Below are 55,238 nucleotides of genomic sequence, written 5' to 3'. Positions count from 1 at the left end.
AGCACTGCCAGGACGTCGGCGAGGACTACCGGAACGGGCGCATCTACCTGCCGGGCGACGACCTGCGGCGGTTCGGCTGCGCCGAGGACGACCTCGCCGCCGCGGTCACGCCGACGAGGCTGCGCGGCGTCGTCGCCCTCCAGGCCGGGCGGGCGCGGCGGATGCTGGACGAGGGCTCCGCCCTCACCGGCGGGCTCCGCGGATTCGCGCGGGTCGCCGTCGCCGGATACGTCGCGGGCGGTCTCGCCGCGCTCACGGCGCTGGAGCGCGGCGCCTACGACGTCCTCGCGGGCCCGTCACGGCCGGGACGAGTGCGGCTGCTCGCCGAGTGGTCGCGGACCATGGGAAGGAGATGAGGAGATGGACGCACCCGGTGCCTACCGGCACTGCGAGAGGGTCGTGCGTTCACAGGCGCGCAACTTCTCGTACGGGATCCGGCTGCTTCCCCCGCCGAAACGGCGCGCGCTGAGCGCGGTCTACGCGTTCGCCCGGCGGATCGACGACATCGGCGACGACCACGGCGCACCGCCCGCGACCCGGCTCGCGAAGCTGGCGGACGAGCGCGCACGCCTCGCCGACGTGGACGCCCACCCGTCCGACCCGGTGCTGGTGGCGCTGGCGGACGCGGCCCGCCGGTACCCGATCCCGCTCGGCGCGTTCGGCGAGCTGATCGACGGCTGCGAGGCCGACGTCCGCGGCGGGACCTACGACACCTTCGACGACCTGCTCTGGTACTGCCGCTGCGTCGCCGGCGCCGTCGGCCGGCTGTCGCTCGGCGTGTTCGGGACGTCCGACCCTGAGACGGCCTTACCCCGCGCCGACGCGCTCGGCGTCGCGCTGCAGCTGACCAACATCCTGCGGGACGTCCGGGAGGACGGCCTGAACGGCCGCGTCTACTTGCCGGCCAAGGACCTCGCCCGCTTCGGATGCACGCTCGAACGCGACGCGTCCGGCCGGCTCGCCGACGACCCCGAGCGGCTGGCGGGCCTCATCCGGTTCGAGGCGGACCGGGCGGCCGGGTGGTACGACACCGGCCTGGCCCTGCTGCCCATGCTCGACCGGCGCAGCGCCGCGTGCGCGGGGGCGATGGCGGGCATCTACCGGCACGTCCTGCGCCGCATCACGGCCGACCCGCCGGCCGCGCTGGAGACCCGCACCTCCCTCCCGGCCTGGGAGAAGGCCACCGTGTCCGTCATGGCGATGGCCGGGATCCACCGATGACCCCCGGCGCGGGCGACGCGGCCGAGGTGGCGGTCGTCGGGGGCGGACTCGCCGGCATCACCACGGCGCTGGCGCTCCAGGAGACCGGGGTGCGGGCCACGATCTACGAGGCGCGGCCCCGGCTCGGCGGCGCCACCTGCTCCTTCTCCCGGGACGGCCTGACGGTCGACAACGGGCAGCACATCTTCCTGAAGTGCTGCACGGCGTACCAGGGCCTGCTGGCCAGGCTCGGCGCGCTGGACCGCGTCCGCGTCCAGGACCGGTTCGACGTCCGCGTCCTGACCCCGGACGGCGCGGCCGGACGGCTGCGCCGCGCGAAGGCGCCCGGCCCGCTGCACCTGCTGCCGGCGCTCGCCGGGTACCGGCTGCTCTCGCCGTCCGACCGGCTCCGCGCGGTCGGCGCCTCGCTGGCGCTCGACCGCCTCGACACCGGCGACCCGTCCCTCGACCGGTCGACCATGGGCGCCTGGCTCGCCGGGCACGGCCAGCGGCCGCGGGCGCGCGAGGCCCTCTGGGAACTGTTCGTCACGGCCGCGCTCAACATGCGGCTGGACGACGCCGCGCTCGGACCGGCCGCGTTCGTGTGCCAGACCGCGCTGCTCGGCCGCTCCGACGCCGCCGACATCGGCGTGCCCACCGTCCCGCTCGGCGACCTGCACGGCGCGATCCCGGCGGCGAGGATCGAGCGGGGCGGGGGCCGGATCCGGCTGAACGCGAAGGTGTCCGCGATCGAGGCCGGGCCCAAGCTCGTCGTGGACGGCTCCCCGGTGAGCGCCGACGCGGTCGTCGTCGCGGTGCCGCACCGGGTGGCGGCCGCGCTCGTCCCCGAGGCGGCGTCCCCGGACCGGGAGAAGTGGGAGGGCCTCGGCTCCAGCCCGATCGTCAACGTCCACGTCGTCTACGACCGGCCCGTCCTGCGGGTGGACGGCGGGGACGAGCCGTTCGCCGCCGCGGTCGGCTCGCCCGTCCAGTGGGTGTTCGACCGCACCGCGGTGAGCGGCCTCACCGGCGGCGGCCAGTACCTCGCGGTCTCGGTCTCGGCGGCCGGCCGCTGGATCGACACGCCCACCGCCGAGCTGCGCGAGGTGTACCTCCCCGCGCTGGAGCGGCTGTTCCCGGCCGCTCGCCGCGCCCGCGTCACCGACTTCTTCGTGACCCGGGAACGGCACGCCACATTCCGTCAGAGCCCCGGCAGCGGCGCGCTGCGTCCCGCGTCCGCGACCCGGCTGCCGTGGCTGTTCCTCGCCGGCGCGTGGACGGACACGGGCTGGCCAGACACGATGGAGGGAGCCGTGCGCAGCGGCCTCACCGCCGCCCGTCTCGTCCGGCGGCACCTGCAGCGGGTGGGCACCGGCGAGGTGGACGGCCGATGACCACCGTCCCGACCTCGATCACCGACGGGCGCGCGCTGGTCGACCAGGCGATGCGCGCCTCGGCGGAGCGGCTCGACCCGTGGACCCGCCGCGTCGTCGCCTATCACCTCGGCTGGACCGACGAGGACGGCAGGCCGGCCGCGGCCGGCGGGAAGGCGCTGCGCCCGGCGCTGGCGCTGCTGTCCGCGCGGGCCGCCGGGACGTCCTACGAGACGGCGCTGCCCGGCGCGGTCGCGGTCGAGTTCGTGCACGCGTTCTCGCTGCTGCACGACGACATCATGGACGGCGACCGGACCCGCCGGCACCGTCCCGCCGCGTGGACGGTCTTCGGCCCGTCCGCCGCGATCCTCGGCGGCGACGCGCTGCTGGCGCTGTCGGAGAACCTGCTGCTGGACCAGCACACGCGGGGCGCCCACTGGGCGGCGCGGGCGCTGACCGCCGCCACGCAGCGGCTCATCTCGGGCCAGGCGCTCGACATCGGGTTCGAGTCGCGCGACGACGTGACGCTCGACGAGTGCCTGACCATGGCGGCGGACAAGACCGGCGCGCTGCTCGCCTGCGCCTGCTCGATCGGGGCGATGCTCGGCGAGGGCCCCACCCGCCTCGTCACCGGCCTGACCGGGTTCGGCGCCGAGATGGGCCTCGCGTTCCAGCTCGTGGACGACCTGCTCGGCATCTGGGGCAGCCCGGACACGACCGGGAAGCCGGTCCTGTCGGATCTGCGGGCCCGCAAGAAGTCGCTGCCGGTGGTGTACGCGCTGACGTCCGGCCGGCCGGAGTCGGAGCGGCTCGCCGAACTGTACGCGCACCCGGAGCCGCCGTCGGAGGACGCCCTGCGGGAGATGGCGCGGCTCGTCGAGACGGCGGGCGGCCGGGACTGGGCCGCGGCCGAGGCGGACCGCCGCGTCGCCGCCGCCGGGCGCCACCTCGACGACTCGGGCATGGACGATCTCGTGGCCGCCGAGTTCCGCGACATCGCGCTCTTCGTCACCTCCCGAGACCACTGACCCCCGACGCGCGGACGAGAAGGGAAGCGCCGAATGACCACGACCGAAGAGGCACCGGGACTCACCGGCGCCGCCTCCGCCGCCCTCGCGGTCGCCCGCGACCACCTGCTCGGCCTGCAGTCGCCCGAGGGCTGGTGGAAGGCGGAGCTGCAGACGAACGTGACGATGGACGCCGAGGACCTGCTGCTCCGCCGGTTCCTCGGCATCCATTCCGACGCCGACACCGCGGAGGCGGCGCGCTGGATCCGCTCCCAGCAGCGCGACGACGGCACCTGGGCGAACTTCCACGGCGGCCCGGCCGACCTGTCCACGACGATCGAGGCGTACGTGGCGCTGCGGCTCGCGGGCGACCCGGTGGACGCCGGGCACATGCGCAGGGCCGCCGCGTACGCGCGGGAGGCGGGCGGCATCGAGGGCAGCCGCGTGTTCACCCGGATCTGGCTGGCGCTGTTCGGGCAGTGGTCGTGGGACGACCTGCCCGTCATGCCGCCGGAGCTGATGTTCCTGCCGAGCCGCGTCCCGCTGAACGTCTACGACTGGGCGTGCTGGGCGCGGCAGACGATCGTCCCGCTGACGGTCCTCGGGTCGCTGCGTCCCGTCCGGGCCCTGCCGTTCGACCTGGAGGAGCTGCGCGCAGGCGTCGCCCCGGCGAAGGACGCGACGGGCTGGGGCCGCGCGTTCAACGCGCTCGACCGCGTCCTGCACGTCTACGAGAAGCGGCCGGTGCGTCCACTGCGGGCGGCGGCGATGCGCCGCGCGGCCGACTGGATCATCGCCCGGCAGGAGGCCGACGGCTGCTGGGGCGGGATCCAGCCGCCGTGGGTGTACTCCCTGATGGCGCTGCACGAGCTCGGCTACGGCCTCGACCATCCGGTCGTCCGGCGCGGGCTGGACGGGCTCGAACGGTTCACGATCCGGGACGAGAAGGGCCGCCGGCTGGAGGCGTGCCAGTCGCCGGTCTGGGACACGGTGCTGGCCATGAACGCCCTCGCCGACGCCGGCGTGTCCGCCGCCGACCCGGCGCTGCTGCGCGCGGCCCGGTGGGTCGTCGGCGAGGAGGTCCGCGGGCCGGGGGACTGGGCGGTGCGGCGCCCGGACACCCCGCCGGGCGGCTGGGCGTTCGAGTTCGACAACGACTGCTACCCCGACACCGACGACACCGCCGAGGCGATCCTGGCGCTGCGCAGGGTGGCCTACCGGGAGGCGGAGGAGCCGATCGAGCGGGCCGTCCGCTGGCTGAACGGGATGGCCTCGCGCGACGGCGGCTACGGCGCCTTCGACGCCGACAACACCCGCGAGCTGTGCACCAAGCTGCCCTTCTGCGACTTCGGCGCAGTGATCGACCCGCCGTCCGCGGACGTGACCGCGCACGTCGTCGAAGCGCTCGCCAAGGAGGGGCTCGCGGAGTCGGCGGTGGTCAAGCGGGCCGTCGTGTGGCTGCTGAAGGCGCAGGAGGCGGACGGCTCGTGGTTCGGACGCTGGGGAGCGAACCACGTCTACGGGACGGGCGGCGTCGTGCCCGCGCTCATCGCCGCCGGCGTCCGCCCGGGCAAGCCGGCGATCCGGCGCGCCGTGGCGTGGCTGGAGGCGCATCAGAACGAGGACGGCGGATGGGGCGAGGACCTGCGCTCCTACGACGACCCCGCGTGGATCGGCCGGGGCGAGTCGACGGCGTCCCAGACGGCGTGGGCGCTACTGGCGCTCCTCGCCGCCGGCGAGCGCTCCGAGGCGGTGGACGCCGGCGTCCGGTGGCTCGTCGACAACCAGCGGCCCGACGGCAACTGGGACGAGGAGCACTTCACCGGCACCGGCTTCCCCGGCGACTTCTACATCAACTACCACCTGTACCGGCTGGTTTTCCCGGTCAGCGCCCTGGGCCGATATCTGGGCGGTGCCACATGACCCGGCCGGTGCGCGGCCTTGAGGCCACCGAGTTCACCCTGCCCGAGGAGGTCCGGACACCATGAGCATGCCGTTTCGCCAGAGCCTTCGCATCGGGGGCTACATCCTCCGGAACAAGCTGCGGGGCAGGGAGAAGTTCCCGCTGATCGTCGAACTGGAACCTCTGTTCGCGTGCAACCTCGCCTGCGCGGGCTGCGGCAAGATCCAGCACCCGCACGACGTCCTCAAGAAGCGCATGCCGGTCGAGCAGGCCGTCGCCGCCATCGAGGAGTGCGGCGCCCCGATGGTCTCCATCGCCGGCGGCGAACCGCTCATGCATCCGCAGATCGACGAGCTCGTGGGCGAGCTCATCAAGCGCAAGAAGTTCGTCTTCCTGTGCACGAACGCGCTGCTCATCCCGAAGAAGCTCGACAAGTTCAAGCCGTCGCCCTACTTCGCCTGGGCCGTGCACATCGACGGCCTCCGCGAGCGCCACGACGAATCCGTCTGCAAGGAGGGCGTCTTCGACGACGCCGTCGCCGCCATCAAGGAATGCAAGCGGCGCGGCTTCCGGGTCACCACCAACACGACGATCTTCAACACCGACACACCGCAGACCGTCATCGACGTCCTCAACTACCTCAACGACGACCTCGCGGTCGACGAGATGATGATCTCGCCCGGCTACGCCTACGACAAAGCCCCCGACCAGGAGCACTTCCTCGGCGTCCAGGAAACGCGGGAGCTGTTCAAGAAGGCCTTCGCGGACGGCAACCGCAAGCGCTGGCGCTTCAACCACTCGCCGCTCTTCCTGGACTTCCTGGAAGGCAAGGTCGACTTCCCCTGCACGGCCTGGGCCATCCCGTCCTACTCCCTCTTCGGCTGGCAGCGCCCCTGCTACCTGATGTCGGACGGCTACGCGCAGACCTACCGGGAACTCCTGGACGAGACCGACTGGGACTCCTACGGCCGGGGCCGCGATCCGCGCTGCGCCAACTGCATGGCGCACTGCGGCTACGAGCCGACGGCGGTCTTCACGACCCTCGGCTCCCTGAAGGAGTCCCTGCGGGCCGTCCGCTCCGTCTGATCAGGGCGCGCGAGGGGCCGGGCCGGTCCGTCGGTCGGGACCGCGCCCAGCACGCCCATCGGCGTCGACCGGACGAACGGCGTCCGGCCCTCCACCAGCGCGTAGAGGGTTGGCGGGCTTCACGTCGCGGTGCAGGACGCCGTGTTCGTGCGCGGTGCTCATGGCGTCCAGCATCTCGATCCCGAGCGCGGCGGCGCGGACCTCTCGCAGCGCCCGCTGAACCGCCGGCTCGCGCCGCGCCTCGCTCGTCTTGCGCGGCAGGACGAGCTCCTTGACCGCCACGTCGCCGGTGGCGTCGGTGAGCCGGAGCCGCGTGATCGGGAATCCGGACGCGGCGACCGCGGCGGCCGCGCCGACCTGCGCGAGCGCGGCCGCGTTCCCCGCGATGCCACCGCCGACGATCATGATGCGCGTCATCTCGGTCCTTTGCCGGCGAGTCACGGATCCTGACCCTCCACCCGTCCGCCGGTGCGGAATCGGGTCCGGTACGCGGCGGGGCCGAGCGTGAAGAAGTGCCGGAACCGGCGGCTGGCGTAGTTGGGATCGTCCCAGCCGACGAGCCTTCCGATCGCTGCGACGGGCAGGTCGGTCTCGATGAGGAGTGCCGCGGCGCGCTCTGCTCGCAGCCGGCCCAGATAGGTCATGGGCGGGACGCCGAGCTGCGCTGTGAACAGACGTGTCAGGTAGGGCGGTGACACGCTCACGGTGGAGGCGAGTTCGTCCAGGCTCCAGGCGCGCTGGATGTCGTCCTCCAGCAGCTGCGCCGCGGCCAGTACGGAGGGGTGGACATGGCCGGTCCGGTCGCCGGCGGCGTCTGCGGGGACGGATGCCGCTGCGCCGCCCAGCACGCAGAGCAGTATTCCCGCCCGCACGGCATACACGGGTCCGGGATCAACGGCTGGACCGGGCCGGCCTGCGGTCTCGGCCAGGCCGGTTTCGACGATGCGCAGCGCGGTGGGATCGAGCCGCAGTGGACGGCCGGTGTCGCGGCCGGGTCGGCCGGCGGTGTGCAGTACGCGGCCGAGGTGCGGGGCGGCGCGCATCCAGGCCAGCTCGCGCCGGAACGCCTCCGGACTGACATAGAGGTTGTAGACGATCAAGCGGCGGCAGTCGTGATAGCCGTGCCAGTCGCCCGGACGGAGCAACGTCACCGAGCCGCGGTCCAGGTGCTGTTCGCCCGCGGCCGAGACGTGCGTGGCGGTGCCGCCCGTGACGACGGCGAGCTCGATGAAGTCGTGGCTGTGGGCGGGCGTGCCGCTCCGCAGCTCGAACCGCTCGGCGGCGATGGGCGGCCCGCCCGGCGGGAAGACCTCCGCCAGCCGCACACGATGCATCGGACCTCGCTTCGACGAGTGGTCGTCAATATTGTGCTACACCTGTCGGGCTCTGGTGCTAGCAGCCTGGCCGAGAGACGGCGACAGTTGTCGAGAAGACGACCTCCAGAAGACGAGGAAGACGAGCATGACTGTCGCTGCAGCAAACCCACGGACCACGCCGGCCGACCTTTCCGAGGACATCGTGTCGGAGTACCGTCGTGACGGTTTCGTCCACCTGCGCGGGGTCATCTCCCGTGCGGACGCCGCCGAATTCGCCGACGCGGCGATGGCGGCTCGCGACACCGTCCGGGACCACCACGACGGAAAGATCTTCACGCAGCTGCTCCAGCTGTGGCGTCACGACGAGACGCTGCGCGAACTCACCCTGAACCCGGACCTGGCGGCCATCGCGGCCCGGCTGGCGGGGGTCCCACTGCGGTTGTGGCACGACCAGCTGCTGATCAAAGAGCCGCGGAACGGGGCCGCGACGGAGTTCCACCAGGACCAGCCGTACTGGCCGCACGCCGGCTCACGGCACGCGCTCTCGGCCTGGGTGGCGCTGGTGGACGTGCCGGTCGACCGCGGCTGCATGACCTTCATCCCGGGCTCCCAGCACCTGGACGGCCTTCGGCCGCAGGACCTGTCCGACCACGCCGACATGTTCTCCGTGGCACCCGAACTGCTGTGGGAACGACGCGTCACCGTCCCCCTGCGCGCGGGCGACTGCACGTTCCACAACTCCCGTCTCGCCCACAGCGCCACGCCCAACTTCACGGACGACCCTCGCATAGCCCACGTCATCATTTACGCGGACGCAGACCTGACCTTGGCGGCCCGACCCGCGCACCCTGTCACCGAACCGCTCGGCCTCACCGTGGGCAGCCCTCTTCCCGACGAGCACTTCCCGCGCTTCAGTTGAGCGCCTCACCTCACCTCCGGGCGAGGTTGTCGATGGCGGTGACGTCCTCCTTTGTGAGGTCGAGGCCTTCCAGGTCGAAGTTGGCGGCGACGCGTTCCCGGCGTGCGGACCTGGGCAGGACGACGATGTCGTGTTCCAGATGCCAGCGGAGGACGACCTGGGCGGGAGTGGCCCCGTGCCGCCGGGCGATCTCGGTGAGGACCGGATCGCGCAGATCGGTGTTCTTCAGGCCGCTGTAGCCCTCGACGACGACGCCCCGGCGACTGTGCTCCTCCAGCAAGGCCGGATCGTGCTGCGCCGGGCTCCACGGAATCTGGTTGACCGCCGGCTGCCGTCCGGTGGCCTCGGTCAGCAGGTCGATCAGGGCCGGGCTGTAGTTGCTGACGCCGACGTTGCGGGCCAGTCCCGCGTCCTTGGCGGACAGCAACTCCTGCCAGGTCGAGACGAGTTCCTCCCGCCCCGTCGGCCAGTGGATCAGCCAGAGGTCCACGTAGCCGGTGTCGAGCATGCGAAGGCTCGACTCCAGGGTGCGACGGGCCTGCCGCGCGTCCTGCGGGCGCAGCTTGGTGGTGATGAAGACCTGCTCCCGATCCACACCGCTGTCCCTTACGGCTTTGCCGACGTCCGCCTCGTTCTTGTACAGCGTCGCAGTGTCGATGTGCCGGTAACCGATCTCAAGGGCCGCACGCACCGACTCGTACGCCGTCTTGGATCCCAGTTGCCAGGTCCCGAAACCGATCAGCGGCAGCGCGGTTCCGCCAGGCAGGTTCACAGTCCGAGTCATGCATGCATTCTCCCCCCCGGCACTCCGCCTTGATCGACGATCCGTGGAGGAGTGGCGGGCTGTACCTACTGGTATGTATGCTCGTGCCGTGGATGCCAGGGAACGGCTCATCGAGAGCACGCGTGAACTGCTGTGGGAACGCGGCTACGTCGGCACCAGCCCGAAGGCGATCCAGGAGCGATCCGGAGCGGGCCAGGGCAGCATGTACCACCACTTCCGCGGCAAGCCCGACCTGGCGCTCGCCGCGATCAGCCGCAGTGCCGACGAACTGCGGGCCAGGGCGGAGGCCGCGCTCAGCGGCCCCGGCACCGTGATCGAACGGGTCACCGGCTACATGCGGCGCGAACGCGACGTTTTGAAGGGCTGCCCGGTCGGCCGTCTCACCCAGGACCCCGATGTGATGGCGGACCCGCGGCTGCGCAGACCCGTGGAGGAGACCTTCGCCTGGCTCACCCAACGGCTGGCCGAGTTGCTGGCAGAGGGCCGCGCCAACGACGAGCTCGACGCCAGGATCGACCCCGCGGCGACCGCCACCGCTCTGGTCGCGGTGCTGCAGGGCGGCTATGTGCTGGCTCGGGCCGCCGGCTCGGCCGACGTGCAGGCGAGGGCGATCGACGGTGCCCTCGGCCTGCTCGCCGGCGGGCTCCGCTGACCGTCGCAGCTCCGGATCATGGGAGAAGGGAACGACCGGAATGCCGCTTGTCCGTATCGACGCCTTGAGGGCCGGAAGCGATCGCCTCGACGCGCTCGGCCGCGCCGTGCACGACGCTCTGGGCGAGACGATCGGCTTCCCGCCCGACGACCGGTTCCAGGTCCTGGTCAGCCACGATGGCACCAGCGGCACCCTGCGCTATGACGACTACCTCGGCGTGCAGCACGACGACGACATCGTCTTCGTCGCGATCACGATGCGCTCCGGACGGACGCCGGAGCAGAAGCGGGCCCTCTACCGGCGGATCGCCGAACTCGCCCACGCCTACGCCGGCACCGAGCCGCGCAACGTGATCATCAGCCTCACGGAGAACGAATCGATCGACTGGTCGTTCGGCGACGGGCTGGCGCAGTACGCGCCGTCCTCAAGCACGCCGGGTTGATGACGGCGCTGCAGGCGGGCGTCGCCGCCTCGCAGCAGGACCTCGCGGCCCGGACGGGGGTCGCCCCGAGCCTGGTGGTCGCGCTGGCGGACCACAACTGACGTCAGCATCAGGCAATGTGACGTCACATGACGCTTGACGTGACGTCGCGATGGCGTCATAGTTGAGCCATGGACCTGATGCCGTACGTGGAGAACCTCCGCCGCGAGCTCGCCGCCGCCGCCGAGGCGGGCGGCCCGGACGCTCGCGCGCTGGCCGAGCGCCTCACCGGCGCCCTGGACTCGGCCGCCAGGCTCACCCTGCTGGAGGCGCTGTCGGCGGCGGCGGACGAGATCACCCGTGATCTCGCGCCGGGCTCGGTCGACGTGCGGCTGCGCGGCGGCGACCCCGCGTTCGTGGTGACGCCGCCGCAGCCGGGAGCGTTCTCGGAGGGCGCGGCCGTCGCCGGGCCGGAGCCCGCACCGGATGCCGCGCCGCCGGCCGGGCCGCCGCCCGCCGAGGAGGGCGGCACCGCGCGGATGACCCTGCGGCTGCCCGAGCACCTCAAGCTGCGGGTGGAGGAGGCCGCCGGCCGGCAGGGGATCTCGGTCAACGCCTGGCTGGTCCGCGCCATCTCCGCCGCGTTCGAGCCCGGCGCCGGGAGCCGTACCGCCGACCGGCCGCAGCAGCCCCAGAGCGGGCGCAGCTACACCGGCTGGGTGCGCTAGCGGCACCCGCCCGGCCCCATCGCCCATCACCACTCATCGCCCGGCCCCGGAGGCCGGGATGTCGCACCGAAGCCACGAGGAGGGCTCCGCCATGCCTGCTTTCGAGACCCCCGAACCGATCACCGCCGACATCCAGATCTACATCGGCCAGGTCCGCGTCCACGCCGGCGACCGGGCCGACACCGTGGTGGAGGTGCGCCCCAGCGACCCGTCCGCCGAAGTGAGCGTGCAGGCCGCCGAGCAGACGATCGTCGAACTCTCCGGCGGACGGCTGCTGGTCAAGGGCCCCAAGCCCAAAGGGCTCGCGCACCTGCGCTCCTGGCGCGGCTCCATCGAGGTGACCGTGGACCTGCCGGCCGGGTCCCGCGTCGAGGCCGAGGTCGCGGGGGACTTCATCGCCACCGGCCCGCTAGGCCGGACCGTCCTGCGCAGCTCGATCGGTGACCTGCGCCTGGAGGAGACCGGTCCCCTGGAGGCCAAGGCGTCCACCGGAGACATCTCCGTGGACCGGGTGGCCGGACCTGCCGAGGTGACCGCCTCCACCGGGGCGATCCGGATCGGGGCCATCGACGGCCCCGGCACGGTGAAGAACTCCACCGGCGCCGTCACCCTGGGCGAGGCCACCGGTGACGTGCAGTTGAAGACCGGCACCGGTGACATCACCGTTCACCGCGCGCTGGCCGGCCTCACCGCGAAAACCGCGCACGGCCGGATCCGGATCAGCTCGGCGGTGAGCGGCACCCTCCACCTGGAGGGCGGCCACGGCAAGGTCGACGTCGGCATCGCCGAGGGCACGGCCGCCTGGCTGGACCTGCACTCCAAGAACGGTGTGGTGCGCAACAGCCTGACCGCCGCCGAAGGCCCCGAGACCGCCGACGCGGTCGTCGAGGTGCGCGCGCAGACCAACTGGGGCGACATCGACGTCCACCGGTCCTGACCCCCGAACACCAGCAAGGAGACCCCTCATGAGCGACGCGATCACAGCCGAAGGACTGGTCAAGAGATACGGCGAGGTGACCGCCCTGGACGGGCTGAGCTTCTCCGTCCCGCAGGGGACGGTGCTCGCCCTGCTCGGCCCGAACGGCGCCGGCAAGACCACGACGGTGCGGGTCCTGACCACGCTGCTGCGCCCCGACGGCGGCCGTGCCACCGTCGCCGGATGCGACGTCGTCGGAGACGCCCGGCGGCTGCGCTCGTACATCGGACTGTCCGGCCAGTACGCCGCCGTCGACGAGCACCTCACCGGCGCCGAGAACCTGGAGATGGTCGGGCGGCTGTACCACCTGGGCGCCAGGCGCAGCAGGGCCCGCGCCCGCGAGCTGCTGGAACGCTTCGACCTCACGGACGCCGCGGACCGTCCGGTGAAGGGCTACTCCGGCGGCATGCGCCGCCGCATCGACCTGGCCGGCGCGCTGGTCGCCGACCCGCCGGTCCTGTTCCTGGACGAGCCCAGCACCGGCCTGGACCCCCGTGCCCGCGCCGCGCTGTGGGACACCATCTCCGAACTGGTCGCGGGCGGCAGCACGCTGCTGCTGACCACCCAGTACATGGAGGAGGCCGACCACCTCGCCGACCAGATCATGGTGGTCGACCACGGCCGCGCCATCGCCCGCGGCACCGCCGACGAGCTCAAGGACAAGGTGGGCGGCAACCGCATCGAGCTGACCGTGACCGACGCCGCCGAGCTGGAGACCGCCCGGCAGACCCTCGCCTGGGTCGCGGTCGGCGCCATGCGGACCGTGCCGGAGTCGCTCCAGATCACCGTCCCGGTCACCGACGGCCCCGAGGCGCTCCGCCACGTCCTCGGCCGGCTGGCCGAAACCGGAGTCCAGGTGCGGGACGCCGGCCTGCGGCGGCCCACCCTCGACGACGTCTACCTCACCCTCACCGGACACCAGGCGTCCGGCACCGACGAGCAGGCCCGGGAGGCCGCCCGATGAACGCGCTCACGATGCCCATCGCCGACGGCTGGACGATCGCCAGGCGCAACACCCTGAAGATCAGACGGTCGCCGGACCTCCTCGGCGCCGCGATCATGTTCCCGATCGTCTTCGTGCTGATGTTCGCCTACGTCTTCGGCAGCGTCATCCACGTCCCGGGGATGTCGTACCGGGAGTTCCTGCTGCCCGGCATCTTCGTCCAGGCCGTGATCATGGGCGCGCAGATCACCGGCTACACGCTGACCCTGGACCTGCAGAAGGGCATCTTCGACCGGTTCCGCTCGCTGCCCATGGCCCCGTCCGCGGTGCTGATCGGCCAGACCGTCAGCGACCTGCTGATGAATTTCGCCAGCCTGGTCGTGATGGCGGCGATGGGGCTGATCGTCGGCTGGCGGGTGCACACCTCGCCCTTCGAGGCCGTCCTCGGTTTCGGGTTGCTGCTGCTGTTCGCCTACGCGTTCTCCTGGTTCACCGCGACCGTCGCGCTGGCCCTGCGCACCCCGGAAAGCTTCAACAACATCGCCACCATGGTCTCGTTCCCGCTGATGTTCATCTCCAACGCCTTCCTCGACAGCTCCGAACTGCCGGCACCGCTCCGCGTCGTCGCCGAGTGGAACCCCGTCTCGACCTTCACCCAGGCCGCGCGCGAGCTGTTCGGCAACACCAGCACCGCGATGAAGACCTCGGACGCCTGGCCCATCCAGCACGCCGTCCCGGTGTCACTCCTGTGGATCGCCGTCATCCTGATCGTGTTCGTCCCGCTGGCGACCCGCCTCTACAAGAAGGCGGTCAGCGCCTGACCACCGACGCAACGCAAAGGCGCCCCCGAAGCACACCGGAGGGCGCCTTCAGCGTGTTCGGAACGGCATTGCTGTCACCTATGAGCGGCGTCTCGGGCGTAGTCCCAACGAAGACACCAACAGGAGGGACGCCGCATGGCGGATCGATCCGGTTTCGACGACTACGTCGAGAAGCATTCCGACCGTCTGCTGCGCAGTGCCTACCTGCTGACCCAGGACTGGGCCCGCGCCGAGGATCTGCTGCAAACCGCACTGGCCAAGGCGTGGATCGCCTGGGGGCGCGTATCGGACGATCCCTCCCCGTACGTCTACCGGATACTGACCAACACACACGCCTCCTGGTGGCGGCGACGATGGCGTGGCGAGGTCCCGACCGCGCAACTGCCCGAATCATCCCAGCCGGATCCGACGGCCGCCTTTGACGACCGCGATGCGATGTGGACGGCGCTGGCCCGGTTGTCGGCCCGGCAGCGCGCGGTCGTGGTGCTGCATTACTTCGAGTCGCTCCCGCTCACCCAGGTCGCCGACATCCTCGGCTGCTCCGCTTCCACCGTGAAGACCCAGCTCCGCCGGGCCCTGCTGCGGTTGCAGGTCGATCCAGCCCTCCAAGCCCTCAACGAAGTGAGATGACCATGCCCAACACGGAGCAGGAACTCGTCGCCATGCTGCGGGAACGCGCCCAAGGTGCACCCCCGGATCCCGGCCGCGGCGAGCGGGCAGCGGCCCTGGGCAGGCGCATGCGGCGCCGCCGCCGTGCGACCCGCACGGCCATGACGGCCGCTGCCGCAGCCGCCGTCGCCGTCACTGCCCTCGCCCTGCCCGGTGGTGCGGACGACAGGGTCCCGGCCGACACCGTGCTGGCGTCGGTACGGCTTCCGGCCGAGGTGCCGCTGCCCGGCGAGGCCGACCATTTCTTCCGGGCCGAGAAGCTGCCGCTCATCGAGTCGCAACAGCATGAACGAATGGGAGAGCCGGTCCGTCTGCGGTTCACGGCGCTCAGCACCGACACCATGTACAACGTGCGGTGCTCGGTTCCCGACTCCTGGCTGGTGATCAAGAGCGATACCCCCGGGCGGGCGGCGAGCATCGGCAGGTGCGGCCCGCAGGACCATCTAGCGCAGTACGACAGCCAGTCGGCCGGGCCGGCGTGGACGGGCCGGCCCCACACCGTGGAGGCATGGGTCCTGCCACCGGAGGCGGACATCGACGAGAGCAACCCGCCCGACCCGTTCTCCGACGCCATCGAGAAGATCGCAGCGCGTACCGGCACCCGTCCAGGGATCTGGGCCATCGGCGTCTACGACCGCCGAGGATGATCCTCCTTCAGTGCGTCCGGCCCGGCGCTTCGCTTTCAAGCACGCCAGAATGACGCAGGGAGCGCCCGAACTTCAGCGGCCGCCTGCTCCAGCCGTTCGGCGAAAGGTCGTAGCGCCGTCTGGCCGCCTTCGACCAGGCGACGGATGATGGACGCCTGGCGGCGGGCCCGTTCGACGATGACGTCTGCGAAAGCGCTGCGGTCGCCCTCGTAACCGTAGGCGTCCAGCAGAACGTGCAGGCGCCGTGACCGATCCTCGAACGCCGTGAACCCCTGGGACTCGGCGACGTGCCGGGGCTGCAGCGGCACCCAGGTCAGCGCCAGATGAGCCAGGTCGAACTCCCGCGGCGAAGGCCCGGCGGTGTCCCAGTCGACGAACCCGACGAGACCGCCGTCGTTCCACACCGCGTTGTAGGGCGAGGCGTCGTGATGACCGATGATCAGGCCGGGCCGCCACGTCCCGGCGAACCAGGTCGCGTCCTCCGGCGGAACGAAGGCCGCCGTGATGTCGTGCAGCCGCCGCATCCAGCCGGCGGCCTGACGTAGTGCCTGTTCCGAACGCGGCCACGCCGGCCAGGGGTGGAGTTCGCCGATGGTCTCGCCGTGCAGAAAGGTCAGGACCTCGCGCCCCTGCTCATCGAAGCCCAGGACCCGGGGAGCACCCTCGAACCCGGCGATTTCCAGATGGCGCAGCACCGCGTGCACGGTGGGGGTCCACGGGTTCGCCGGGCGGTGGACGGTGTCACCGATTCGCACCCCGCCCACGTGCCGCCCCCCAGGCAGCCGTTGTTCGTCCACCCTCGCGTTCTATCCCGCATGCCCGGCCCGCGCATCAGGTTTTCTGGCGCCTTGCGCAGACGTGTCGCTCGCGCGTCACTGCGGGACGGGGCCGTTGACCTCGACCAGTGGCGGTGCGACGAAGCATGTGCAGGGCGAGGTCGTCCCGACGGCCCAGATCGAGGTGCCCACGCGGGTGAGTCCCTCGACGGTCCCCTCGGCCTCCTCGCTGGTGCCGGTGGTCCAGCTGGTGCCGTTCCAGTGCAGGAACAGCGGCCGGCTCGTCACTCCGCCGTCCGTCATGCGGTAACCGCCGACCCAGACTCCGCCCCTGCCGTCCGGAGCAGCGGCGCTCAGCCGTGTCTCGGTCAGCGCGGGCTCCGGCAGGACGCGCCAGCGGGTGCCGTTCCAGTGCATCACCAGCGGCTTGCCCTCATGGTCGCCGACCGCCCACACATTCGTGGCGGATACGGCGGTGACGCTCTGCAGTTCAGTGTTGCCAGACGGGAGGGTCACCGGGCTCCTGGTCCAGGCACGGCCATCCCAGTGCAGGACGAGCGCGACATTGTTGCCCGCGTCACTGAGGTACCACCCGACCGCCCACGCGTTCGTCGCCGACAGGGACGCGACGCCCTGCAGAGTGTTGCCGAGACGGCCCGGGCTGGGGGAGGCCACCCGCGACCACTTCGCCCCGTCCCAGCGTTCGACGAGGGTGACCGGGCCGGGGGTGTTCCTGCCGGAGAAGGATCCGACCGCCCATGCCTGTGTCCTGGAGACCGCCGCTATGTCGTTGAGCCGGTCGGCCCCGACATGCGAGCCGTCGGTCGGCGCGGCGGGCTGGACCGCCGTCCACGCGGCACCGTCCCAGTGCCGGATCACCGGTCCGAGGCCGGTGCTGTCGCCGACGGCCCAGACATCGTTGGACGCCACGGCGCTGACACCGTCGAGGCTGCCCGTGCCAGTCGGCGTGTCGGGAACCGCCACCTCCTTCCAGGACATGCCGTCCCAGTGCTCGGCGACCGGATCGGCGGACTCGTACGGCGGATGCTTCTCCCCGACCGCCCACGCGTCGCTCCCGCCGAGCACGGCGACGTCCTTGAGGGTGCCCTCCGCGCTGGAGTGCGGCACCTTCCGCCAGTCCGCCTCCGCTCCGAGGACGGGCGGCGCCCCGGCGAGCACCACTCCCGCCACAGCCGCCATGGGAATCGCGAAACGCCTCACGAACCGCACATGAACTCCTTCCCCCCGCTCCCGGCTTTGCAGTGAGGACGCCCAAGCGATCACCTCGGTTGCCTTGCGGCGCCCGGGAGTGCCGCGTACAACAACACTGAGCCTCGCCCCCCGGGCGACGGATCTTGGTGACCCCACCACCGGGAACCTTCGAGTCGCCCTCAAGGTGAAGGGGACGGCTGGGGTGGGCGGTTGAGGATGAGGTCGCCGGCGCGGGCGATGACCTGGGCGCGGGTGCGGCCGGGGTGGTCGGCGGCGATCAGGTTGCTGCCGATGGCCGCGCTGAAGGCGAGCAGGCTGCGGGCTTCGACCTCGTCGGGGTCGGGGCAGAACGTGCTGATCGCGTCGCGTAGCAGCTGCATGCGCCGGTTGTCCACGCGGCGCAGGCGCTCGGCGACGGCCTGGTCGCGGCGGGCCCAGTCGCGAATGGCCAGGTCGATGGGGAGCAGGCGGTCGCTGGAGAAGGTGAGCCGCCCGGCCAGCCGGACCTTGTCCAGTACGTCGCCGCCCTCCCGTTCGGCCCGGTCGAGGACGTCGTCGACGCTCTCGCGCTCCCAGGTGTCCAGCATCTCCGTCAGCAGCGCGCCACGGTCGGCGAAGTAGCCGTAGAAACCGCCCTTGGTCACGCCGAGCGCCTTGGCCAGGACCTCGACGCGCACCGCGTCCACACCACCCTCGGCCAGTGCCCGCAGCCCCTCCTCGACCCAGGTTTCGCGCAGTGTGCGCAACGCGCCCATCGTATGACCCACCTCACCCTTTCGACCTGTTGTACGGATCCGTATAACTGGTCTAGCCTCGCTTTATACGCCACCGTATAACGATGGAGGAGCGGTGGCCGTGTCGTTCGGTCTCGTCGCCCTCCATTATCCGGTTCCCGAGCACGCCGAGGACGGAGAGTTCAAATGGTCAAGTGGGCTGGTTGGCTCATCACGCTGTTCGGAGCCGCGCACACGCTTCTCGCGCTGACGCTGGAGAAAGCCGCGAGCCACGCGGGGACGTGGTTCAGCGGGGGACTGCGGGGGGACGATCTCACCGCGATGAGCCCCGCGAACAGCGCGTACTGGCTGAGTCTGGCCAGCTTCGGCGTGCCGCTCGTCGTGGTCGGCCTGACCGTGCTGTGGCTGGACCGCCGCCACATCACGCCACCGCCGTTCATCGCCTGGACGCTGGGCACCTGGGCCGTCGTCGGCGCCGTGGTCCTCGTGTTCACGCCATGGCCGATCCTCCTGCTCGCGAACATCCTGCTACTGGCCGGAGCCCGCCGCACCGCCCACCACGGCAACCCCCACCCCACGCCGACGCAACGCGGACCTCGTAGAAGACCGTTCACAGGGATTGCGTACCGGCGCTTGCTGCTCACGGTCTACATCGGCCCGGTTCCCCCGCGGTCGCCTCGGATCTTCGGGGCCCAACACAGACAAGCGAAGGACACGATCCCATGCGCGAGAACAACGGCACCCGCTTCGCAACCGACGGAGAACGCCGGAACGTGGCTGTCGCATCGGCGGTCGCTCTGGTCGTCGACGCGGCGACTTGGGTCTTCACCCGCGACCCCAATGTCACCGGGGTGGTCACGTTCGTCACCGCCGCGGTCTGCGTGGGCTACGCGGCCGTCATCGACATCAAGCACCGCAACGGCCGGCGCCGGTCGCGCTGAACCAACTGAACGTGGATGAGGCGGTCATCGACCGCTGAACTCACGTGCGCGCAACCAAGGACCCCGGGGCGACAACCCCGGGGTCCTTTCGTTGAGCGCGCCCGGTGCGGCTCCTGGCTCCTATGCCGTGGGAGTCGGGTCGGTGAGCCTGCTTTTCAGGGCCTCTGCGAGTTGGTGGACGTCGGCCGGGGTGGTGCGCCAGTTGCTGAAGGCGGCGCGGAGAGCGGGTGTCCCGGCGTACGTGGTGGGGGTGAGGAACGCTTCGTCCTTCAGTTCGTCGGCGAGGTCGGCCAGTCGCTCGGCGGTGGGGTCCTCGGCCAGCGTGAAGCAGACGACGTTCAGGCGGACCGGTGCAAGCAGGCGCAGCCCGGGAATCGTTTTGATCGCCTCGCCGAGTGCGTGTGCGCAGGCGATGTTCCGCTGGACGATCTCGCGGTGCCCGTCCCTCCCGTAAGCGCGAAGTGTGAACCAGGCGGCGAGCGCGCGCAGGCGCCGGGAGTTCTCCGGAGTCAGGTGGACGGGGTCGGGGGTCTCGCCGAGAGGGCCGAGGTAGGCGGCGGCGTTCTGGAACACCCGTACCTGGAGGCCAGGGTGGCGGGTGAACTGTATGGCGCTGTCGTAGGGGACGTTCAGCCATTTGTGCAGGTCGATGCAGATGGAGTCGGCGGCGTCGAGGCCGGCGACCAGGTCCGCGTGGTCCGGCGACAGGGCCGCGAATCCGCCGAAGGCGGCGTCCACATGGAGCCAGAAGTCGTGGCGTTCCCGCAGTGCGGCGATGGCGCGGAGGTCGTCGAAGTCGACGGTGTTGACCGTGCCGGCGTTGGCGACCACCACGCACGGGCCGTCGACGCGCGTCAGTGCGTCCTCCAGTGCCGTCGGGTCGACTGCCTCTCGGCCTTGAAGGACGGGCACGTGCACCAATGAGGTGCGGCCGAGCCCGAGCATGGACAGGCCCTTGGCGATACTCGAATGTGGACTGCCGGACAGGACGCTGACCCGTCCCAACGCCGCGGTGCCGTCCTGCGCCACGGAGACGCCTCTGCGATCGCCGAGCCACTCGCGGGCGATGGCCAGACCCACCGTGTTGGACATGGTCGCGCCGCTGACGAACGCCCCTTGATATGCGTCGCCGAGACCGAACAGCTCGCGCAGCCAGCCGACCGTCCGGCGTTCGAGTTCCGGTGCCGCGCCGTCGAGGGCCGACGTGGGGTTCTGGTCGGCCGCCGCGGTGAGCCAGTCGCCTGCCAGTGCGGCCGGGGTCACGCCGCCTGTGACGAAGCCCAGATAACGAGGTCCCGCGCTGGCGGACAGCAGCGGAGCCCAGTTCCGGGTGAACTCGGCAAGTGCCGCGGTCAGCCCGGCCCCCTCCTCCGGGAGTGGTTCAGGGGCGGGCAGGTGCAGCGCCGGGACGACCGGCCGCTCATGCAGGCGACCGACCATTTCGGCCGCGCGCAGGCGGGTCGCCTCCAGCAGATCCGGCAGTCCGGTGAGATCGGCGGCGAGGCGTGGGTGCATGGGAGGGCTCCGATTCCGGTGGCTTCAGGGGAACGGTATCCACCGCACGGCGTGAAAGTCTGGTCCAATACCGGCAAACTGGACCAGTGCACATCGCGGACAACCAGCTGGTCACGGCACTGGGCGAATGGCGAAGACCAGGTGTCGCGCTGGCACGCGCGCTGGCCGACGCGGTCGGCGTCGCCGCCCTGGACGGCCGGTTGCGGGTCGGTTCGCGGCTTCCCGCCGAACGCCGTGCCGCCGCCGCGCTCGGCGTCAGCAGGGGCACCGTGATCGCCGCGCTCCGCATCCTCCGGGACGAGGGCTGGGTCGACACCCGGCACGGCAGCGCGAGCACCCTGCGACTTCCGCGGGAGGCGGCGGCGCGCATCGCACCGTCCTCGGCCGTTGGTGCGGCCGGCATCATCGATCTTCGAAGGGCGGTTCCGGCCGCGCCCCACACGGCGTACCAACAGGCCCTCCTCAGAGCGGCCGAGCGTTCCGGGCCGGTGCTGGCCGAAACCGGAGAGACCGGGCCAGGGCTGGCAGAGCTGCGCTCACTGATCGCCGACCGCTGCACGGCGGAGGGGCTCGCCACGCGGCCCGAGCAGATTCTGATCACCTCCGGGACGCGTGCCGCCCTCGCGCTGCTGTCGGCGCACCTGCGTCCCCGCGTCGTGGCCGTGGAGATCCCCACCTATTCCGACCCCCTGGCCGCCTTCCGGACGACCGGTGCCCGCCTGGTCGGCTGCCGGGTCGCCCCGGACGGCTGGGACCCGGACCAGATCCACGAAGCGTTCCGGGCCGCCGCAGGCGGTCTGGCCTACCTGGTCCCCGACTTCCAGAACCCGACCGGCGCGCTCATGCCCGGCGCCGTCCGCAAGACCGTGGCCCGGCTTGCCGAACGGCATCGGGTGACGGTGGTGGCCGACGAGACGATGCGCGATCTCGACCTGCGCGAGACACCCGCACCACTCCAGCGGATACCCGGCTCCATCGTCATCGGGTCGGCGGCCAAGACGATCTGGGGCGGCCTGCGCGTCGGCTGGATCCGCGGAACGGCGGCGTTGATCGGCGAACTGGCCCGCCACCCACTGTGTGAACCGCTGTCCGCGGCGCCGACGCAACAACTGGTCGCCGCCGAACTCCTTCGCGACCTGGAACCGGTGCTGCGTCACCGACGGGTCGTCCTGCAGCGGCAGCGCGACCACCTGAGCGGGCTGCTGGCCGGAGACGACCGCTGGGAGTTCACGGTTCCTCCCGGAGGGCTCGCGCTCTGGTTGCGCTTGAGCACCATGCGAGCCGATACCGTCGCGACGCGCGCCCGCGCGTACGGGCTCGAAATCTCCCCGGGCCCCTCATTCGCGGCCGACGCCACCCACGCCCACCACCTGCGCCTGCCCTTTACCCCGCCGATCGCCACGCTGGACCGCGTCGCCGCCGCCCTGGATCGCGCCTGCAACGATCAGGACCCATGAGCCCGGCCAGGACGGCGATCGGGCGGCCGCGCTCCTCGCCGTCGCTGCGGCCACCGACCGGCTCCCCGGCCTCGTCGAACAGGCGACGCCGGCGGTTTCCGGGATCTGCTCGTCGCGCTGATCCGGCGGCGTCGCGGATGCGGGCTTCATGGACCACGCCACGGGGAGCCTCTATCGAACGGACGTCCGCACGGCCAGTGCGGCGATGAGCGCTCCGGCGACCACGGCGGTCGCAAGCCGTCCTCGGTAGCCGGTGAGCAGGCGTCCCAGCGCCGACCCGGCGAGGACCACTGCCATCTGCCAGACTGCGGACGCCGTGAACGCGGCGACGGCGAAGGCCGACCGGTCGATGACGTCGAAGCGGCTGCCGATGACGATCGCGGCGAAGTACACGACGGTCCCGGGGTTCAGCACCGTGACACCGATGAGCCGCAGGTAGGCCCGCCCGGGTGACGTCGCTCCGGCGGCGGCCGTCCAGCGGAGGGGGTCGGCGATCGGCTCGATCACCCGGCTCGCCGCGCTCCCCGCCGCGACCGCGAGAGCGCTGTAGAGGCCGTCCACGGTCGCGACCCCGAGTGCCGCGGCGGCATCGACGCGCATGGGAGCCGTCGAACTCAGGAGGAGCAGGTACACGGCGACGGCTCCGACCTGCATGGCGATTCCGAGGCCCGCGACGGCCCCGGTGGCGATGGCGGTCGTCATGGAGCGAGCCCAAGTCGCATGATCGTCAGGTCGAGCCGGCGACCGGACTCGGCGCCGATCTCGCGGAGTCTTCCCGCGGTTTCGATGCTCTCGGCGTTCTCGGCCCATCCAGACCTGACCACGATCGGGTCATATAGTGGAAGCATATCCACTATCATAGAAAGTAGCGATCGTTGACCGCACCGTATTTTGGGGCCGGTGAGACAGGAGTCCGGATGGTGCTGCGCTTCGAGCTCGATGGCCTGACCCGGCCCGAGGTCCATCGGCTGCTGGAGGAGCATCTGGCCGACATGCACGCGACCTCGCCGCCGGAGTCGGTGCACGCGCTGGATCTGCGGGAGCTGCGCGACCCCGCCGTCGACTTCTGGTCGGCCTGGGAGGGGCCGGAGCTGTGCGGCTGCGGCGCGCTCAAGGATCTCGGCGGCGGCGACGTCGAACTGAAGTCCATGCGGACGGCGCGGGCCGCGCGGGGGAAGGGCGTCGGGACCGTCATGCTCCGTCACCTGCTGCGGGTCGCCGGCGAGCGCGGTCACCGGCGGGTGCTGCTGGAGACCGGAAGCCAGGACTTCTTCGCCCCGGCCCGGCGGCTCTACGCGCGGCACGGATTCACCCTCCGCGAGCCGTTCGCCGGCTACGTCCGGGATCCCAACAGCGTCTTCATGGAGTTGCGCCTCGACCGCGACGCCGACCCTAAGGTGAATCCATGTCCACTTTGATGGAGGGACCGAACGCTCTCGGGCGGCGGGTCAAGGCGGAGCGGGCCCGGCGCGGCTGGTCACTGGCCAGGCTCGCCGACGCCTCCGGTGTGTCCCGGGCGATGATCAGCAAGATCGAGCGTGGCGAGAGCAACCCGACCGCCGTCGTTCTCGGCAAGCTCTCCGCCGCGCTGGAGCTGAGCATGACCGCGCTGCTGTCGCCGGCGGACGGGGCCACCACCGGCCAGGTGCGGCGCGGCACCGACACCCCTCACTGGACAGATCCCGACACCGGCTACCTCCGGCGCCAGATATCGACGCCGGGCTTTCCCGTCGACGTCACCGAGATCGTGCTGCCCGCGGGTGCCCGGGTGCCGATGCCGGCGGGGAGCTACGCGTTCATCGCCCAGCTGATCTGGGTCCTGGACGGCGAGCTGACCCTGGTCGACGGGGTGACCGTCCATCGTCTCTCCGGCGGGGACACGCTCGAGCTCGGTGAACCGCAGGCCCGTGAGTTCGTCAACGACACCACCGGCGAATGCCGTTACCTCGTGGTCGTCACCCGCAAGGCCACGGCATGACCGACGTGACCTCATGGTTTTGCACCAGCCCACCAGCGCGTTCGTATGGCGGGAGGCCGATGCCTGGGGCGTCCGCTGGTTCACGCCCACGTCCGAGCTGCCGCTGTGCGGCCACGCCACCTTGGCCGCCGCGCACGCCCTCGGGCATGACGAGATCGTCTTCCGTCATGGCCGCGGGACGTTGACCGCGCGCCGCCGCGACGAGCGCATCTGGCTGGGCCTTCCCGCCGTGGCCGTGACCGAGGGGCAGATCCCCGTGGACGTGCTCGACGCACTCGGGCTCACCGCCGCCGGCGGATTCGCCGGCAACGACGCCGAGTACGTCATCATGCTCGACACCGCTGCGCAGGTGGAGACGGTCCGGCCGGACATTCCGCGGATCCTCCGCCTGCCGGTCGGCCGCGTGATCGTGACCGCGGCGGGCGGCGTGGACGCCGACTTCACCTCCCGGGTGTTCGTCCCTGCCCACGGACTGGACGAGGATCACGTCACCGGCTCGGCCCACGCCGTCCTCGGGCCGTTCTGGGCGGCTCGGCTCGGGCGTGCCCGGCTGAGGGCCGTCCAGGCGTCGCCACGTCGGGGACGCCTCGCGCTCCAGGTCCAGGACGACCACGTCCAGGTCGGCGGCCACGCCGTCACCGTCAGCCAGGGCGACCTGATCTTCGATCCGCCGGCTCCCGAGCCGTGGACCGGGCCCGGTTTCCGATAAGACCATCCCTGACGCGCCCCGTTCTGCGGCGAAGGGTCAGCGCGGGCGGACCAGCGGGAGGAAGACCTGGTCGACGATCTCGGCGATGGTCGCGTCGGAGATCGGACCGAGGCTGCCCAGCATCAGGTACTCGTTGCGCAGCAGAACGATGGGCAGGGTCGCGATCCGGGGGAGGAGGGCTTCCTGGCGTGCCTCACCCCGGGCTACCGCCCGCGCCACGATGGCCAGCATCGTGCCGGGCTCGCCCCGACCGAGTTCCTCGCGCAGGCCGGCCATCACCTCCGGTTCCCGGCGCGCGTCCATCGTCAGACCGCGGAGCAGTTCCGCCTCCATCGGAGAGCTCATCCGGTCGACGGCGGACCGGAGCAGTTCGACCACGTCCGAGCGGAGATCGCCGGTGTCGGGCGGGCTCCCCGGCCACGCGACCATCCGTTTGTAGGCGGCGAAGGCGAGCGAGGTGCGGCTGGGCCAGCGCCGGTAGATCGCCGTCTTGTTCGTGCCGGCGCGGGCGGCGACCCGGTCCATCGTGAAGCCGTCGTAGCCCTTCTCGGTCAGCTCCTCGACCGCGGCGAGCAGGACGGCGCGCTCGACCTCCGCCGCCCGGCGTCGCGGACGCCGGGTCCGTCCGCCGGTGCCCTCCGCCGGATCGCGGACCGGTTCGTCCGATCGCATGGATGCGCCTCCGAGCAGGTCGTCAGTACCTTCCGAGCTGAGGAGACCACATCATACTTGCCTTTTTAAGGGACTCTAAGTACCTTCAATGGGTACTAGCGGTATCTATAGAAGGTCGCCTCGATGATTGGAGAGATCATGGTCATCCGGCTGGCCGTCGTCGGCGCGGTGTTCGTCGCCGTCGGCGCGCTCAACCTCGGCGGATTCAGGGAGATCACGGTCCCGGCCGGCGTTGTCGCGCTCCTCGCCTCCGGCATCACCTGGCTCGCCGCCCGTCGGGGCGGCACGTCATGAGCCCGGTTCCGCTGCGGACCGTCCTGCCCAGCCTTGCGCTCAACGGCGCAGTCCCCCTGGTCGTCTACCTGCTGCTGCGCCCGCACCTGCCCGGCGACGCCGCGGCTCTGGCGGTCGCGATGGCCGTCCCGGCGGCCTGCACCCTCGCCGTCTTCGCGTGGCGGCGGCGGGTGGACGCGATCGGCGTCATCGCGGTCGCCGCGTTCGGTATCGCGTTGATCGTGGTGCTGCTCTCGGGCGGCAACGCCTTCGTCCTCAAACTGCAGGAGGCCGTCGTGACCGGGCCGGTCGGGCTGCTGTTCCTCGGCTCGGCCGCCGTGCGCAGGCCGATCCTCCTCACCGCCGCGCGGCTGATGAGGCGGAGCGGGGAACGGCAGAACGCGCAGGTCGAGGCGCGCAGCCGCCAGGCGTCCACGGTGCTGACCACGATCATGGGCGCGACGTTCCTCGTCCACGCGGTCGCGCTGACGGTCCTGGCGCTGGTACTGACGACGGCGGAGGTACTGGCGGTATCCCGGCTGGTGGGCCTGGCGATCATCGGCAGCGGCCTGATGGTGGTCCTGGGATTTCGCAGCAGGATGCAAAAGGCCATGGGATGACCGCAGGGATCCCGGCAATGAGGATATCGACGACTACCGGCGTTTCGTCGCGGAACTCGTCCGGCTCCTGCGGCGACGCGGTCCGATTATTGAAGTGCGAGAACGAACCGTACGTGCCGCTGTTGTGGACGAGTAAGACCGATGAGTACCTGTTCCAGTTGGTCGCTTTCTCGGACGCCGTCAGGGGGCGGACCAGATCGTCCGTGAGGGCCAGGACCACCTGTGCTACCAACTGGCGCCCGAGGTGCGGCACACCGGCAGCCACCTCAACGTCCGATCCCTGATGTTCGGCGCGTTCCCCCTCATGGACTAGGGGGGCACGATCCGTCGCCGCCGACCCGTGGCCGAGACCTACGAGCTGATGGCACGGAAACTCGTCGGCGCCCGCGACATCCTGCGCCATGAGGCTGGCGAGCCGGGCGCCCGCCTATTCAAGGTCCGGGGCCGACACCCGGTGCTCGTCGCCTGGCGGCGCGGCACGGGAGCGGCGCAAATCTCGTGGCCGTGGAACTCACCAGGACGGTCGCGAGCCGTCACTGCCCTATGCGAGGAGGTCCCCGTCCAGGTCGGCAAAGGGGGAGTCCGCTGAGGCGCCGAGTGGTGTTCCCGCAGCGCGTGAATTATTTCAGCGGGCCGAATGCGAGAAACGAGCAATTACGTCTCGGTCTCCGATCCGGCGCAATTTTCAATCGGTAAACCTCGCGTGATCACGGATCGTCTTCTCTATGAGAGCTCCCCCGCAATCAGTCCCCTTACCCAATCGGAGGATGCACAGATGGCACGACGCACTGGACGGTTGCGTACCGCCGCGCTCGCCGCGCTCACGGGCGTGGCCGCAGGCGCCACGGGCCTCGTCGCGATGCCGGCGCAGGCCGCTCCCCGGGTCCCCGCCCGGCCCGGCGACTTCAACGGTGACGGGAAGCGCGACCTGGCGCTCGGCAGCCCGTTCGGGACCGATTCCGGAGCTGATCGCGCCGGTTTCGTCACCGTTGTTTACGGCGGCGCATCCGGGCCCGACTCCGCCGAGCGTCAGGCGATCTCGCAGGCGGGTCCCGGCGTGCCGGGCAGCTCGGAGGAGGGGGACGGCTTCGGCGGCTCGCTCGCCTCGGCCGATTTCGATCTCGATGGGTATGCCGACCTGGCCGTCGTCGCGGACGGCGAGGACTACCAGGGGCCGCTGGACTCTGGCCGGATCACACTGATCTACGGTGGCGCGAATGGTCTGTCATCCAGGGCCGTGGTCTTCGGCAAGGGTGCGCACACCGTCAGCGCCGGCGACTTCGACCATGACGGCAAGCCTGACCTAGCCGCTGGGGGCGCGGGTACGTTCTCCCTCTACCGCAACCTGGCCTCGGGCGACCTGAACGGGACGACCATCAAGGTCGGCCAGGGCGAAGGCGAAAGCTATGACGTCTCCACCACCGCCGGGGACTTCACCGGCGACGGCTACACCGATCTGGCCTACGGAATCGTGTGGCCGGCGATCGACGGCGACGGTGTCTTCCTCCGGCTGAACGTCTACAAGGGCTCAACGGACGGGCTCACCGCCACTCCGGCGTTCACCAACGACAAGGTGTCGACCGGCTCCCTGGCCGCAGGCGATGTCAACGGCGACGGCAAGGCAGACCTCGTCGTCGGAGCCGACACCTCTAGCGGTGGCGAGGTCAGGGTGTACACCGGCACGGCCGCGGGCCTCGGCGCCTTCACCGTGGTCGACCAGGACACCGACGGTGTCCCGGGCACTGAAGAGCCAGGTGACCGGTTCGGCGCCTCCGTCGCCGCAGCGGACGTCAACGGCGACGGGAAGGCCGACGTCGCGGTGGGCGCGCCGCGCGAGACCGTGGGCACCACGGAGTCGGCCGGTGCGGCCACCGTCCTGTACGGCTCGTCCGATGGCCTCACCGGCGCCAACGCGCAGCAGTTCGGGGAGGGCACCGCGGGCGTGCCCGGTTCAGTGGAGAAGAACGACTACTTCGGTTCCCAGGTCTCACTCGCGGACCTCAACGGCGATGGCAAGGCGGACCTCACCGTCGGTTCCGGTGGCGAGAACATCTCTGAGGGAGCGGTGTACATGCTGAACGGCACCGCCTCTGGAGTGACGACCACGGGCATCAAGGCGTTCAGCTCCGCCACCCTCGGCGTGAGCGGCCGTCTCGCCCACATCGGCGACGTCGTCCTCCCCTGACCGAACCGGCCGCACAGCCCCGGCGATCCCGTGCGGGGGCTGTGCGGCCACCGCGCGGCAGGCAGACCCGCAATGGCCACTTCGACCACAACCCGCAGGCCGGGCAGAGCACGACGCGGGAGGTACCGAGCAGGCCGGCGAAGGCCGCGGGAAAACCGGGCAGCGGTCCTGGCGTAAGGCCGCCTCAAGCAACCCCGGAGGAAGGTCCCAGCGGATGGCCGGGCCCCTCAGGTGCGTGCACGGGCGGCGGAGGGCTGCGTGCAGGCCGCTGCGCTTGGCGCCTCGGAATGTGGAGCGGGTGAGGTGGGTCTCGGTCGGGGTCAGCAGTTGGCGGCGGTCGCCCCAGGGCTGCACGCACGAAAAAACCCGCCCGTCCTGTTTTCGCAGGTCGTAGCGGGTTTCTGCTTGTGATCTAGGTGTGCCCCCTGCAGGGCACGCAGAACATGGGAACAAGCTCGCCGAGGCTTCTCATCGTTGAGGAACGGTTCTCTCTACCCGGTACGCCGCGGGGGAGGGGGAACGGCCGTGGCTGAGGTCCAGCAAGCCTGGAGTGATCGGGCGATCCGTTGGACGACCACCGGCAGCGTCATCGTGCTGGCGGGGATCGCGGCAGTGCTGTCGTACAAGCACATGTACCTCTTGGTTCGCCAGTACGGAGAGAACTCTTGGTCTGCGGCGTTGCTGCCGGTGTCGGTGGACGGGATGATCGCGGTCTCGTCCATGACCTTGCTGGCCGATTCCCGGCAGGGTCGCCGCAGCGGCTTTCTGCCGTGGGCGCTGCTGGTGACCGGGAGCGCCGCCAGCCTGGCGGCCAATGTCGCGGTGGCCGAGCCCTCGCTGGTGGGACGGCTGATTGCAGCGTGGCCCTCAGCCGCGTTGATCGGCTCCTATGAACTGTTGATGCGTCAGGTCCGACACGGCGCTGTACCGGACACCGAGTCCGGCAGCGCCGCCTCAAGCGAGGCTCCCACCGGCTCTGAGGCGGCTCATAGGGCCGCTGAGAAGCCTTATAGAACTCCACGCGTTGCGACCGCGCCGAATGCGTCTGGGAACCTCGGAACCCGAGGTGAACGCTCAGAGGAAGAAGCTGGTAGGGGTCGTATGTTCGAACTCATACGTTCGGCAGAGGAGCCCCATCCTCCGGGTGGCGCCGACAACGCAAAATCAAGGCGGTCGACGCGGCGCAGGCGCGACGGAACGGATTTTGATCTTCAACATCGTGCATGGCGGTGGGCGTTGGTCCACCGCACGGCGGAGGGAAACCTTCCGCCGGGGAAGGTGATCGCAGATCAGTTCGGGCGTAGTGAACGCTGGGGGCGGCTGGTCAAGCAGGCTGGTCTTGCCGGGCGACTCGACGCGGTTGTCTCGTGAGGTGATTCCGAAGCTTGCACGATATGGGTTTGTGTTCGAGGCGCTGAACGCAACCATTTGCACATATATTCGGAATTCCAACCATCCCCGCGTGCGCGGGGCCGACTGGGAGGCGACGTACGGACGGCAGGGCAACACTGAACCATCCCCGCGTGTGCGGGGCCGACCTGTGCAGGTGGCGCGTCGGGAACCCCTGGTCAGAACCATCCCCGCTAGCGCGGGGCCCGACATGGTGTCGCGCGGCGACGTCCGCAAGTCCAGCGAACCATCCCCACGTGCGCGGGGCCGACGTAATTGACTCTCCCGAGGGAGCCTGACCACCCGAACCATCCCCGCGCGGGGATGGTCCGACGGGGGTGTGGCTGCGCGGCGGCGGGTTCATGTCGGCCCCGCGTATGCGGGAGCCCGCAGTCTCGTCCGCTCCAGATCGGGAGGTGGCCCCGGCCCGTGTACGCGGCGACGGGAGGCCCTCTGGTTCCGCCCTCATCACAATGAGTTAATGAACCGCCCAAACGCCGCTCAAGAGTCACGCTCAGGTGCTGTCCACGGCGCTAGTGGGTAGCCGTACGCCACTGACCCTGTGCGGGGGAGCGTGGTGGCGTTGCACATCCGAAGGGCCGTCACCCCGATGGCCGCGACCAGCATCGACCACATCCCGGACGAGTGGGCGTGCTCGGGCGGGTGCCGGTACGAGCCGAAGTTCGACGGGTTCCGCTGCATGGCCCATGTCGACGAGGACGGCGGCGTCCAGCTCTGGTCGCGGCGCCTCAAACCCCTCGGCGATGCCTTCCCCGAGATCACCCTGGCCGTGCTCAACACGCTCCCGCCCGGCACCGTCGTCGACGGGGAGATCGTCCGCTGGGGGAGGGACGGCCGCCTCGACTTCTCCGCGCTGCAACGCCGACACGTCGCTGGCCGCCGCCGTGCCGAACTCGCCGTTACCGAGCCGTGCCACTACGTCGTATTCGACGTCCTGGAGGCCAGGGAAGAGGATCTGCGGCCTGCGCCGCTGGCCGAACGCCGCGCCGAGTTGGAGCAACTCCTCGCCGGCCTCCCCGGCACCTCCCACGTCGTGCTCTGCCCGCAGCTCCGCGACGTCGGCGAGGCGAGGCTCTGGTTCGAGATCCTCCTCGCGCAGGGCGTCGAAGGGCTGGTCGTGAAGGCCGCGGACGACCCGTACCGGGACGGCCAGCGCGGCTGGTGGAAGGTCAAGCACCGGACGACCACGGAGGCGATCGTCGGAGGCGTCACTGGCATCATTGGCGAGCCGCGGACCCTGCTGCTGGGCCGGTACGGCCAGAGCGGACGCCTGCGCATCGTCGCCCGGTCCACTGCCCTTCCCGGGGCGGCGCGCGCCGAGCTCGCCGGAGTCTTCACCTCGGCCCACGGGGACCATCCCTGGCCGGAGGTACTGCCCGCAGGATGGGCGGGCGGCCTACCCGGCACCGGCGAGCCGATCCAGTACACGCGCGTCGCACCGGACGTCGTCGTTGAGATCAGCGTGGACGCCGCGGTGGAGCACGGCCGCTGGCGTCACACCGTCCGGTTCGTGCGGCTGAGGCGGGATGCGGCGCCGGAGGATGTCCCGGTCGGTCTCGATCTGGAGTGACCGCTGGCGTTACCCGACGTCTTCGGCCGCCTCATCGGAGCCCACGCAGGTCCGCGGGGACGGCATGCTCGGCGACCTCCTCGATGTCCCACGCAGTCCGCCACGAGCCGTCCGCGCCGAGTAACCCGCGAGCCATGCCTGGCCGACGTGGGCGTCACGGTGGTGGGCCTGCGCGAGGACCAGGTCACCGTCATCGATGATGCCCGCGTTGACCTGTCCCATCCAGCCGCAGGTGTCGCGTTTCGGCATGGGGCGCATTGCGCGTCTGCTGAACCGTTGGGGCGACAGCCAACGATGCGCGGTGTGCAGCAGCAAGACAGGCGGCCATCGGCCGCTACAGGTTCGCTTGCAGTGTCATCTCGCAGCACGGGCATACTTGAACACATGTTCGATCCTTCTAGAGCGTGACGTGCGGAACATGCGGACTCCGCCTGTCGTCACCTATCGCGCCATCGGTGGCCCGGCGTATCTGCTCGCCTGGGAGCAGCACCCGGACCGCACGTGGTGGGCCCGCCTTCTCTGGCTTGAGGTTCGTCCAGACGGCCATCACGGTCGGCATGCCCGTGTCGCGGCCGGGGACATCGTGCCGGTCCCCGGCCAGGACTACAGCGCCGTGCCACGTGAACGCCTCGGCCCTCGCACCCAGCCGCCGAGCGATCCCAGCGATCCCCGCGACCCGAGCAATCGTGCGATCAGCAGGAACCGGGGCCAGGCGCGGTACTGGGAGGCGACCGAACGAGAACTGCGCCGGAGACCAGAACCAGATTTTTGAACCGCAGGCTCGGCCCGCCTTGATAAACCTGAACCCCAGGAAGCTGGCGTCCTGGATCGGAGCGGGCAAGACATGATCAGCGAGCCGCTGTCGATAATCGTTGAGCGCGACGACTCCGATCAGCGCTGACAGGCATCCTGGAGCCATGACAACCATCCGGCCGTCAGCCGATGGGGAAGGCGATGCGCTCGCCGAGCTTCGCCGCGCGTTGGACACAGAGACGACGTTCATGCTCGCTGTTCACTGCCCGACACTGATGTCGGGAGCCTCTGAGGCAGAGGCGCGCTGGCCGCGCGTCTGGCTACAGCAGGAGAGCCATCGCGTACTCGTCGCGCGGAATCCCGTCCACCATGACTGCGTGCTTGCGTATGCCCTCAATCGTGAACCCCATTCGCTGGTACAGCCGGTGCGCTGGGTTCTCGACGGCGACGTTCAATTGGAGCCGGGTCAGGCCCCGCTTTGGGGCTTCGTCCTCGATAAGCGTGTGCAGCAGGCCTGTCCCGATGCCTTGTCCTCGGCGTGAGGACAGCACTCCGAGGACAAGATGCCCGCAGTGCGCGACCCGCTGGAACCGCCCGACGGCCACGCGCAGCGCGCCGAGCAGCGGGTCGCCGCCGACCACGATTTCGAACGAGCGATCCTCTATCGGGACGGCCCTCTCGCCGGGTTCCGCGAGCATGAAATCGGCGTCATTCTCGACCCTCCGCCACAGCTCTGCCACGGCTGGCCGTTCCGTGGCGCCTGCGACCCTGTAGATGACGTCAGCCATGCGGACCCCCCATTGACGCTCGCTCGGACGGCTTGGCTGCTGGCGGTTCTGCCTCGACCTCGGCAGATCCTCATCGTGTCAGGCCACCGGTAAGCCGCCCGCGTGTTCGCAGGTCAGCCGAACCTAGGTTGATCGTCTATGTGGTGGCTGAACCGTGGTTCGTGCCGTCGCCAGGACCTGACCTGCGCGTTTTCTGCCCTTCGAACCCGCCTGTCACGGATCGGGCGGATCGCCCCTCTTGAATGGGTGAGGCAGCTTCCGGCGCCTTTCGATCATCCACGTCGGCCGGGTACACGCCAGAGAAAGGTACGTGATCTTTGTGGGGCCAGATCAGGAACTGTCTGATGGGACACAGGACCTCACTGTCCGACCGCCCACGGCAGTTCGCCCGCAAGGGGTTGCACCGGAAGCCGAATCAGGTGCCCCCACCGGGAGTTGCCCATGACCGAGGAGCTCACCAGAGCCGGCGCGGACGCCGACGGGGTACCTCCACAGATCTATCCCGACCGGCACTTCACCGACGACGTTTCCGAGACCACGGTTGCCCTTGTGCACCTTGAAACCTTCTATCGACGGAACAAGGCCAACCTGGTCTTCTCAGTCAAGTCGAGGAACTCCATCACGTTCGAGGAGGCCGAGGACGTCGTCCAAGAGGCGTTCGTGCGCGCCCTGCGGCAGGTGCAGACGAAGCCGATCTCCAATCTCGACGCCTGGTTCAAGACGGTGACGCGCCAGATCGTCGCTGATGCTCACCCCAAACCGACCGCCCATCGCAAGCGGCGGGTGCGGGAGACATCGACGGACCCGGCGGAGTTGCCGGAACGGCGATGGGATCGCGCGGAGGGCGCTCTTCCCGCCGAATGGCTGGAGATGAAGGAGGAGGCGCGGCTGGTCGCCGAGGAGCTCAGCGCCCTTCCGGCAAAGCCCCGTGCAGTCATGGCCGAGTACTACGACGGAGCTCGGCATGAGGAGATCGCGCGGCTTCTCAGCATGAGCATGGCGGCTGTCCGCCAGAACCTCGCCAGGGGGCGCAAGGCACTGCGCAAGCGCGTCGAATCTCGGGAGAAGGGCGCATCATGAGGCTCTGGAAGCGAAACCGCACCGCTGAAACCGACGCCGAGTTCGATGTCCGGATGCTCAGATCGCGTGCCAGTTTCATCGAGCACTACAACGCCACCTTCGACTTTGAAGCAGGCCTGGACGAGGTCTACGCCCGGGCCGGCCTGCCCAGGCCGGAGTCCCTCAGACGCACCACCACGGCCACGGCCGCCAGCGAGGCCGGATCCGACAACAGCTTCCTGCAGCAGATCTGCGATCACATCGACATGATCGACACCTTGCTCTCCTCCGTCGCTGCTGGCGATGTCGGGCCCGTCGTCACTGCCACCTACCTGACCACCTCCCGGCAGTCCCTCCTGCAGCTCCGCACCGGCCTGCAGGCCAGGCGCCTGACGCACTGGGACGCGTTCAACCTGATCAGAAACGTTCAGCACAACCTCAGCCAGATCGACTTGGTGATGCGCCGCCACCACGGCCTGTCCCTGGACGAGGCGCTGCACGAACGGATCGGTGAGCTGACAGAGATCAACACCGACATCTCCGAGCAGATGGAAAGGCTCGAAGCCAGCGTGAACCGTCTGTTCGACACCGAGCACGAAGCCGTAGAACTCGTCCCCTCCCACTGAGCCACAACGAAAGGAATCTCCCCATCATGGGAAAAGGTGCCCGTAACCGGCGCAGCCGCCAGCTTCAACCAGCCGCCAGCCCGCTGCAGCCCACCGCCACCTGGAACATGGTCGGTGGATCGCGGCAAGAGCGGCAGGAGAAGATGATCGAAGTCCTGCAGAACGTCGACATGCCGTGCCGAACCACCACCAGCAGCGACCCGGTGTTCGGTGGGCCAGGCGCCATGATCAGCGACATTCTGCCCGACGGCACTGTGCTCACCGACCCGTACGACACCGTTCCTGTCCTGCCGGTGGCGATGTTCGAGCCCACCCAGGTCATGGCGGTGAAGGACCTGAGGACCAGTACCTTCCATGAACCTCGCATGGAGCACATCATCAGCTCGGGATTCCACCGCCAGCCCCGCGGCATGCTGGCCAACCTTCCCGCCGAAGGGTGGGGTCTGTATCGCACCAACACCGGGCTGCTGCTGCGGGACCAGTTCGGCGGCGTGTGGGCGAAGAGCGAGGTGACGCTCGCCCCGGGCTGGCTGGCGCTCGCCGCACAACACTTCTGGGTGACCGTCTATTACGGGCCCTGGCTCGGTGTTCGGCTGCCCGAGGGCAAGACCGACCAGACCTACACCGTTCAGGACCGCATCGCAGAGTTCAAGCGAGGCCGCGAGCAAGGTCTGTGTGCGGCCGCCAGTGTCCGCTGGCACCCAGAGATCTTCGATCAGACCATGGACTGGGTGTTGCTGCCTGCCGGAACCTTCGGCCAGCCCTACCCCATCGCCTACGTCCCCGCCTGGAACTTCGACCACCTGGGCGGACCGGAAACGTTCGGCCTGGAACCGGTCACCCTGCACAGCCACGGTATGGGTCCGGTGCCCGCGGCCCACGATCTCGCGGTGGACGTCACCTCCACCGACGTTGACTTCTTCCAGCCTCACCTGGACACCGCCATCAACTTCGTCGCCGGATACCGGGTCCCCGCCGGCCAGCCCGATCCACCCTTCAACGCCTGGCAGCAGAGGGCGCTGCAGTCGGGAAAGGTCCTGCTGATCACCGGGAGTAAGGACATACCCGCAGGCCCAGCCCTGATCAACGAAGACCCAAACGACGTCATGGCCCGCGTCAAGGAAGCCTTGTGCACCTCCCACGCGGCGCTGGTCCCCATCGGCGTCCCGCGACGTGCCTCTCTTACCTGAACGGAGCCCCCCGCATGAATCCGACCGAAAACGACAAACCGACCAACAACCTGCTGGGCGCAACCCCCAAGGCCTCGGGCGTCCCCCACTGCCCTGTGAAGGTGAGATGATGAACGACCGCAACACCCTGGCCCTCGCTGCCGCGCCCCGCCCCACCTCATCTCCCCGCCGCGCGGCGCAGCTGCTGGACCAGCGGATCCTGGTACTGGAGCGGCCGCGGTTCGTCAGGGCAATACCGAAACTGGTCGACCCGGTGCACAGCGGCTTGGTGCTGTGCGACGCCAAGGCCGCCCGTCACACCGCTGCGCTGCGTCCAGTTTCCAGCGGTCTGCTGCTGGAAGACCAAGCCCCGTACGAGAAACAGGTCGCTACCGCCGACGCCCCATTCGACCTTCCCGAAGATGTTCTCTTCGGCGGGGATCTCGACGATGTCCTGGACGAGCAACGGCGACGCGGCGCGGACCTGGCCATCGCCCCGACCCGCTATGTGGAGGCGGGTGACTCCGACGCCCTCGAAGCGATCATGCGAGTGGCCGCGGAACTCGACCGCGACGACGTGCTGTTCCCGCTGCCGGTGGCAGTGACCTGGCTGATGAACGACCAGCGGCGCCAGCTCGCCGCAGTGATCAGACGCATCCCGCATCCGGTCGCGCTCATCCTCGGCGGTCAACGTGATCCCCTTCGGCGCTTCACCGACGCCCCGCACAACCTCAGGGCGGTCTTGGCCGATCTGCACGAGGCCGGCCCGGTCGGCCTGTGGCGCACCGATCTGGCTGGATTCGACGCCCTCGCGCACGGTGCAGCCTTCGCCGGCATCGGCGCCGGCGGCTCAGTCCGCCACCTGGTGCCAGCCGGGGAACGCGCCGAAACCGCCGAACGCTGCGGCGGCCCGAACTGGCCCAGCGTTTTGGTCCCCGACCTGATGTGCTACAAGCGGGCCGACACCCTGGAGCGCATCTATGCCAACGACATCGCTCCGCTCTGCCCGTGCGGCCGCTGCAACAACGCCCCGCTCCCGTCCTTCCACGGAGCAACCGACGCCATCAAGGCCGAGGCGCACGCCCACAACACCGCCACATGGACCGCCTGGCTGCCGGACTTCCTCGGCAACGCCGAACTCACCACGCGCAAGACCTGGTGGCGTAAGCGCTGTCAGCGAGCCGTTGACGCGCATGAACTAGAGAACACGCGGCTCCGCCAGCCCAAGGCCTTCAAGCCGACGCCGGTGCTCAAGAAGTGGGCGCAAGAGCCCCCCGCCGCAACCATCTGAATCACGCCTGCCTGACCGTCGCGTACAACTGTTCCAAGAACAGCCATCCGCCCACGCTGAATCGTTCACGCACGAACGGGGCCGATGGAACCAGCACCGATGGACCGTCCCGGCCAGAACTATCGGCAACGATCACACCGATCCCGTAGAAATCGGCCTCCATCCGCAAGGCCTCCACGTCACGAGGCACACGCCGCAGCACCATCGCCCGTGCACAAAACGGCGTGAAGCCTCCCGCCGCCTCCAGCCCTTTCCGCCAAGACTCGGCGGGCACCAAAGCGATCCCCGTCTCCACGGCAGGCACCGCCAGTCGGAGCAGCTCCGGCCCATCAGAAGCAATGGCTCCCTCACCCACTGTCCGCAGGCGCCTGCGATCTGCGGACGTCAACGCTCCCGACCGCACCCGCTCACCCAACGGCAACGAGACCAGCAATCGCAGCACATCCGGCGAGGTCACCGCCCCCAACCCGATCTTGACACGCCGCTCGTGCTCACGACCATTGAACCGATAACTGACCAACGCGCGACCACCGGCGACAGTCACCGGCGCCCAGTGCGGAAACGTTTGCGCGGCCAAACGCGCAGCGATCGCGCACACCGTCTGAGGGACGAGCCCTGTCGCGTCGTTCATGCCCTCACCCTCTCGCATTGTCCGCAGGTGGTCCGCCCTACCCCACACCGAGGGAACTGACTGGATTGGTGGTGTTCCCACACCGCGAAGCCAAAGGACCAGTTCCTCGCCGACACCGGCCTGGACATCCTCGGCGACAAATACCTCGACGGCCACCGGGCCGCGAGAACCATGAAGATCCGACTAGAGAAGTGAGGCCCCATGCGACGACGTCTCGGCAACCTGTTCGGCGGCTCCCGCCGCCGCGGCCGCGGGGAGAGCACCCCGCCCCCCGCCCGGCGCGCCGCGTCGCCGAGCCAGGCGCGGAACTCGGGTACCTGACCCGATGGCCAAGCGCGGCACCCCTCAACCTGGCCGTAAGGCTCCCGAGTCAGCCGCGCTCCAGCTGCTCGACGGGGGCGGAAACACCACCACCACGGTGCCCGCCCCCGTCGACCCGCCGGACTGGCTGTCCCCCGAAGCGGCCACCATCTGGCACACCCTCGCCCCCAGAACCCCACCCGGAGCCCTCACCGAAGCCACCGCCCCCGCCTTCGCGATGCTCTGCAACGCCCTAGCCACCTACACCGAAGCCGACCAGCTCATCCAGACCGCCGGCATCCTCATCGCTGAAGGGCAAGGCCTCACCCCCAACCCGGCCCTCGCAATCCGAGATCGAGCCGACACCACCGTCGGCAAATGGGCCAAGCTGTTCGGTCTCCTCCCAGACACCCGCACCGCAGCACCAGCGACCCCCGAACGGCCCCGCACGCTGCCCCACCTGGTCGAAGGCGGGTGATCCCGTGTGCCCCCACGCATCGACGACGCCACCCGCGCCAAGGTCCTCCAAGCCATCAAGGCCGAGAAACTCTCCCGAAACACCATAGCTCGCGAGTACGGCGTCAGCGTCAGCACCGTCACCAACATCGCGACGATCTTCGGCCGGACCGTCCACCTCGTCGGCGCTGCCGACGTCCGCGCCGAGGGCCGTATCCGGGGCGCGACCGCCGCGCTGATCTACATCGACGAAGCCACCCTCGTTCCCGAGAGTTTCTTCACGATGTGCCTGTCGCGTATCCGCGTGCCGGGCGCTCGCCTCATCTGCACCACCAACCCCGACGGCCCGTCGCACTGGCTGAGGAAGAGTTCCTGCTCCGCGAGAGCCAGCTGAACATGCGGTCCTGGCGCTTCGTCCTGGACGACAACCCCTTCTTCGAAGAGTCGTTCAAGAACGAGCTCCGCGCCGGAGCTTGTAACTTCAGGTGTGGAAAGACCTTGCGGGTAGAAGGTGAAGTCGGCTTTACCTGATGCGTCCTGGATAGGCCTCGGCGAGTTCGTTGAGTGCTTCGCGCCATCCGGCGGCGCGTTGTCCTTCGACCAGGCGTGCGGGTGAGAAGGCGTGCTTGTCGCCGTTGTGGCGCTTGGCGGCGCGTTCCCGGGCGCGTTTGTCCTCGATGTTGATGATGGCCAGCCACAGCAGCTTGACCACGGCGTCGTCGGTCGGGAAGTGCCCGCGCGCTTTGGTGACCTTGCGCAGCTGGTAGTTCAGCGACTCGATCCCGTTGGTGGTGTAGAGCAGTTTGCGGACCGGGCGGGTGAAGGCGAAGAAGGGCGTGAACCGGTCCCAGGCGTCCTCGAACACCCGCACGCTCTGGGGATACCTCTTGCCGAGGTCGGTGTCGGCGAACTCGGCCAGGGCCTCCAGCGCCGCGTCGGCGTCCACGGCGGTGTAGACCTTCTTCAGCTCCTTGGCCACCGCCCCGGCATCCTTGCGTGCGACCGGCCGAAGCGCGTTCCTGATCAAGTGGACGACGCAGGTCTGGACCACCGTGGCCGGGAACGCGGCGTTGATGGCGTCCTCGAACCCCTTCAGGCCATCGCAGCAGGCGATGAGGATGTCACGGACCCCGCGGTTGCGCAGGTCGGTGGTCACCGAGGTCCAGAACCGCGAGCTCTCCCCGGCGGTGGCGGTGTCGGCCGGGGTGCGCGCGAGCCAGATGCCCAGCACATGCTTGTGCCCGTCGGTGTCGATCCCGACCGCGATGTAGGCGGGCTTGTTCTGCACCACATGGTTGTCGCGCACCTTCACCACGATCGCGTCCAGGAACACCACCGCCCAGGTCGGGTCCAGCGGACGCGTCTGCCACGCCTTGACCTCGTCCATCACCTGATCGGTGATCCGGGAGACCTGCTCGTGCGACAGCTCGGTGCCATACACCTGCTTGAGGTGGTGCAGGATGTCGCGCACGCTCATGCCGTGCGCATACAGGCTGATGATCATGTCGTCCAGGCCGCCGGCGATGCGCCCGGCCCGCTTGGGCACCAGCACCGGCTCGAACGTCCCGGCCCGATCCCGCGGCACCGACAACCGGACGGGGCCCACCCCGGTCTGCACCGTCTTGCCCTTGCCCCGCCCGTTACGGGAATTGCCCGAATTGTTCCCCGCCGCATCATGCTTGTCATAGCCCAGGTGCGCGGTCAGCTCGCCCTCCAACGCCCGCTCCAGGACGGCCTTGACCAGCTCGCCGAGCATCGACCCCTCACCGGTCAGCCGCAACTGCCCCGCCTCGTCGCGGGACCGCTCGGCCAGCAGATCCAGCACCTCATCGCTCAGCAGTTCCCGGATCGGCACATCCAGGCTCTCGGCCGACATCGGCACCATCCCACCGGCACCGGCCCCAGACTGGGCGACACTCCCATTTCCCTCGACCACGGTCATGGCTTCGAATCCCCCCGAATTCGATGGATGATCTTCCTGCTCGATCATCTACCCACCAAGATCATTTCCACGCGAGAAGAGATACCCCCCGCGCCGAGTACGTGGGCCTGTGGCATCGGCGCTTCATTGAGGGGCAGTGCTGCCTGGCAGAGGGCGCCGTCTACGACATGTGGTCGGAGGACCGCCACGTCGTCTCCGCGCTGCCCGAGATCGTGATGTGGCCAGCGGTAGGGATCGACTACGGCGCAAGCAATCCGTTCGCGGCCGAGATGATCGGGCTCGGCGCCGACGGCCGCCTGTACCTCGCCAACGAGTGGCGGTACGAGGCCAAGACCTCCCGCCGACAGCTCACCGACGTGGAGTACTCGCGTCGGCTGCGGGACTGGGCCGCGAACATCCCGATCCCCGGGCTGACCGCGCGCGGCGTGCAACCCCGCTACTGGGTGGTCGACCCGTCCGCCGCGAGCTTCATTCAGCAGCTCTACCGGGACAAAGTCCGCCCAACCCTTGCGGACAACTCGGTGTTGGACGGGATCCGGCTCGTGTCCTCGCTCCTGGCGACAGACCGGCTCCGCGTTCACGAGTCCTGTACAGGCTGGATCGACGAAGCACCTGGGTACACCTGGGACCCCGACCAGGCCGAGAAAGGCATCGACGAGCCCGTTAAGGTCGACGATCACTCGTTGGACGGCGGCCGGTATGGGATCAAGACCACCGAGTTCCTATGGCGCCCCCAACTCCTCGCGGCGTGAGTGCTATGTCTCCGCAGGTCGCATCCGAGCGAACTGCGGAAACACGCGACCATGGACAGGGAACCCATGACCCTTGACCTCTCGCCGTCCCATACCTGGACCATCGAAGACTTGGTGCCGGGTGATCGGATGGTGAGACGATGACCGGCATGCCAAGCGGGCGTAACAGGACCGGGTCCTGGAGTCGAGAGCTCACCACACTTTCGGAGATGTTGGTGCAAGCGGGCAATCAGCGCGCGGCGCGCCTGCTGTCGCTGGTGCAAGACGCCGATGAACCCGCCACGAGCCCGGCGGGAGAGTCACAGGGCGTCGTGCTGCGTGTGCGTCCGATCTTCCTGGATCTGTTCCGGCCAGCCGACTTGCAGGCCATCGCCACCCAGATGGACAAGTTGGTCTTTGGCGGTTCCCACCACGAGGTCACAGTTGCCGCGATGCTGGCCGATCCGTTCGCCAAGGCGGAACTGGGTGGCACCGGAACCTTGACGATTCAGCTACGTGAGGCGATTGCTGATGCTCTTCATCCGGTCAGGTCCTACGACTTGCCGGAGGTGTGTCGAGCCTTCGGGCTCGCCGACGGCGAGGGGGAAGAGGCGCACTACAGCAAGCGCGGATACGTGCGGAGCCGCATTTCTGACTACACGCAGGACCAGTTGTGTGAACTCGGTGCCCGAGTCGTCGAGAGTCACTACCTGCCACAACTGTGGGGATTGTTGCAGGTGCTAGCCAGTGGGACCTCGGGGGTTACCAGTGCGTTCAAGAACCTGATTTTCGCAGCGGACGGACCCAAGCCGGAGCTGGTGCTCGCTGACGCGGTCAGTAACACTATCGAGATCGTAACCAACGCGGAGTTCTGTCTCGTATACGACCGACCGCTCGATGACGCCGGTTTGAGTTGGGCAGATCTGGTCTCGTGGTGGGCAGAGACAAAAGCGCCCCGGGGAACGGACGACCGGGACGCTGCAAACGAGTTGTACTACCGCCTTGCCCGGTCGCTCGATGTCGGTCGTCCCAAATCAGACGAGTTGGGCCCTGAGTCCCTGATATTCCAGGTGTACGCCAAGCTTCTCCGGCAGCATGGGTTTCAGTTGCCTGCGCTGGTGCCGCAGGTGCACCTGCACTATGACCCGTACACCCGTAAAAAGCGGAGGGCGGCCGGCCCACTGCCACGCCAACGCATGGACTTCCTCATGTTGCTCCGTGGGCGGCGACGAGTGGTCATTGAGATCGACGGTATCCAGCACTACGCGGTCGAAAGGCAAGCCAGCCCAAAATTGTATGCCGAGATGGTCGCCGAGGACCGGGAGCTGTATCTCGCTGGCTACGAGGTGGTGCGTTTCGGTGGCGAGGAGTTCCGCTCAGCAGAGCGGGCGCAGACTACGCTTCACGAATTCTTCACCCGGCTACTCGCTGTGCACGGATATTTGAGTGAGGTGAAAAACTGAACGCGATTCTGTTGGAGACGCCGCGGTGAGGCTCACCGACCGCGTCGAGCAGGTCGTCATCGCCGCGATCGAGGGGCACGCGGCGCTGGCCGGCTGCGAGGTCGACCACCAGGTCCAGGTCATCCACCAGCAGACCCGTGGCGGGGCGCCAGCGCCGATGCTGTGGATCTCCCTGTCGGCACAGTCCCTCGTCCTGGGGGAGTGGCTGTTCCACGACCCGATCATCACGGCCGACCTGCACCCCGACCCGCAGCAGCTCACCAAGGTCGTCCGGCAGGCGCTGGTGAATCTCACGGCCGCCCGCGCCGGGCAGGCCAAGACTCTAACGCCGGTTTTCCGGGACGCGGGTCAGATGTTCGAGCCGATCGCGCCGACCGCGGCGCGGCTGCCCGCCCCGGCGCAGCACCCGCTCATGGCAGGCCACTAATGGTTGTGTACGCAACAATCGACGAGCTCCGGGAGTTCCTCAAGACCATCCCCGTCTGGCCCGGCGCCGAACGGCACCTGGAGCAGGCGTCCGAAGACATCGACGAACTCCTCATCGGCGCCGTCTACGACGTGGACGCCAACGAGCTACCCACCGACCCGAAGATCTAAGGAGATCTGCGGTTTCCCCACTTTGACGATCGTTTGAGTGGGATGATCGTGTTGTGGCGAAGAAGGGGCGTAGGTCGACTTACGAGGAGCGTCTTGCCGCGGTGCGGATGCTCGAACAGAAGGTCCCGGTTGATCGGGTCGCGGCAGCGGTGGACGTCGATCGATCGACGTTGCTGACGTGGTGGAAGAATTATCGGCTGATCGGTCCGGAATCGCTGCGGACGAAGAGGACTCGCGGCTCGGACGCCAAGCTGAGCGATGCGCAGATGCGGGAGTTGTACGCGCTGCTGGTCGGTGCGGATCCGCGGCAGTTGAACTTCGGGTTTGCGTTATGGACCCGGGCGATGGTGGGCGAGCTGATCCTGCGCCGTTTCAAGATCCGGGTGTCGGTGGCGACGGCCGGCCGGGTGCTGAAACGTCTGGGAATGTCGCCGCAGAAGCCGCTGTACCGGGCCTATCAGCAGGACCCGGAGCGGGTCGCGCAGTGGAAGACCGCGATCTATCCGGAGATCCGGCGCCGGGCGGCGCAGGAGGATGCCGAGATCTTCTTCGCAGATGAGGCGTCCGTCCGGACCGACTTCCACGCCGGCACCACCTGGGCTCCGGTCGGGCGGACGCCGGTGGTGGCCAAGACCGGAGCGCGCACCTCGGTCATGATGATCTCCGCGGTCTCGCCGAAGGGGAAACTGCGGTTCATGGTTCACGACAACGGCTTGAAATCGGAGGAGTTCATCACCTTCTGCCGCCGCCTCCTGGACGACGTCCCCGGCAAGAAGGTGTTCCTGATCGTGGACGGCGGGCGCATCCATACCTCGAAGATGACCCGGCGGTTCGTGCAGCGCACCGAACGCCTGGAACTGTTCTTCCTGCCCCCGTACTCACCAGAGCTCAATCCTGATGAGTGGGTATGGAAGGTGCGCCACGAGCGCGGAGAGGAGCCCATGTGTAGGTAAGGGTTTCTTGATGCGTTGCTGTGCGGGTGATGAAGGTTGTGGCCCTTCGGCGTCGCCCTACGGGGGGAGACGCCAAACCACCTCATGCTGCGTTGGCTGAAGACCGTCGTGGTGAGCGATGAGGGAAAAGGCGCATATGTGAATGCGTCAGGTGGGGACCAGGAAGACGAGCGAGAGCGAACCGCTGACGAAACGTCGTTAACCCAAGAAGTGACATCAAAACCGGGGGGACTTCCAAATCCCGGGATGAGCCTGGCGGGTGCCCGTTTATTGGCCAGGTGGTGTCCGGCGTGTAGGCGGCGTGAGCCTGGTCTGCTGCTCCTGCATGGAACGTGGGAAGGCGGGTGCCGATACTGCCCGCCTCATGCTGGTTTGGGCATGGGGTGTGGTGAAAGGGAGCGTGCCGAGCGGAGGAACCCGCAAGGCGCTGAGTACCGTTGCGGCGCTCGCCGGCGGACCGGCTCGTAGTAGTGGAGAAGCTCCGGTAATGGGAGTGGAGCGAAGGGGCCGGCTCATCGATGGTTTGTTCGCGCGAGCAACCGGGCCGAAAGGTCTGGGAGGAGACGAGTGAGCAAGTCAGGTCCGAACGGCAAGTCGTTTTACATTCCCAAGCAGCTGGTGTGGGAGGCGTGGAAGAGGGTCAAGGCGAACAAGGGTGCCGCCGGGGCGGACGGGGTTTCCATTGAGGACTTCGAGGCCGATCTGAGAGACAACCTCTATAAGATCTGGAATCGGATGTCGTCGGGTGCCTACTTTCCGCCGCCGGTGATGGCAGTGGAAATACCGAAAGCCGATGGCGGGACGAGAGGTCTCGGGGTGCCCACCGTCGCCGATCGGGTGGCGCAGACGGTGGCGGCGCTGGCGTTGGAGGCCCGGGCGGAGTCGATCTTCCACGACGACTCCTACGGGTACCGGCCGAGGCGCAGTGCGCTGGATGCGGTGGCCAAATGCCGTCAGCGGTGCTGGAAGAAGAGTTGGGTCATCGATCTCGATGTCGCCAAATTCTTCGACAGCGTGCCGTGGGACCTGGTGGTCAAAGCGGTGCAGGCCAACATCACCACCGGCCGGCGCTGGGTGCTGCTGTATGTGAAGCGGTGGCTTGCCGCGCCCATCCAGCAGCCCGATGGCAGCCTTGTGGAGCGGGATCGCGGCACCCCGCAGGGGTCGGCGATATCACCCGTTCTGGCCAACCTGTTCATGCACTATGCGTTCGACACGTGGCTGGCACGGGAATTCCCGCTGGTGGAGTTCGAACGTTACGCCGACGATGCCGTCGTGCATTGTGCGACCGAGCGGCAGGCACGGCACGTGCTGGCCGCGCTCGCGGCGAGGATGGAGGAGGTCGGGCTGCGATTGCATCCCGACAAGACCAAACTCGTCTACTGCCAGGACATCGGGCGGCGTGGCTCACATGAGCACACGTCGTTCACGTTCCTGGGATATGAGTTCCGCCCAAGGGCGGTCAGGACCAAGGACGGGACGATGATCACATCGTTCTCGCCGGGGATCGATCCGAAGGCACTCAAAGCGATCGGGCAGGTCGGCCGCCGTTGGCGGCTGCACCTGTGGACAGAGTCCGACCTTGCGAAACTCGCCCGTTTCACCAATCCAATGGTGGCGGGCTGGATCAACTACTACGGCCGCTTCAGGCGGCACGAATTGTATCCACTCCTGCAACGCATCAACACCTACCTGATGCGGTGGGCCGCACGGAAATACAAGCGATTGCGCTCCTGGAAACGGCTCAAACGGTGGTGGTCCGGGCTCGTGGAACGAGACCCCGGACTCTTCACGCACTGGGCATGGGTGCGCACGCCGATCGGATACCGATGAGAAGAGCGGAGTGATGGGAGACTGTCACGCTCCGTTCTGTGGGAGCCCGGGGGTGAGATTCCCCCGGGCGACCCGACAACGTCAAGAACGACCGTATCGGCCGCCAGGCCGCCCGCAGCTACGGCGAACTCCGCCTGTTCGCGACTGCGGCACTCCATCGCCTGCAGAAGCTGCCCCGGCTCGTCCTGTCCTTCTTCGCTGACCCGCACCTCGCCTACATCGCAGGCTGACCGGAAACTCACACTCCAAGTCGGAAAACCATAGATCTCCTTAGATCGAGGATGACCTCAGGTCAGCAGTCCGTGCTGCGGGGGGAAGCTCACCCGGCCTCCGACTCGCCTGATCAGCGCCGCGTCAGCCGCCGTTGCTTCGTAGGGAACAGGCCCCTCGGGCTCGTATAGGTCTGGGCGATGTCTCTGATCGCAACCAGGACTTGGTGGCCGGTCGACCACGTGTGGTTGATTCGAATTCGTAGCCCAGGACACGAAGGAGAATCGTGAGGGACGCGGTCATCGTCGATGCGGTTCGTACCCCCGTCGGGAAGCGCAACGGGGCCCTGGCGGACATCCATCCCGCGAGCCTCTCGGCACACGTGCTGAAGGCGCTCGTCGAACGCACCGGAGTGGAACCGGGCGAGATCGACGACGTCGTCTGGGGATGCGTCAGCCAGGTCGGCGACCAGTCGGGCAACATCGGCCGGGTCGCCGTACTGGCGGCGGGATGGCCCGACTCGGTGCCCAGCACGGCGGTCGACCGCCGGTGCGGCTCCGGCCAGCAGGCCGTCCACTTCGCGGCCGCGGGCGTCATCGCCGGCCACTACGACTTCGTGATCGCCGGCGGGGTCGAGTCGATGAGCCGCGTGCCCATGGGTTCGGCGGGCCGGGACGGACGGCCGTACCCGGACGAGGTGCTGGAACGCTATGGCGTGTCCGGCTTCAACCAGGGCATCGGGGCCGAGATGGTCGCCGAACGGTGGGGGCTCTCCAGGCGGCGGCTCGACGAGTACTCGGCCCGGTCACATGCCAGGGCCGCGGCGGCCGCCGACTCCGGCGCGCTCGACAGGCAACTCGCTCCCGTGGAAGGGGTCCTGCGGGCCGACGAGGGCATCCGCCGCGGCTCCTCGGTGGAGACACTGGGCGGGCTGAAGACCGCGTTCCGCGACGACGGGGTGATCACCGCCGGCAACGCCTCGCAAATCTCCGACGGCGCGGGGGCCCTCCTCATCACCTCCAGTGAGCTCGCCCGGGCGCGCGGCCTGCGGCCGCTCGCCCGCGTGCACACGGTCGCGCTGGCCGGCGACGATCCGGTCATCATGCTGACCGCGCCGATCGAGGCCACTGCCAAGGTGCTCAAGAGGTCCGGACTGCGCATCGATGACATCGGCGCATTCGAGGTGAACGAGGCGTTCGCGCCCGTTCCGCTGGCCTGGCAGGCGGAGACGGGAGTCGCCGACGATCGGCTGAATCCGTTGGGCGGGGCGATCGCCGTCGGGCACCCGCTGGGCGGGTCGGGGGCCGTTCTGATGACGCGCCTCGTGCACCACATGAAGGACCAGGGCCTCCACTACGGCCTCCAGACCATGTGCGAGGCGGGCGGCATGGCCAACGCGACCATCCTCGAATCACTCTGAGTTTCGTACCGGATCAAGGCTGAGAGGATCTACGCGCATGCGTCTGGAAGGACTGTCCATCGCCGTCAGTGGAGGCGCCTCCGGCCTCGGGCTGGAGACCGCCCGCCGGGTGGTCGAGGCGGGCGGTAAGGTCACCCTCATCGATCTGCCCACCTCCGCGGGCGCGGCGGCCGCCGCGAAGCTCGGTGAGCCGGCCCGGTTCGTGGCTGCCGATGTCACCGACGCCGACCAGTTCGCGGCGGCGCTCGACGCGGCCGACGAGTTCGGCGACCTGCGGGGGCTCGTGCACTGCGCGGGCGCCGGGCGCAGGCTCCGCCTGCTGGGCAAGGACGGCGCCCCCGGCTCCGTCGAGGACTTCGAATGGGTGATCAGGCTCAACCTGATCGGCTCGTTCAACGCGCTGCGCCTCGGCGCGGCGTGCATGGCCCGCCATGACGAGGTCGACGGCGAACGCGGCGCCATCGTCCTGACCGCGTCGGTCGCCGCCTACGAGGGCCAGATCGGGCAGATCCCGTACACCGCCGCGAAGGCCGGCATCGTCGGGATGACCCTGACGGCGGCCCGCGACTTGGCCAGCAGGTCGATCCGGGTGTGCACGATCGCTCCCGGGGTGATGGACACTCCCCTGCTGGCCCGGCTGCGGGACGATGTGCGGACGGCTCTCGAAGCCAGCGTGCCCAATCCGGCCCGGCTCGGGCGCGCGGACGAGTTCGGGCACCTTGCCTGCCACATCCTGGAGAACGGCTATCTCAACGGCGAGACCATCCGTCTCGACGGCGCCATCCGGATGGCGCCGCGCTGACTTCCGGCGCCGGGGATACAGTCGGCCGCGTGGACCTGCCCCAGATCAGGTACTTCCTCGCGGTCGTCGACCACAACGGCATCAACGCCGCGGCGGCCGTACTCGACGTCGCCCAGCCCACCATCTCGCAGGCCATCCAGGGCCTCGAACGCGAGCTCGGCGTGCCGCTGTTCCACCGCATCGGCCGCGGCATGGTGCTCACCTCGGCCGGGCACAGCCTGGTGGGGCCGGCCCGCCGCATCCTCCGCGACGTCGTCGCGGCGGCGGGCTCGCTCGTCGACGCGGCGGGACGGCCGCGGGGGCGGCTGGACATCTTCGCCATGCCCGCGCTGTCGGCGGATCCGGTGGCGCCCCTGGTCGGCGCCTTCCGCAGGGAGTTCCCGAGGGCCGCCATCAGGATCGGGGACCTCCGCGACGAGGCGATGGCGGCCTCGCTGATTAAGGAGGGCCACTGCGAGATCGTGGTCTGCCATCTGCCGGCGAGCGACCATGCCGGCCTGGACGTCTGCGAGCTCGGCGTGCAGGAGTACTGGCTCGTCCTCCCGCCCGGATCGGCGGCGCCTCCGGAGGATCCGCTGCCGCTGTCGGAGCTGCCGGACATCCCGCACGTGACCGTGCCGCGAGGCAGTTCCCTGGCGGTCGGCGAGATCGAGCAGGTCGTCGCCACCGCGGGGCGCGCCATCAGCCCGTCCGTCGTGGTGGAGCACCGCGAGGCCCGGCTGCCCTTCGTCCTCGCCGGGCTGGGGGCCACGTTCCTCGAACGGTCGATGGCCGAGGCCGCCGCGGCCCGGGGGGCGATGGTGCGATCCCTCGAACCGCGGATCAGCCGGGCCTACGGCCTGGTCTACGACTCCGCGGCGCTGTCTCCGGCGGGCCGGGCCTTCGTCGACCTGGCGCAGGCGACCCACCGGCCGTAGGCCGGATGCCGCCCATCAGGCGGTCACCGGCCTTCAGGACTCCTTCGCCGACTTCCCGGCCAGCAAGGGAGCGCGTTCCCGCAGCTCGTGCTTGCGCACCTTCCCGCTCGCGTTGCGGGGCAGCTCGGTGACGACGGCGAGGTGCCGCGGCACCTTGTACGCGGCCAGCCGGGACCGGCACCACTGCTCGATCTCGTCGGACGTCGGCGCGTCGTCCGCGCGGGCCGGGACCACGATGGCCAGCGGCGTCTCGCCCCACCGGTCGTCCGGCATGCCGACCACGGAGACCTCGGCCACCTTGGGGTGGGCCACGATGGCCTCCTCCACCTCGGCGGAATAGATGTTCTCACCGCCAGAGATGATCATGTCTTTCAGCCGGTCGACGACGTAGATGTAACCGTCCTCGTCCTGGCGGACCAGATCCCCGGAGTGGAACCACCCGCCGGCGAAGGCCTCGGCGGTCTCGGCCGGCTTGTTCCAGTAGCCGGTCATGATCGACGGCCCGCGATAGACGATCTCGCCGATCTCGCCTTGCGGAACGTCGTTCATGTGCTCGTCCACGATGCGGACCTCGACGTTGAGCAGCGGGGTCCCCACCGAACCGATCTTGCTCAGCGCCTCCTCGCCGAGGAGGACGGTCGCCACCGCGCTGGACTCCGTCTGCCCGAAGACGCTCAGCAGCTTGGCGCCGGGGAACGTGTCGAGCATCGTGTGCAACAGGGCCTTGGTCGCGGGCGAGGCGCCCCACGAGATGATCCGCAGGGCGGACAGGTCCCTGTCCTTGACGCCCGGGACGTCGCAGACCGCCTGCCATTGGGCGGGGACGAGGAAGACGTAGCCGACGCGCTCGCGCTCCATCAGGTCCACGGTCTCGGCGGGGTCGAAGCGGCCCGACTGGGCGATCACGGTCCGGGCCCCGACCAGCACGCTGGACAACAGGGCGGCCAGGCCGCCGATGTGGAAGAGCGGGGTGTTGATCAGCCAGACCCGGCAGTCGACGGGCGGGGCGATGTGGGCGAACCTGCTCATGGTCTGGATGAGGAGGTTGTAGTGCGTGAGCACCGCGCCCTTGGGCCGTCCCGTCGTCCCGGACGTGTACATGATGAAGGCCGGCGCGTAGAGGTCGACCTCCACGTCGAGCGTGCCCTCGGGTGCGTCGCGCAACGCGTCCTCGTAGCGGTCCATCCGTTCGGTGTCCGCGAGCGGCTCGTCGTCCGCTCCGACCACGAGGCAGTGGCGCACCGTCGGCGCGTCCTTCCACGCCTGCGCGAACGTCTCGCTCAGCGGGGCCTCGACGATGGCGAGGACGGCACCGCTGTCCGCCAGCTGGTACGCCACCTCGTGGGCGTGCAGCCGGAAGTTGATCGGCACGCAGATGCCGCCCAGTCTGGCGCAGGCGAAGAAGGCCTCCACCATTTCAAGGCTGTTGAACGTCATCACCATGATCCGGTCGCCCTGCTCGACGCCGCGGACGCGCAAGGCGTTGGCGAGCCGGTCGACCCGCGCGTCCAGCAGGCGGTAGGTGCGGTCGGCGCCGTCCATGCGCAGGGCCACGGCGTCGGGGATCGAGCGGGCATGCCGGGCGAGCTGGTCGCTGATCGTCATGCGCGCGGACGCCGGGGGCGGCACATGGGTCATCTCGGTTCTCCTTCGTTTCCGGACCAGGGCACGCTGCCGACAGGGGCACCCCGCCGACAGTCGATCACCCGGCCGTGGCCTGGCGCAAAGATCGAAGGCCGCATCGTCCGATAGGCCGAACCTATGCGTCGCCGGCCGGTGGTCCCGCCGGTGGCCCGGCGGGCAGGCGCTCGCGGCTCACGACCGCCGCGACGTCCAGGAACGCCGTGGCGGCCGGGGACAGCGGGCCGGGCCGGAACACGAGCCGCACCGTACGCTTGACCTGCGGTGACGTGGACCGCACCACCACGTTGCGCAGCTCGGTCTCGGCGATCCGCCGGGGCAGGAAGGTGGCGCCCGCTCCGTGCATGACGAGTTCCCAGATCGCCTGCCGGTGCGCGCATTCGACGGCCACGTAGTCGATGGCGGGCCCCAGCGCCTCGTCGATGGCGGTCCGGCCACCGGCGGCCGAGGACTCCAGCACCAGGGGGAGCTCGGCGACCGCTTCGAGCGGGACCGGATCGGGGAGGGCGGCGGCCAGGTCCGGCGGCAGGACGAGGGCGATCTCCTGCTCCCAGAGCTCGCGGGTCTGCAACATGTCGCCCTTCACCGGGAAGTCCGTCAGGCCCAGCTCGGCCCGCCCCTGGCGGACCTGGCTCACGACGCTGGACGAGCTGCCGGGATCGAGGATGGTCACCAGGATGCCCGGGTGCCGCTGGTGGAGCCTGCTGGTGAGCTCCGGCAGCGGATCGGCGGACAACGTCGACAGGACCGCGAGCTCAAGGCGTCCGGTGACCAGGTCCCGAACGGCGTGCACCCTGCTCTTGGCGTTCTCCACGTCGGCCAGGATCTGCCGGGCCGGGCCGGCGAACGACCGTCCGTCGGCCGTGAGGGTGAGCCCGCGGCCGGACCGGTCGAACAGCTGGGTGCCGAGCTGGCGTTCCAGGCTGCGGATCGCCTGGGACAGCGAGGGTTGCGCGATGTAGAGCTCCTTCGCCGCCTTGGTGATGCCGCCGTGGTCGATGACCGCTACGAAGTACGCGACGAGCCGCAGATCCATGGTCGAACGATACGCCCCGTCGGCGACCCGATGGCCTCTGACCTCGACTCATAGGTAAAGGCGATAGATCCGAACGCACCCCGGTCTTTGTGCGTGCCGGTCCGATGATGATGCAGTCGGAACATGCCAGTTGAGAGCAGCCCGACCACCGCCCGAGACGAGGTGCTGGTGCGGCACGAATCGCGGACCGCGGTGATCACCATCAACCGCCCGCACGCGAGGAACGCCGTGACGAGGGCGGTGTCCGAGGGCATCGCCGCCGCGCTCGACGAACTCGACCGCCGTGACGACCTCTCCGTGGGCGTCCTGACCGGGGCGGGCGGCAGCTTCTGCGCGGGGATGGACCTGAAGGGCTTCCTGCGCGGTGAGCGTCCGGCCATCGAGGGCAGGGGATTCGCCGGCCTGACCGAGGCGCCGCCGCGCAAGCCGCTCATCGCGGCGGTCGAGGGCTACGCGCTGGCGGGAGGCTGCGAGATCGTCCTCGCGTGCGATCTCGTCGTCGCGGCGCGCACGGCCAAACTCGGCATCCCGGAGGTCAGGCGGGGCCTGGTCGCCACCGCCGGCGCGCTGCTGCGGCTGCCGCACCGCGTCCCCGAGCAGATCGCGATGGAGCTCGCCCTGACCGGAGACATGATCACAGCCGAACGGGCGTACGAGATCGGCCTGGTCAACCGGCTCACCGACGAGGGCGGCGCCCTGGCCGGGGCACTCGCCCTCGCCGGCCGCGTCGCGGCCAACGGCCCGCTCGCCACCCTCGCCAGCAAGCGGGTGATCAAGGAACACGGGCAGTGGCCGGAGGCCGAGCGGTTCACCCGCCAGCGAGAGATCACCGAGCCGGTCTTCGCTTCGGCCGACGCCGAGGAGGGCGCCCTCGCCTTCGCCGAGAAGCGCGAGCCGAAGTGGCAGGGCCGATGAGCGGCGGCACCAGGGCGCCCGGCCCCCTGGCCGGGATGAGGATCATCGAACTCGGCGGCATCGGTCCCGTGCCGTTCGCCGCCATGGTGCTGGCCGACCTGGGCGCGGAAGTGATCCGTGTCCAGCGTCCCGCCGACCGGAAGGCACCCCAGAACCCGGTCCTGGACCGGGGACGCCGATCGCTGATCGTCGACCTCAAGAACCCCCGTGGCGCCGCGGTCGTCCAGAGCCTGATCGACGGGGCGGACGCGGTCCTGGAGGGCTTCCGGCCGGGCGTGGCCGAACGGCTCGGCTTCGACCCCGCGAAACTCGCCGAGCGCAGCCCCCGGCTGGTGTTCGGCCGCATGACCGGCTACGGCCAGGACGGGCCGATGGCGATGCGGGCCGGCCACGACATCAACTACATCGCCCTGTCCGGCGCGCTCGGCGCGATCGGCCGGCCCGGCAGCCCGCCCACCCCGCCGCTCAACCTGGTCGGCGACTTCGGGGGCGGCGGCATGCTCCTCGCCGTCGGCGTGCTGGCCGCGATGCTGAACGCGCGGACAACGGGGCGAGGCCAGGTCGTGGACGCGGCGATGGTCGAGGGATCCGGCCTGCTGATGGCGATGATCTACGGTCGGCTGGCGCAGGGCGTGTGGACCGTCGACCGGGGCCGGAACGTGCTCGACGGCGGCGCCCCCTTCTACGACGCCTACGAGTGCGCCGATGGACGGCACATCGCCGTGGGGGCGATCGAGCCCCAGTTCTTCGCCAACCTCGTGGACGTCCTCGGCGTCGCCGGCTCGGTGGACCTCGCCGCCCAGCGGGACCGCGAGACATGGCCCGAGATGCGGGAAACCTTCACGAAGGCGTTCAAGGAGGCCACCCGGGACGAGTGGGTCGAGCGGTTCGCCGGCGTCGACGCCTGCGTCTCGCCGGTGTTGACCATGGACGAGGTCGTCGCGCATCCCCACAACGCCGACCGGGAGAGCTTCTTCACCGACTCCGGCGGCGCGATCCATCCCCGGCCCGCGCCGCGATTCGCCGACACGCCCACGGGACTGCCGGGACCGGCGCCGGTCCCGGGCCAGGACACCCACGCGATCCTGTCCGAGCTGGGGCACACCTCCGAGGAGATCGAGGACCTGCTGGCGGAAGGGGCGGTGGTGCGTTGAGCACGTACCGGCCCGAGGGGCTGCCCACTTCCCTGGACTACCCCGAGCTGACGGTGGGAGAGATCGTCACCGCCGCCGCCGAGCTCTACGGGGACCGCACGGCCGTCGTCGACGGAACGGAGCGGCTCACGTTCGCGCAGCTGGGCGAGCAGGTCGCCGCGTTCGCGCACGCCGTTCGCGAGTCCGGCGTCCGCGATGGCGACGTCGTCCTCCTGCACCTGCCCAACAGCGTGTGGTTCCTGGTCGGCTACTACGGGGCGCTGCTCGCCGGGGCGACGGTGTCGCTGACCAACCCGCTGCAGCCCGCGCCCGGCCTGCGCGCCCAACTCCTCGACACCGGCGCGGTCCTGGCGATCAGCCATCCCGCCCACGTCGCGACGCTGCTGGAGGCCGGCACGGAGACGGCCCTCCGGACGGTCGTGGTCGTTCCGCCGAGCGCCTGCGCGCCATCCCCAGGAGACGGGGGGACGCCGACGGCCGACGCCGAAGTGGTGGCCCTCGCCGACTTCGTCGCGGGCCGGTCCGTCATCCCTCCGAAGACCACAGTCTCCGGAGGCGGCGTGGCCCACCTCGCCTACACGGGCGGCACGACCGGGGTCCCGAAGGGTGTGCGGGTCCTGCACCGCAACGTGGTGGCCAACGTCGTCCAGATGATGGCCTGGCGCGCCGCCCACCTGGTCTCCACCACCGAGACCGGCGGGACCCGCGAGGTCCGGCTCCGCCCGATCCCGGACGTGCACGACGCCGGAGTCCGGCCCGGGGACTCCGTCACGGTGATTGTGTCGCCCCTGTTCCACGCGCATGCGCTCATCCACGGCAACTTCCTGCTGCTGAGCGGGACCACCATCGTGCTCACCGGGCGCTTCTCCCCCGAGCTACTGCTGGCGGAGATCGAGCGCCACCGCGCCACCTTCGTGACCGGCAGCCCGACCATGTGGCACGCGCTCCTGGACAGCCCGGAGCGCGGCGATCGCGATCTGTCCTCGGTCCAGGTGATCTCCTCGGGCGCCGCCCCCATCGACCCGGCCACCCTCCAGGCGCTCGGCACCGCCTT

58 protein-coding genes and 1 pseudogene (2 of these 59 cut by a window edge) are annotated in these 55,238 nt (G+C 69.6%); 44 read left to right on the top strand and 15 right to left on the bottom strand.

Annotated features, from left to right (window positions below; genetic code table 11):
* The 6 genes from hpnC to hpnH form a co-directional block, all read left to right on the top strand.
* On the top strand, positions 1–356 hold the end of the coding sequence (gene hpnC, locus ACQPXG_RS39180; RefSeq protein WP_433464194.1) for a squalene synthase HpnC. 502 nt of this gene lie to the left of the window's left edge; only the last 356 of its 858 coding nucleotides appear in the window; its start codon lies off the left edge, out of view; the stop codon is at positions 354–356.
* A 4-nt stretch (positions 357–360) separates the two neighbouring features.
* Positions 361–1,221, top strand: a complete 861-nt coding sequence (gene hpnD, locus ACQPXG_RS39175; RefSeq protein WP_433464193.1) for a presqualene diphosphate synthase HpnD — start codon at positions 361–363, stop codon at positions 1,219–1,221.
* Positions 1,218–2,594, top strand: coding sequence for a hydroxysqualene dehydroxylase HpnE (gene hpnE, locus ACQPXG_RS39170; protein ID WP_433464192.1), 1,377 nt, complete (start codon positions 1,218–1,220; stop codon positions 2,592–2,594). The genes hpnD and hpnE overlap by 4 nt, the downstream gene beginning before the upstream one ends.
* On the top strand, positions 2,591–3,601 hold the full coding sequence (locus ACQPXG_RS39165; RefSeq protein WP_433464191.1) for a polyprenyl synthetase family protein: 1,011 nt from the start codon (positions 2,591–2,593) through the stop codon (positions 3,599–3,601). The genes hpnE and ACQPXG_RS39165 overlap by 4 nt, the downstream gene beginning before the upstream one ends.
* Positions 3,602–3,634: 33 nt before the next feature.
* Positions 3,635–5,503, top strand: coding sequence for a squalene--hopene cyclase (shc, locus tag ACQPXG_RS39160; protein WP_433464190.1), 1,869 nt, complete (start codon positions 3,635–3,637; stop codon positions 5,501–5,503).
* A 61-nt stretch (positions 5,504–5,564) separates the two neighbouring features.
* Positions 5,565–6,569, top strand: coding sequence for an adenosyl-hopene transferase HpnH (hpnH, locus tag ACQPXG_RS39155; RefSeq protein ID WP_433464189.1), 1,005 nt, complete (start codon positions 5,565–5,567; stop codon positions 6,567–6,569).
* On the opposite strand, the gene ACQPXG_RS39150 is transcribed toward hpnH, so the two are convergent.
* Together ACQPXG_RS39150 and ACQPXG_RS39145 are read right to left on the bottom strand one after the other, a co-directional pair.
* Positions 6,570–6,986: a hypothetical protein gene (locus ACQPXG_RS39150; RefSeq protein ID WP_433464188.1), complete on the bottom strand. Its 417-nt coding sequence runs from the start codon at positions 6,984–6,986 to the stop codon at positions 6,570–6,572.
* Positions 6,987–7,006: 20 nt separating this feature from the next.
* Positions 7,007–7,903: a helix-turn-helix domain-containing protein gene (locus tag ACQPXG_RS39145; RefSeq protein WP_433464187.1), complete on the bottom strand. Its 897-nt coding sequence runs from the start codon at positions 7,901–7,903 to the stop codon at positions 7,007–7,009.
* Between the two features lie 127 nt (positions 7,904–8,030).
* On the opposite strand from ACQPXG_RS39145, the gene ACQPXG_RS39140 reads away from it, so the two are divergent.
* Positions 8,031–8,804 (top strand): phytanoyl-CoA dioxygenase family protein, encoded by a 774-nt coding sequence (locus ACQPXG_RS39140; RefSeq protein WP_433464186.1) that lies wholly within the window; start codon positions 8,031–8,033, stop codon positions 8,802–8,804.
* A 10-nt stretch (positions 8,805–8,814) separates the two neighbouring features.
* Here ACQPXG_RS39140 and ACQPXG_RS39135 read toward each other — a convergent pair whose 3' ends face one another.
* A complete protein-coding gene (locus ACQPXG_RS39135) occupies positions 8,815–9,588 on the bottom strand; it encodes an aldo/keto reductase (RefSeq protein ID WP_433464185.1) in 774 nt (257 codons plus the stop codon).
* Between the two features lie 88 nt (positions 9,589–9,676).
* Between ACQPXG_RS39135 and ACQPXG_RS39130 the strand changes: the two genes are divergently transcribed.
* The 8 genes from ACQPXG_RS39130 (at position 9,677) to ACQPXG_RS39095 (ending at position 15,445) form a co-directional block, all read left to right on the top strand.
* On the top strand, positions 9,677–10,240 hold the full coding sequence (locus tag ACQPXG_RS39130) for a TetR/AcrR family transcriptional regulator (RefSeq protein ID WP_433464184.1): 564 nt from the start codon (positions 9,677–9,679) through the stop codon (positions 10,238–10,240).
* A 40-nt stretch (positions 10,241–10,280) separates the two neighbouring features.
* Positions 10,281–10,682, top strand: a complete 402-nt coding sequence (locus tag ACQPXG_RS39125; RefSeq protein ID WP_433464183.1) for a tautomerase family protein — start codon at positions 10,281–10,283, stop codon at positions 10,680–10,682.
* A gap of 170 nt (positions 10,683–10,852) precedes the next feature.
* Positions 10,853–11,389, top strand: coding sequence for a toxin-antitoxin system HicB family antitoxin (locus ACQPXG_RS39120; protein WP_433464182.1), 537 nt, complete (start codon positions 10,853–10,855; stop codon positions 11,387–11,389).
* Between the two features lie 91 nt (positions 11,390–11,480).
* Complete coding sequence (locus ACQPXG_RS39115) at positions 11,481–12,326, top strand: DUF4097 family beta strand repeat-containing protein (protein WP_433464181.1); 846 nt, start codon at positions 11,481–11,483, stop codon at positions 12,324–12,326.
* Between the two features lie 28 nt (positions 12,327–12,354).
* Positions 12,355–13,329, top strand: coding sequence for an ATP-binding cassette domain-containing protein (locus ACQPXG_RS39110; RefSeq protein ID WP_433464180.1), 975 nt, complete (start codon positions 12,355–12,357; stop codon positions 13,327–13,329).
* Complete coding sequence (locus ACQPXG_RS39105; RefSeq protein ID WP_433464179.1) at positions 13,326–14,129, top strand: ABC transporter permease; 804 nt, start codon at positions 13,326–13,328, stop codon at positions 14,127–14,129. The genes ACQPXG_RS39110 and ACQPXG_RS39105 overlap by 4 nt, the downstream gene beginning before the upstream one ends.
* A 135-nt stretch (positions 14,130–14,264) precedes the next feature.
* Positions 14,265–14,759, top strand: coding sequence for a SigE family RNA polymerase sigma factor (locus ACQPXG_RS39100; RefSeq protein WP_433464178.1), 495 nt, complete (start codon positions 14,265–14,267; stop codon positions 14,757–14,759).
* Positions 14,760–14,761: 2 nt separating this feature from the next.
* Entirely contained in the window at positions 14,762–15,445 is a 684-nt protein-coding gene (locus tag ACQPXG_RS39095; protein ID WP_433464177.1) for a hypothetical protein, read from the top strand.
* A gap of 35 nt (positions 15,446–15,480) precedes the next feature.
* Here ACQPXG_RS39095 and ACQPXG_RS39090 read toward each other — a convergent pair whose 3' ends face one another.
* From ACQPXG_RS39090 to ACQPXG_RS39080, 3 genes are all read right to left on the bottom strand, one after another.
* On the bottom strand, positions 15,481–16,242 hold the full coding sequence (locus tag ACQPXG_RS39090) for a phosphotransferase (protein ID WP_433464176.1): 762 nt from the start codon (positions 16,240–16,242) through the stop codon (positions 15,481–15,483).
* Between the two features lie 75 nt (positions 16,243–16,317).
* Positions 16,318–17,451 carry a hypothetical protein gene (locus ACQPXG_RS39085; RefSeq protein WP_433464175.1) on the bottom strand — a complete coding sequence of 378 codons (1,134 nt, stop codon included), beginning with the start codon at positions 17,449–17,451 and terminating at the stop codon, positions 16,318–16,320.
* A gap of 161 nt (positions 17,452–17,612) precedes the next feature.
* The gene (locus tag ACQPXG_RS39080) at positions 17,613–18,188 is read right to left on the bottom strand and encodes a TetR/AcrR family transcriptional regulator (RefSeq protein ID WP_433464174.1); all 576 of its coding nucleotides are present in this window, start codon (positions 18,186–18,188) and stop codon (positions 17,613–17,615) included.
* Positions 18,189–18,353: 165 nt separating this feature from the next.
* Here ACQPXG_RS39080 and ACQPXG_RS39075 point away from each other — a divergent pair.
* Together ACQPXG_RS39075 and ACQPXG_RS39070 are read left to right on the top strand one after the other, a co-directional pair.
* Positions 18,354–18,656: pseudogene (locus tag ACQPXG_RS39075) on the top strand (DUF6463 family protein); the annotation flags it as partial.
* Between the two features lie 233 nt (positions 18,657–18,889).
* Positions 18,890–19,108, top strand: coding sequence for a hypothetical protein (locus ACQPXG_RS39070; protein WP_433470187.1), 219 nt, complete (start codon positions 18,890–18,892; stop codon positions 19,106–19,108).
* Positions 19,109–19,228: 120 nt separating this feature from the next.
* Here the strand turns inward: ACQPXG_RS39070 and ACQPXG_RS39065 are convergent, their stop codons facing one another.
* Positions 19,229–20,623 (bottom strand): pyridoxal phosphate-dependent decarboxylase family protein, encoded by a 1,395-nt coding sequence (locus tag ACQPXG_RS39065; RefSeq protein ID WP_433464173.1) that lies wholly within the window; start codon positions 20,621–20,623, stop codon positions 19,229–19,231.
* An 86-nt stretch (positions 20,624–20,709) separates the two neighbouring features.
* Between ACQPXG_RS39065 and ACQPXG_RS39060 the strand changes: the two genes are divergently transcribed.
* Entirely contained in the window at positions 20,710–22,080 is a 1,371-nt protein-coding gene (locus ACQPXG_RS39060) for a PLP-dependent aminotransferase family protein (protein WP_433464172.1), read from the top strand.
* A gap of 171 nt (positions 22,081–22,251) precedes the next feature.
* On the opposite strand, the gene ACQPXG_RS39055 is transcribed toward ACQPXG_RS39060, so the two are convergent.
* Entirely contained in the window at positions 22,252–22,782 is a 531-nt protein-coding gene (locus ACQPXG_RS39055; protein WP_433464171.1) for a hypothetical protein, read from the bottom strand.
* A gap of 215 nt (positions 22,783–22,997) precedes the next feature.
* Between ACQPXG_RS39055 and ACQPXG_RS39050 the strand changes: the two genes are divergently transcribed.
* Genes ACQPXG_RS39050 through ACQPXG_RS39040 form a run of 3 tightly spaced genes read left to right on the top strand, consistent with a single transcriptional unit; the run spans position 22,998 to position 24,767 of the window.
* A complete protein-coding gene (locus ACQPXG_RS39050; protein ID WP_433464170.1) occupies positions 22,998–23,498 on the top strand; it encodes a GNAT family N-acetyltransferase in 501 nt (166 codons plus the stop codon).
* Positions 23,486–24,058, top strand: a complete 573-nt coding sequence (locus tag ACQPXG_RS39045; protein ID WP_433464169.1) for a helix-turn-helix domain-containing protein — start codon at positions 23,486–23,488, stop codon at positions 24,056–24,058. Before ACQPXG_RS39050 ends, ACQPXG_RS39045 begins: the two co-directional genes overlap by 13 nt.
* A gap of 13 nt (positions 24,059–24,071) precedes the next feature.
* A complete protein-coding gene (locus ACQPXG_RS39040) occupies positions 24,072–24,767 on the top strand; it encodes a PhzF family phenazine biosynthesis protein (protein WP_433464168.1) in 696 nt (231 codons plus the stop codon).
* 36 nt (positions 24,768–24,803) lie between these two features.
* On the opposite strand, the gene ACQPXG_RS39035 is transcribed toward ACQPXG_RS39040, so the two are convergent.
* Positions 24,804–25,439: a TetR/AcrR family transcriptional regulator gene (locus ACQPXG_RS39035; protein WP_433464167.1), complete on the bottom strand. Its 636-nt coding sequence runs from the start codon at positions 25,437–25,439 to the stop codon at positions 24,804–24,806.
* Positions 25,440–25,562: 123 nt separating this feature from the next.
* Between ACQPXG_RS39035 and ACQPXG_RS39030 the strand changes: the two genes are divergently transcribed.
* The 5 genes from ACQPXG_RS39030 to ACQPXG_RS39010 all read left to right on the top strand — a co-directional run bounded on the left by ACQPXG_RS39030 (position 25,563) and on the right by ACQPXG_RS39010 (position 31,497).
* Entirely contained in the window at positions 25,563–25,733 is a 171-nt protein-coding gene (locus tag ACQPXG_RS39030; protein ID WP_433464166.1) for a hypothetical protein, read from the top strand.
* A complete protein-coding gene (locus ACQPXG_RS39025) occupies positions 25,730–26,332 on the top strand; it encodes a VC0807 family protein (RefSeq protein ID WP_433464165.1) in 603 nt (200 codons plus the stop codon). The genes ACQPXG_RS39030 and ACQPXG_RS39025 overlap by 4 nt, the downstream gene beginning before the upstream one ends.
* A 637-nt stretch (positions 26,333–26,969) precedes the next feature.
* Entirely contained in the window at positions 26,970–28,517 is a 1,548-nt protein-coding gene (locus ACQPXG_RS39020) for an FG-GAP-like repeat-containing protein (protein WP_433464164.1), read from the top strand.
* A gap of 525 nt (positions 28,518–29,042) precedes the next feature.
* Complete coding sequence (locus tag ACQPXG_RS39015; RefSeq protein WP_433464163.1) at positions 29,043–29,888, top strand: DUF2637 domain-containing protein; 846 nt, start codon at positions 29,043–29,045, stop codon at positions 29,886–29,888.
* 601 nt (positions 29,889–30,489) lie between these two features.
* Entirely contained in the window at positions 30,490–31,497 is a 1,008-nt protein-coding gene (locus ACQPXG_RS39010) for an ATP-dependent DNA ligase (protein ID WP_433464162.1), read from the top strand.
* A gap of 9 nt (positions 31,498–31,506) precedes the next feature.
* Here ACQPXG_RS39010 and ACQPXG_RS39005 read toward each other — a convergent pair whose 3' ends face one another.
* Both ACQPXG_RS39005 and ACQPXG_RS39000 read right to left on the bottom strand, forming a co-directional pair.
* Positions 31,507–31,746 (bottom strand): hypothetical protein, encoded by a 240-nt coding sequence (locus ACQPXG_RS39005; RefSeq protein ID WP_433464161.1) that lies wholly within the window; start codon positions 31,744–31,746, stop codon positions 31,507–31,509.
* Positions 31,747–32,570: 824 nt separating this feature from the next.
* The gene (locus ACQPXG_RS39000) at positions 32,571–33,038 is read right to left on the bottom strand and encodes an N-acetyltransferase family protein (protein WP_433464160.1); all 468 of its coding nucleotides are present in this window, start codon (positions 33,036–33,038) and stop codon (positions 32,571–32,573) included.
* 441 nt (positions 33,039–33,479) lie between these two features.
* On the opposite strand from ACQPXG_RS39000, the gene ACQPXG_RS38995 reads away from it, so the two are divergent.
* The 4 genes from ACQPXG_RS38995 (at position 33,480) to ACQPXG_RS38980 (ending at position 37,183) form a co-directional block, all read left to right on the top strand.
* On the top strand, positions 33,480–34,118 hold the full coding sequence (locus ACQPXG_RS38995; RefSeq protein ID WP_433464159.1) for an RNA polymerase sigma factor: 639 nt from the start codon (positions 33,480–33,482) through the stop codon (positions 34,116–34,118).
* Entirely contained in the window at positions 34,115–34,723 is a 609-nt protein-coding gene (locus tag ACQPXG_RS38990; protein ID WP_433464158.1) for a hypothetical protein, read from the top strand. Before ACQPXG_RS38995 ends, ACQPXG_RS38990 begins: the two co-directional genes overlap by 4 nt.
* A 26-nt stretch (positions 34,724–34,749) precedes the next feature.
* Entirely contained in the window at positions 34,750–35,913 is a 1,164-nt protein-coding gene (locus ACQPXG_RS38985) for a hypothetical protein (RefSeq protein ID WP_433464157.1), read from the top strand.
* Positions 35,914–36,019: 106 nt separating this feature from the next.
* A complete protein-coding gene (locus ACQPXG_RS38980; protein ID WP_433464156.1) occupies positions 36,020–37,183 on the top strand; it encodes a hypothetical protein in 1,164 nt (387 codons plus the stop codon).
* A 1-nt stretch (position 37,184) separates the two neighbouring features.
* Here the strand turns inward: ACQPXG_RS38980 and ACQPXG_RS38975 are convergent, their stop codons facing one another.
* Positions 37,185–37,814: a hypothetical protein gene (locus ACQPXG_RS38975; protein ID WP_433464155.1), complete on the bottom strand. Its 630-nt coding sequence runs from the start codon at positions 37,812–37,814 to the stop codon at positions 37,185–37,187.
* Positions 37,815–38,139: 325 nt separating this feature from the next.
* On the opposite strand from ACQPXG_RS38975, the gene ACQPXG_RS38970 reads away from it, so the two are divergent.
* Together ACQPXG_RS38970 and ACQPXG_RS38965 are read left to right on the top strand one after the other, a co-directional pair.
* On the top strand, positions 38,140–38,592 hold the full coding sequence (locus ACQPXG_RS38970; protein ID WP_433464154.1) for a P27 family phage terminase small subunit: 453 nt from the start codon (positions 38,140–38,142) through the stop codon (positions 38,590–38,592).
* Positions 38,593–38,598: 6 nt separating this feature from the next.
* A complete protein-coding gene (locus ACQPXG_RS38965) occupies positions 38,599–38,964 on the top strand; it encodes a phage terminase large subunit (RefSeq protein ID WP_433464153.1) in 366 nt (121 codons plus the stop codon).
* 129 nt (positions 38,965–39,093) lie between these two features.
* Here ACQPXG_RS38965 and ACQPXG_RS38960 read toward each other — a convergent pair whose 3' ends face one another.
* Positions 39,094–40,455 carry an IS256 family transposase gene (locus ACQPXG_RS38960; RefSeq protein ID WP_433469908.1) on the bottom strand — a complete coding sequence of 454 codons (1,362 nt, stop codon included), beginning with the start codon at positions 40,453–40,455 and terminating at the stop codon, positions 39,094–39,096.
* Between the two features lie 158 nt (positions 40,456–40,613).
* Between ACQPXG_RS38960 and ACQPXG_RS38955 the strand changes: the two genes are divergently transcribed.
* The 9 genes from ACQPXG_RS38955 to ACQPXG_RS38915 all read left to right on the top strand — a co-directional run bounded on the left by ACQPXG_RS38955 (position 40,614) and on the right by ACQPXG_RS38915 (position 49,438).
* Positions 40,614–41,264, top strand: coding sequence for a hypothetical protein (locus ACQPXG_RS38955; protein WP_433464152.1), 651 nt, complete (start codon positions 40,614–40,616; stop codon positions 41,262–41,264).
* A gap of 209 nt (positions 41,265–41,473) precedes the next feature.
* Positions 41,474–42,706 carry a hypothetical protein gene (locus tag ACQPXG_RS38950; protein ID WP_433464151.1) on the top strand — a complete coding sequence of 411 codons (1,233 nt, stop codon included), beginning with the start codon at positions 41,474–41,476 and terminating at the stop codon, positions 42,704–42,706.
* Between the two features lie 25 nt (positions 42,707–42,731).
* Positions 42,732–43,133, top strand: a complete 402-nt coding sequence (locus ACQPXG_RS38945; RefSeq protein WP_433464150.1) for a hypothetical protein — start codon at positions 42,732–42,734, stop codon at positions 43,131–43,133.
* Between the two features lie 5 nt (positions 43,134–43,138).
* Positions 43,139–43,303, top strand: a complete 165-nt coding sequence (locus ACQPXG_RS38940; protein ID WP_433464149.1) for a hypothetical protein — start codon at positions 43,139–43,141, stop codon at positions 43,301–43,303.
* 53 nt (positions 43,304–43,356) lie between these two features.
* Entirely contained in the window at positions 43,357–44,256 is a 900-nt protein-coding gene (locus tag ACQPXG_RS38935) for an IS630 family transposase (RefSeq protein ID WP_433464148.1), read from the top strand.
* 567 nt (positions 44,257–44,823) lie between these two features.
* Positions 44,824–46,089: a group II intron reverse transcriptase/maturase gene (gene ltrA / locus ACQPXG_RS38930; protein ID WP_433464147.1), complete on the top strand. Its 1,266-nt coding sequence runs from the start codon at positions 44,824–44,826 to the stop codon at positions 46,087–46,089.
* A 496-nt stretch (positions 46,090–46,585) separates the two neighbouring features.
* Entirely contained in the window at positions 46,586–47,719 is a 1,134-nt protein-coding gene (locus ACQPXG_RS38925; protein ID WP_433464146.1) for a thiolase family protein, read from the top strand.
* A 37-nt stretch (positions 47,720–47,756) separates the two neighbouring features.
* Positions 47,757–48,521 (top strand): SDR family NAD(P)-dependent oxidoreductase, encoded by a 765-nt coding sequence (locus tag ACQPXG_RS38920; protein WP_433464145.1) that lies wholly within the window; start codon positions 47,757–47,759, stop codon positions 48,519–48,521.
* A gap of 29 nt (positions 48,522–48,550) precedes the next feature.
* Positions 48,551–49,438: a LysR family transcriptional regulator gene (locus tag ACQPXG_RS38915; protein ID WP_433464144.1), complete on the top strand. Its 888-nt coding sequence runs from the start codon at positions 48,551–48,553 to the stop codon at positions 49,436–49,438.
* Positions 49,439–49,471: 33 nt separating this feature from the next.
* On the opposite strand, the gene ACQPXG_RS38910 is transcribed toward ACQPXG_RS38915, so the two are convergent.
* Both ACQPXG_RS38910 and ACQPXG_RS38905 read right to left on the bottom strand, forming a co-directional pair.
* Positions 49,472–51,076 (bottom strand): long-chain-fatty-acid--CoA ligase, encoded by a 1,605-nt coding sequence (locus ACQPXG_RS38910; protein ID WP_433464143.1) that lies wholly within the window; start codon positions 51,074–51,076, stop codon positions 49,472–49,474.
* A gap of 121 nt (positions 51,077–51,197) precedes the next feature.
* On the bottom strand, positions 51,198–52,115 hold the full coding sequence (locus ACQPXG_RS38905) for a LysR family transcriptional regulator (RefSeq protein ID WP_433464142.1): 918 nt from the start codon (positions 52,113–52,115) through the stop codon (positions 51,198–51,200).
* 123 nt (positions 52,116–52,238) lie between these two features.
* Here ACQPXG_RS38905 and ACQPXG_RS38900 point away from each other — a divergent pair, with 123 nt between their 5' ends.
* The 3 genes in view from ACQPXG_RS38900 to ACQPXG_RS38890 are tightly spaced (each overlapping or abutting the next) and all read left to right on the top strand, a layout consistent with a single transcriptional unit that may run on beyond the window.
* Positions 52,239–53,030 (top strand): crotonase/enoyl-CoA hydratase family protein, encoded by a 792-nt coding sequence (locus ACQPXG_RS38900; protein WP_433464141.1) that lies wholly within the window; start codon positions 52,239–52,241, stop codon positions 53,028–53,030.
* Positions 53,027–54,184 (top strand): CaiB/BaiF CoA transferase family protein, encoded by a 1,158-nt coding sequence (locus tag ACQPXG_RS38895; RefSeq protein ID WP_433464140.1) that lies wholly within the window; start codon positions 53,027–53,029, stop codon positions 54,182–54,184. Before ACQPXG_RS38900 ends, ACQPXG_RS38895 begins: the two co-directional genes overlap by 4 nt.
* Positions 54,181–55,238 carry the 5' portion of a class I adenylate-forming enzyme family protein gene (locus tag ACQPXG_RS38890; protein WP_433464139.1) on the top strand. Its footprint extends 673 nt past the window's final position, so 1,058 of the gene's 1,731 nt are visible here — the first part of the coding sequence; the start codon lies at positions 54,181–54,183; its stop codon lies beyond the right edge, outside the window. The genes ACQPXG_RS38895 and ACQPXG_RS38890 overlap by 4 nt, the downstream gene beginning before the upstream one ends.

Origin of the sequence: Spirillospora sp. CA-128828, from assembly GCF_050945415.1 — a bacterium.
Lineage (GTDB): Bacteria > Actinomycetota > Actinomycetes > Streptosporangiales > Streptosporangiaceae > Spirillospora.
This window is presented reverse-complemented; position numbering and strand designations above follow the sequence as displayed.

Coding starts and splice junctions, on each gene's coding strand:
- hpnD (WP_433464193.1), top strand. CDS start 361: ATGGACGCACCCGGTGCCTACCGGCACTGCGAGAGGGTCGTGCGTTCA.
- hpnE (WP_433464192.1), top strand. CDS start 1,218: ATGACCCCCGGCGCGGGCGACGCGGCCGAGGTGGCGGTCGTCGGGGGC.
- ACQPXG_RS39165 (WP_433464191.1), top strand. CDS start 2,591: ATGACCACCGTCCCGACCTCGATCACCGACGGGCGCGCGCTGGTCGAC.
- shc (WP_433464190.1), top strand. CDS start 3,635: ATGACCACGACCGAAGAGGCACCGGGACTCACCGGCGCCGCCTCCGCC.
- hpnH (WP_433464189.1), top strand. CDS start 5,565: ATGAGCATGCCGTTTCGCCAGAGCCTTCGCATCGGGGGCTACATCCTC.
- ACQPXG_RS39150 (WP_433464188.1), bottom strand. CDS start 6,986: ATGACGCGCATCATGATCGTCGGCGGTGGCATCGCGGGGAACGCGGCC.
- ACQPXG_RS39145 (WP_433464187.1), bottom strand. CDS start 7,903: ATGCATCGTGTGCGGCTGGCGGAGGTCTTCCCGCCGGGCGGGCCGCCC.
- ACQPXG_RS39140 (WP_433464186.1), top strand. CDS start 8,031: ATGACTGTCGCTGCAGCAAACCCACGGACCACGCCGGCCGACCTTTCC.
- ACQPXG_RS39135 (WP_433464185.1), bottom strand. CDS start 9,588: ATGACTCGGACTGTGAACCTGCCTGGCGGAACCGCGCTGCCGCTGATC.
- ACQPXG_RS39125 (WP_433464183.1), top strand. CDS start 10,281: ATGCCGCTTGTCCGTATCGACGCCTTGAGGGCCGGAAGCGATCGCCTC.
- ACQPXG_RS39120 (WP_433464182.1), top strand. CDS start 10,853: ATGGACCTGATGCCGTACGTGGAGAACCTCCGCCGCGAGCTCGCCGCC.
- ACQPXG_RS39115 (WP_433464181.1), top strand. CDS start 11,481: ATGCCTGCTTTCGAGACCCCCGAACCGATCACCGCCGACATCCAGATC.
- ACQPXG_RS39110 (WP_433464180.1), top strand. CDS start 12,355: ATGAGCGACGCGATCACAGCCGAAGGACTGGTCAAGAGATACGGCGAG.
- ACQPXG_RS39105 (WP_433464179.1), top strand. CDS start 13,326: ATGAACGCGCTCACGATGCCCATCGCCGACGGCTGGACGATCGCCAGG.
- ACQPXG_RS39100 (WP_433464178.1), top strand. CDS start 14,265: ATGGCGGATCGATCCGGTTTCGACGACTACGTCGAGAAGCATTCCGAC.
- ACQPXG_RS39095 (WP_433464177.1), top strand. CDS start 14,762: ATGCCCAACACGGAGCAGGAACTCGTCGCCATGCTGCGGGAACGCGCC.
- ACQPXG_RS39080 (WP_433464174.1), bottom strand. CDS start 18,188: ATGGGCGCGTTGCGCACACTGCGCGAAACCTGGGTCGAGGAGGGGCTG.
- ACQPXG_RS39070 (WP_433470187.1), top strand. CDS start 18,890: ATGCGCGAGAACAACGGCACCCGCTTCGCAACCGACGGAGAACGCCGG.
- ACQPXG_RS39065 (WP_433464173.1), bottom strand. CDS start 20,623: ATGCACCCACGCCTCGCCGCCGATCTCACCGGACTGCCGGATCTGCTG.
- ACQPXG_RS39055 (WP_433464171.1), bottom strand. CDS start 22,782: ATGACGACCGCCATCGCCACCGGGGCCGTCGCGGGCCTCGGAATCGCC.
- ACQPXG_RS39050 (WP_433464170.1), top strand. CDS start 22,998: ATGGTGCTGCGCTTCGAGCTCGATGGCCTGACCCGGCCCGAGGTCCAT.
- ACQPXG_RS39045 (WP_433464169.1), top strand. CDS start 23,486: ATGTCCACTTTGATGGAGGGACCGAACGCTCTCGGGCGGCGGGTCAAG.
- ACQPXG_RS39040 (WP_433464168.1), top strand. CDS start 24,072: ATGGTTTTGCACCAGCCCACCAGCGCGTTCGTATGGCGGGAGGCCGAT.
- ACQPXG_RS39035 (WP_433464167.1), bottom strand. CDS start 25,439: ATGCGATCGGACGAACCGGTCCGCGATCCGGCGGAGGGCACCGGCGGA.
- ACQPXG_RS39030 (WP_433464166.1), top strand. CDS start 25,563: ATGATTGGAGAGATCATGGTCATCCGGCTGGCCGTCGTCGGCGCGGTG.
- ACQPXG_RS39025 (WP_433464165.1), top strand. CDS start 25,730: ATGAGCCCGGTTCCGCTGCGGACCGTCCTGCCCAGCCTTGCGCTCAAC.
- ACQPXG_RS39020 (WP_433464164.1), top strand. CDS start 26,970: ATGCGAGAAACGAGCAATTACGTCTCGGTCTCCGATCCGGCGCAATTT.
- ACQPXG_RS39005 (WP_433464161.1), bottom strand. CDS start 31,746: ATGCCGAAACGCGACACCTGCGGCTGGATGGGACAGGTCAACGCGGGC.
- ACQPXG_RS39000 (WP_433464160.1), bottom strand. CDS start 33,038: ATGGCTGACGTCATCTACAGGGTCGCAGGCGCCACGGAACGGCCAGCC.
- ACQPXG_RS38995 (WP_433464159.1), top strand. CDS start 33,480: ATGACCGAGGAGCTCACCAGAGCCGGCGCGGACGCCGACGGGGTACCT.
- ACQPXG_RS38990 (WP_433464158.1), top strand. CDS start 34,115: ATGAGGCTCTGGAAGCGAAACCGCACCGCTGAAACCGACGCCGAGTTC.
- ACQPXG_RS38985 (WP_433464157.1), top strand. CDS start 34,750: ATGGGAAAAGGTGCCCGTAACCGGCGCAGCCGCCAGCTTCAACCAGCC.
- ACQPXG_RS38980 (WP_433464156.1), top strand. CDS start 36,020: ATGATGAACGACCGCAACACCCTGGCCCTCGCTGCCGCGCCCCGCCCC.
- ACQPXG_RS38975 (WP_433464155.1), bottom strand. CDS start 37,814: ATGAACGACGCGACAGGGCTCGTCCCTCAGACGGTGTGCGCGATCGCT.
- ACQPXG_RS38970 (WP_433464154.1), top strand. CDS start 38,140: ATGGCCAAGCGCGGCACCCCTCAACCTGGCCGTAAGGCTCCCGAGTCA.
- ACQPXG_RS38960 (WP_433469908.1), bottom strand. CDS start 40,455: ATGGTGCCGATGTCGGCCGAGAGCCTGGATGTGCCGATCCGGGAACTG.
- ACQPXG_RS38950 (WP_433464151.1), top strand. CDS start 41,474: ATGTTGGTGCAAGCGGGCAATCAGCGCGCGGCGCGCCTGCTGTCGCTG.
- ACQPXG_RS38920 (WP_433464145.1), top strand. CDS start 47,757: ATGCGTCTGGAAGGACTGTCCATCGCCGTCAGTGGAGGCGCCTCCGGC.
- ACQPXG_RS38910 (WP_433464143.1), bottom strand. CDS start 51,076: ATGACCCATGTGCCGCCCCCGGCGTCCGCGCGCATGACGATCAGCGAC.
- ACQPXG_RS38905 (WP_433464142.1), bottom strand. CDS start 52,115: ATGGATCTGCGGCTCGTCGCGTACTTCGTAGCGGTCATCGACCACGGC.
- ACQPXG_RS38900 (WP_433464141.1), top strand. CDS start 52,239: ATGCCAGTTGAGAGCAGCCCGACCACCGCCCGAGACGAGGTGCTGGTG.
- ACQPXG_RS38895 (WP_433464140.1), top strand. CDS start 53,027: ATGAGCGGCGGCACCAGGGCGCCCGGCCCCCTGGCCGGGATGAGGATC.